Source organism: Streptomyces sp. UF-297 (assembly GCF_058245575.1).
In genome coordinates this window covers 56,203-111,419 of the sequence record NZ_JBSIBZ010000012.1, presented here as the reverse complement: position 1 = coordinate 111,419, position 55,217 = coordinate 56,203, and the positions used below count along the sequence as shown (strand labels likewise).

The window sequence follows — 55,217 nt, the reverse complement described above, 5'->3', positions numbered from 1 at the left end:
CGCCTGCCCTTCCTGGAGAACGCGCTCGGCGGTGACCACTACAAGGACGCCGCATCACCACAGCACTGGCCCTACCAGGAGAAGGTCCTGGGCTGGGCCGCTCGCCCGCTGGAGTCCCTGGAGTCCCCGGGCAAGATGGTCCACGGCTTCCGCGCCGCTTGGTGGAACAGCCCCCAGGCGCGCACCAAGGTCAAACCGCCCGAGGACCTGTTCTGCACCGACGCCAACGAGTGCAACCCCAGCCTGATCAAGGACGGCGACAAGAACGAACCGGGGCAGGGCGCCTGCAACCGCGCGGACCTCAAGTGCTGGTGGAACCAGCCGGTCGAGTGGAAGGACTGCTCCAAGGCCCAGTGCGGCAACGAACTGCTGCGCTTCAACGACACCTACAAGGAAGAGGCCGACGGCACCGCCTACCCGCCCAACTGCACCACCGACGGACTCCCCGGCAACGCCCTGGTCGTCGACGACGTCCCTGACGGCACCGCAAGCCCCCGGCCGGGCTGCTCCCAGCCCAAGAAGAACAGCGGGACCTTCCGCCTCGGCTTCGCCACCGACTCCGCAAAGATCGACTTCCAACAGCTCGGGGCCGGGTACGGCGGCCACTTCTGGTTCGCCCACACCCGCAAGAACGACGCAGCCGGGCAGCGGATGAAGGTCACCGGCACCTGGAACTTCTCTCAGAAGGTCACCGGCCCGGCCAAGGTCCTGGTCCATCTGCCCGACCACGGCGCCCACACCAAGTTCGCCAAGTACGAGATCGAGACCGCCAAGGGCAAGCGCACCAAGGTCATCGACCAGAAGAACCAGGGCGGCAGCGGCAAGAACCGCTGGGTCTCCCTCGGCGCCTTCCTCTTCGACGGCACCCCGAAGGTGACGCTCTCCAGCATCACCCCGGACGGCACCGGTGACCAGGACATCGCCTACGACGCCGTCGCCATCGCCCCGATCAAGGGCAAGTACGCCGAGCACAGCATCGAGGCGGTCGCCCTCTTCGACGAGAACCAGAACATCGACGGCGACACCGCCAGTTCCTGGATCGTCGACTCGCCCTTCGAAACCCGTCAGAAGGTCTACGACTGGGGCCACGGGCTCGCCTCCAGCGCGGCCGGTGTGAAGGAGTGCTCCGGCGCCGCCAATGGCCCCACCTGCCTGGGCAAGGCGTCCAAGCAGGCCATGCAGCGCTGGAAGGACCAGATCGTCCAGGCCGGCACGGACCCCGTCAAACATCCCGACGGCAACAGCCTGGCCCGCTGGATCGGCTTCGCCAACAGCTACCAGGACCGGCCCACCAGCGCCGCCAAGCCCTCGCGCTTCGACACCGACGACGAGGCGTACAAAATCCGTTCCAAGGCGGTCGTCTCGTTCGTCACCGCCGACGACGGAAAGATCATCGAGGGAAGCGAGGGCGTCAACTACGACCACCGCACCGGCAATACGCATCTGCCGCGCTACCTGATGGAGACCTTCGACGCACTCCACAAGGACTACGGCATCGCGCCGCCGGACCTCACCTACACCACCCAGGACCTCAACGCGCACAACGGGCAGAAGACCACAGCCCGTCCCAATCAGACGGGCGTCCTTCCCGGCCGTGCCTATGCCTTCGCCGGCAAGGCACCCGCTCTGACGGACGAGAACAGCTGCGTGGCCGCGCTCTACACCTCCGGTGGCTCGATCGGCTACCGGCCAATGCTCGGTGCCAAGTCCGCCTCCAAGGCCATGGACGACTGGCAAAAGCGGGTCTACGACAACAAGAAGGTCCCGCACGCGATGGTCAAGGTCGCCACCGAGACCTTCAAGGCGCTGTTCAACACCGGCGGTGCGCTCTCACCCCTCACCGGCTCGATCTTCACCCAGGCGCCCCCGATCTGGCAGGAGCTGAACTTCAAGGTCTGCACCGACGGCTCCGTGAAGAAGAACAGCAACCGCCCGCTGCTGCGGTACAGCCACATGCCCGACCAGTACCTCTACCACAACGGTCAGGCCATGGATCTGGAAGGCCATCGCAGCAATTCGAAGGAGCCGGTCAACAAGGGCGACTTCGAGCGGTTCAGCCGCGCTCCGGACCCGAACGAGAACTTCCCCCTGTGGGGTAACCCCTTCGGTTCGTGCGGCGCCGCCACCGACAAGAGCGGAAATCCGTGGGGCATCACCTCGATGCCTCCCTCCGATGCTGGCACCAACCCGTCCAAGGCGCATTTCTGCCTGGACAAGAACCTCAAGAGCGACCCCGAGTACAGCAGCTGACCTGCTGTGACTGAGCCGCCTGCCCGCTCCCGCAGTGGGCAGGCGGCTTCTTCCCGAATCCCCTCCCGTAGTATTCACTGCGTCCCAGGAGAAGAGCAGATGCTGAGCCTTATCGCACTGACCGCCGTCGCCGGTCTTTTCGCGGCCGTGTGGGCCGACGGCCCTGTCCGGCGCCTGGGCGGCACGATCGCCATCGTGGCACTGTCCTGCCTCGCCCTCATGCTGGTTCTCGGCCCGCTAGTCGCGTTCCTCGCCATCAGCGCGATCGGCGTCGTCCTGGCGGCTCTCCCGCCTTTCCCGCACGCTGCCCGGACGGCACGCCGCGTGTGGCTGGCCGCTGTCTTCCTTGCGGAAACTGCCCTCATCATCGGTTTCAGTGCCACCCAACTCGACATGATCGCCCTTTATCTACTCCTCTTCGGCCCCGGTTCCCTTGTCGCAGCCACCCGTCTCACTCTTGAAATGCACAGCGCTCGGACAAGGACCACGAACGGCCCGCCGATGGGGAATCAGGAATAGAGCTCGCGGACCTGCACTCGCACCGGCGGCCAATGTGGCCGGCCGCCCCATGGCGTCAAAGATGGACGCCCACCACAAAACCAAAATCAGACACTGTATACGGGTTCGCAGAGCGGCAACATGCTGATGTGGCCTTCGTCGGGCTGCTGTCCGCAAAGAACGCGGCCACGTCAGCGGGTGTGCGGAACCTGGCTACCGAGCAGGGAAGCGTGTAGCCGTGCTCGGCCAGGAAGAGCTGGACTTGGTGAATGTCCCTGGTAAAGGTGCTGCCGTTGACGCCGGAGAGCTGCGCCAGCAGGTCTCGAGTGGCAATCTTGCGCAGACAAGACACGGCAGCCAGGGCCCTGTCGGCGGTGGTCAGCTTCGACTCAGGGCGGTGCAGGCGTGCGGAACAGCGTCGGCGGCGAGGAGATGGACGCCATGGCGGACGGTATCCGCACGTCACCGCCTCCGAACAGAGCACGCCGCGCCTGATCACACGTAATGCCCTTCGCTCTCCACCTGGCCATGTGGGACCCGCCGACCTGCAGACATTCCAGAGGTATGCGGTTGCGGCTGCGTATTGCTCACAACCCAGTGAGGTCTACCGAGAGAGCAGCTCTTGGCCGTGTGCCATGAACAGATCAGAGCGATGGACTGAGGACTGCGGCTACACCACGCGGAGGGCTTGCCTGTTCGCAGTCAGCGATCGAGGCAAGAGGAAACACTCACTCCTTGCCACTCTTAATTTATAGCGCACAGGGGGACTTGCGGCAAGGCCCCGGTCGTACCGCAGAATCGCAGGCCAAAGCCAGAACCTGCGGGAATGGGAGATTCACTAAGTGCGTGTGCTGTTGTCGGTTTATGGGTCGTGCGGCGATATCGAGCCGGTGAGGGGACTCGCGCGGCCGTCGCGGGTGCTGGGCACCGGGCTGCGGGCGTGCGCGACGCCGGACCTCGCGGACACGACCTCGGATCGGAGCTGATGACGTGAATACCCTGACCACCAGTGCGTTCGACCTTCCCGACCGCCTCTCCCCCAAGGCCGACCCGGCGCTGATCGCCGGCGACGAGAAGCACTTCGCGGCGATCGCGGAGAGCCTCCAGCAGGCGATCTCCGAACTGTCCGACCGTCTCGACGCCACGCTCAAGGCGCCCGGCGGCACCGGCCGGGACGCCATGGACCGGGACGCGGAGATCCACCGGCTCACCGGCCGTCTGCGCGCCCTGCGCCGCTTCGGCCTGGACCTGTGCCTGGGGCACGTCGTCAGCGCGGACAGCCCCGAGCCCGTGTACATCGGGCGGCTCGGCCTCACCGACAGCGAGGGGCGCCGACTGCTGCTCGACTGGCGCTCCCCCGCGGCCGAGCCGTTCTTCGCGGCGACCCACGCCAACCCGATGGGTCTGGCGAGCCGCCGCAGGTACCGCTGGACCCGTGGCCGTATCAGCGACTACTGGGACGAGGTGTTCACCGCCGACGGGCTGGAACGGCACGCCGCGCTCGACGACCAGTCCGCCTTCATCGCCAGCCTGGGCAGCAACCGCTCGGACCGGATGCGCGACGTGCTCGCCACGATCCAGACCGACCAGGACGCCATCATCCGGGCAGGCTCCCGCGGCACCCTCGTCGTCGACGGCGGTCCGGGTACGGGCAAGACCGTCGTCGCCCTGCACCGCTCCGCCTACCTCCTCTACTCCGACCCCCGCCTCGGCCACCGTCGCGGCGGCGTGCTGTTCGTCGGTCCCCACCAGCCCTACCTCAACTACGTCGCCGACGTCCTGCCCAGCCTCGGAGAGGAAGGCGTACAGACCTGTACGCTGCGCGACCTCGTCGCCGAGGGGCCCGCAGCGCCGGTCGAGGCCGACCCGGACGTGGCCCGCCTGAAGTCGTCCGCGGACATGGTGAAGGCGATCGAGAAGGCCGTCAGCATCTACGAAGAGCCGCCCGCCAAGGGGATGACGGTCTCGACCGACTGGGCCGACGTCTGGCTGAGCGCGGACGACTGGGCCGAGGCGTTCGACGCACCCGGACCAGGTACCCCGCACAACGAAGCGCGCGAGCAGATCTGGGAGGAACTGGTCACGATCCTGCTGGACAAGGTCGACGACGACGTACCGCCCGACCTGTTCCAACGGTCGCTGCGGCACGACGAAGAGCTGGTCACCACGCTCAACCGCGCGTGGCCGCTGATCGAAGCGACCGACCTCGTATCAGACCTGTGGTCGGTACCCGCCTACCTGCGGCTGTGCGCTCCCTGGCTCAGCCGCGACGAGATCCGCACGCTGCAGCGCGAGGACGCCCAGGCCTGGACGGTCTCCGACCTGCCGCTCCTGGACGCGGCACGCCAGCGGCTCGGCGACCCGGAGACGGCACGGCGCCAGCGCCGGCACCAGGCCATCCTCGCCGCCCAGCGCGAGCACATGACGCAGGTCGTCGACAACCTGATCCAGGCCGCGGCCGACTCCGGCGCCGACGGTGACGACGGCGAAGGCCTGGTGACGATGCTGCGCGGCCAGGACGCCCAGGTCAGCCTGGTCGACGAGTCCGAACTGCCGCCCACCGACCCGGACCTGCTCGCCGGCCCATTCGCGCACATCGTCGTGGACGAGGCCCAGGAACTGACCGACGCGGAGTGGCAGATGCTGCTGCTGCGCTGTCCGTCCCGCAGCTTCACCATCGTCGGGGACCGCGCCCAGGCCAGGCACGGGTTCACCGAGTCGTGGCAGGAACGGCTGGAGCGGGTCGGGCTCGACCGGATCGACGTGGCCTCGCTGAGCATCAACTACCGTACGCCGGAAGAGGTCATGACGGAGGCCGAGCCGGCCATCCGGGCCGCGCTCCCGGACGCCAATGTGCCCACGTCCATCCGCAGCAACGGCATCCCCGTCGTGCACGGCGCTGTTACGGATCTGGACTCGATCCTCGACACCTGGCTCGCCGCGCACGACGACGGGATCGCCTGCGTCATCGGCGATCCCACGTTCCAAGCGACCTCCCGCGTCCGGTCGCTGACCCCGGAGCTGTCGAAGGGGCTCGAGTTCGACCTGGTCGTCCTCGTCGACCCGGAGGACTTCGGCGAGGGCGTCGAAGGGGCGGTCGACCGCTATGTCGCGATGACCCGGGCGACCCAGCAACTCGTCATCCTCACGAGCTCCTGACGACGGCCGGGTGAGGTGATCGCCGCCCGCCGCTCCTGAGGGGCGGCGGGCGGCGGCGATCCCGGTGACCGACCAGACGGTGATCGCCTCAACCGGCTTACGGGAAAGGGCTCTGCGGGTCTCGACAGGCCAAGGCGCCGGCCGCTCCGGAGAGGGCCGTTCTGCCGCCCGCCCTCCAGCGGGACACTGAACGCTGCCTGTCCCCCTGCTGACGCTCGGGCTCGCCGAGCGCCAGCACACAGCAGCCCGCGCAGCGGCCCGATCCCGACGGCCGCAGCCGCCCCGGCCCAGCCAGCTCACCACTCACCCCCACCCACCCACGGCGACCACCAGCGCAGGAAGGCGGCGAACGGAGGGATGTCGGCATTCTCCGCCGTCCCTACCATCCGCCCCGACCTGCGGTTTCATCGGCGAGTGACGGAGCGTGAGGGAACCCGTAGGGCGCACTGTACGGCGCACCGTTGGGGACACATGGGAAGGGGGTTGGACACCGAGGGCGCGGCCGTCAGTCACAGGCCGTGCGGCGCGTGGTGTTCCCAAGTCAGCAGCAGGTAGCGGCATTCCTTCCCCTTGACTTCCTCGGGCGCATCGTCCGCCGGCACGAAGCCCGCGGCCTCGGCGACGGCGACACTGGGCGCGTTGCCCGGCTCGATCTGGAGCACCAACCGCTTCAGTCCCAGGGCCTGGTGGGCATGCTGGGTCAGCAACTGCACCGCCCGTAAGGCCAGATGCCGTCCCCGGTAAGCGGCACCCACCGCGTAGCCCATGGTGCCCCGGGACAGATTCAGCAGCACCTCGCCGAGCGGCTGCTCTCCGTCCGCCGTAATCGCCAGATGCAGGCGCTCCCCCGCAGCACGGCTGAGGCGGATCATCTCCAAGTACGCCTCAGCGGCGGCCTGATCGAACGGCGAGGCCAGCGGCGTATGGTGAGCGATCTCGGGCTCGTCGAACAACTCCACCATGGCGGAAAGATCAGCCTCCGACCACTCCCGCAGCTCCAGCCCCCGGCCGCTCAAGCGCACCGGTACGTCCGGCAGCACCACGTACACCTCCGATCCCGTCGCCAACGAGGTGCGGCCATTGTGCCTCCGCGCCGCCGCGTCGGCCGGCTGCGCAAGCCCCACCGCATCGGCGCGGTGGGCGCAGCGAGCGTCACGACGTCGGATGCATGGGCTGCTGTCCGTGGTTGGGAAATTCCCGGTGTGCACCGCCGGAGGTGGCCGCGCGCAGTAGCCGGCCGCCTGGGCAGGTCGCCGCATACAGCGTCGGAGGAAGCGTCACCGCTGGTCGGGATGCCGGGCCGCCAAGGCATCCCAATCAGTAATCCCCGTGGACGTCATCAGATGGGCAGTTGGTAAATCACGCACGAACTGCAGCCCTTGTGCTGGGACATCGCGATACCCGACAGCGACACGGTCGCCGTCTTGGAGGCATGCTCCCAACTTGACCAGCCACCGGCCCAAAGAACCCTGACCCAGGCATCGCCCTTGCAGGATCCGCCGCCGCGCTTGGTGGTGTGCGCCTCATTCCAGAAGATCAGTGCCTCGTCTCGCCGCACCACGAATCTCCACCCACCGCGGCGCCGGCCGCCACAACGTGATGCCACGCGGGAGTTCGTGGGATGCCCCAGCCGCCTACCAGCCCGTATGCCTGCTCCACTGCATCGTGGCCGGGACGCGGGGACATCGCATCCGAGGCCTGCCCCTCGCTCTGCGCCGACAGGCCCCGTACCGCAAACACCACGCACCGCTGCCACTTGGGCCACAGAGGAACGGGGCCAGGGCTCCCGGCAGGAGTCGCGTCGCCTCTCCCGGATGCTGGAGCGCTTCGTCGACTGCAGCGTCAGCGACGGGGAGACGCAGGTCACATTCACCCATGTCACAGGGGGTCGGGCTACCCCGTCTCAGGGGGTGTAGCCACTGACGAGCACGGAGGAAGACACCATGGACGCGCGACTGAACTACTTCGCCAGCCCGACCGCCAGCAAGGTCATCAAGCACTTCATAGCGATGGGCAAGGTGGTCAAGGAATCGCCGCTGCCGACCTCGACGCAGGAGCTGGTGGCACTGCGGGTGAGCCAGATCAACGGCTGCGCGGTCTGCATCGACATGCACACCAAGGAGGCTGCCGCTGCCGGCGAGACCTCGGTACGGCTGAACCTGGTGGCGGCGTGGCGGGAGGCCACCGTCTTCACCGACGCCGAGCGTGCCGCGCTGGAGCTGGCGGAGGAGGGGACCCGGATCGCGGATGCGGCAGGCGGGGTCAGCGACGAGGTGTGGGCGAATGCCGCCGAGCACTACGACGAGGAGCAGCTCACCGCCCTGGCGCTCACGATCTCCCTCATGAACACGGCGAACCGGCTGAACGTCATCGCCCAGCAGCCGGCCGGCGACTACGAGGTCGGACAGTTCCACTGAGATGCGGCAGCAACGGGCTCGGGGTCCGGTTGCGGGCCCCGAGCCCCGGGTTCAGAGGCGTTACTCTGGCCCGCCGGTTATCCGGATGATCACTCGAAGGTGCCTGCGCCGTTGCGTACGGCCAGGTGGGATGGCTTCAGGGGGAAGGGAATTCGGCGTGAACAAGGTCGAGGAGTTCGAGGAGCTGCGGCCGCTGCTGTTCTCGATCGCCTATCGGATTCTGGGCAGTGTGGGCGAGGCCGAGGACGCGGTGCAGGAGACGTGGCTGCGCTTTGACGGCTCGGCAACCCGGCCCACGTCGGCCAAGGCCTTTCTGTCGGCCGTGGTGACGCGGATCTCGATCGATGTGCTGCGTTCCGCGCGGGTGCGGCGGGAGGAGTACGTGGGCCCGTGGTTTCCCGAGCCGCTGCTGAGCGATCCGTACGAGGATCCGGCGCGGTCGGTGGAGCTGGCCGACTCGGTGTCGATGGCGGCGCTGCTGCTGCTTGAGCGGCTCAGCCCGCTGGAGCGGGCGGTGTTCGTACTGCGGGAGGTGTTCGGCTTCGGGTTCGACGAGGTTGCCGAGGCGGTGGGACGTACGGAGTCGGCGTGCCGGCAGCTGCTGGTACGCGCGCGGCGCCATATGGAGGCCGGGCGGCCGCGGTTCGCAGCGGACCGTCAGGAGCGGCAGGAGCTGGCGACGCGGTTCTTCGACGCGCTCAAGGACGGCGATGTGGGCGGGTTGCAGAGTCTGCTGGCCGCCGATGTGCAGTTGGTCGGGGACGGCGGCGGCAAGGCCCCGCAGTTCGCCAAGGCCGTCATGGGCGCGGAGAACGTGGCCCGGGTGCTGGGCACGTTCCTCCCCTTGCTGAGCCGGATCGACGTGTCCGTCGAACCGCACGAGGTGAACGGCCAGCCCGGCGCGATCTTCCGCGACCGGGACGGCAAGGTCCTGCAGACCCTGGCCCTCGACGTGCTCGACGGGCAGATCCAGACCGTCCGCACAGTGCTCAACCCCGACAAGCTCAGCCACCTCGGGCCGGTCGCCGACGCCTGGGCCCTCAAGCGCGAGGTACAGCAGGTCCGTCGGCAGACGAACTGACCTCGCCTGCGGTACGGGCCGCCTCGTTGACCGGAGGCGGCCCGCGACGGCGGGCTCGTCGGGACGGTGTGCGGTCCCGCACCTACCGATCGGATGTGCCGGCGGTCGCCACAGGGCAGCGGCGAGCGCCCCTCCCCCGCGACCGTGATGCGGAGATGCTGCGCGAGCACGACGAACAGGCGCGGCGGCAGCGAGCGCAAGACCACGATCACCAGGCCCCTACCGCTACTTCACCGCTGGCGCGCGAGCCGAGCACACCGAAGCCGTGTACGTCACGTGTGGTTTCCGAGCCTAATCCTCAGCTGGCGCCCAGGGTGCATTCGAGGAGGGGCAGCAGGCGGTCCCAGTGGCGCTGCAGTGCGGAGGGGTCGAAGGCGTCGGTGTCGGACATGGTGAAGCCGTGGATGGCGCCGGGGTAGACCTCGGTGGTGTAGCCGACACCTGCGGCGTCCAGCGCATGGTTGAGCTCGCTGAGGGCTTCGGGCGTCAAGTCGCCCTCGGCGAGGCCGAGATGGACTTGGGCGGTGAGCTTGGGGATGTCGCGGTGCGGGCTGTCGGGCGCGTCGGTGACCAGGAAGCCGGGGTGGAATCCGGCGACGGCGGCCACCTGGTCGGGGTGGGCCGTTGCGGTACGCATCGCCAAGGCGGCGCCCATGCAGTAGCCGATCGCGGCGACCGGTCCGGCGCTGACCTCGGGCTGGGTGGTGAGGAACCGGAGGTAGGCGTCGGCGTCGCGCAGGACACGTTCGGTGGTGTGCGCCTCGATCAAGGGCATCAGCTGGGCGAAGATCGCGGGCCGGGCCGCTTCTCCGATGTGCTCGGGAAGTTCGATCACCGGTGCCGGGCCATGCCGGTAGTAGAAGTTGGGGACGAGTACGTAGTACCCGTGCTCGGCCAGTTCGCGGGCCTTGTCCTCCAGCTCGGGCCGCACGCCGAAGGCGTCCGGGTACAGCAGCACCCCCGGGTGCCGCTCGTCGCTGTCGGGGAAGGCGGCGAAGGCGTCGGCCTGGCCGTCCGTGGTGGGTATCTGCAGCGTCTTGGTGGGCATGGCGAAGCTTCCTTCCTCTTCGTACTCGATCGCCAAAGCGGGTCAGAAGTCATCCAACACGGTGGCACCGTCGCACTCGGACCCGCCCCATGGTGGGGCCATGGTCCGGGAAGGGGGCTTCGCCCGGTGCCCTTCAGACGCGTGGGAAGCTGATGACAAGTCCTTACCAAGTGCTTGGTAACCGGAGGTTCGCGCTTGTGCCCACTTCGAGACCGCATCGAGGGAACGCTGGTAACGCTCCCGGTAAGAGGGGTGAGTGAGGTGGTGAACACCGACGCCCCACGTCGCTGCCACCCGTGCCGACCCCTCCGCCGGCGCGCCCGTACGAGGAGCACGCCATGCCCCAACCCGCCGCCGCGTCAGCCCTGCCGCCCGTGCGCGAGCAGATCCTCACGCTGACGCTGACCGGCCCCGCCTGCACCCTGGTCGGCAGCTGGCCGCCCTTCCGTCACCGGCGTCCCCGGCGCCCCACCACGATGGGTCCGCGCAGCCCGCACACAATGGCAGTAAACCGGGCAGCGCTGACGTTCCTCGACGACGCCCACATGCGTGGTGATGAATTCGCTCCGCTGGACTGGACACCGGAAGTCGCTCACGCGATCCGCGACGGGGCCGCTGACGGAGAACGGGTACTGATCGCGGACGCCCTCATGCGCTACACCCGCACCCACCCCGCCCGCTCCCTGCTGCGGGCCTTCATCGAGGTCGACCGGGCCACCGAGTCCAGCGAGACGCTGGCCACCAAACTGATCGCCTACGCCCGGTTCCACAGCGCTACCGCAGTGGCCTCCCAGCGGCGAGGAGTACCGACGGTCCAGGGCAATCTGGCGCCGTGGCAGCGCAGTTACCCCGTCTACCCTCGCGTCCTGATCATCCTGACCGGCGCCGGACCCCGCTCCCTGGGACGGCGAGTGGCCGACCTGCAGGCCATGGTGCGCCGGCACCCCCTGGTCGGCCGGTTCGCCACCCAAGTGCCCCTCGGTGCCGCCGTTCTGGAGGAGTTGGAGGAGTACGGGGCATCGGCTTCCGTGTGGGCACCGCTGGACGGGCGCACTGACGGCTGCAGTTGGATGGACCTGTGAGGCGCTCCCCTGCCTTCGCGGGCCCAGGGAGGAGGTTCCGCCGCTGACGACTGCTCTTCCCGCGGCCGGGACCACCACGATGCCGACCCCCACAGAGGCAAGATGCCGTACGGCGTTGCCCATCCAGCCACAGTCAGGGTTCCTGCACCCGAACGCGGCTTGGGATTCCCGGCTTCTGGGCGTGCTCAAACCACAGGTCGAGCAGCGCTGGGACGTTCCGGGTGCCACGACGGTGCCGTTGCTGCGCAGCCGCGCCCGCATCAGCGTTGTGCGCTGAGCGGGCGGCGGCTGCCGGGGCCTGGCGTTACGACGTCCGGGCGGCCGAGCGGAACGGCCAGAACGGCACCCGGGCGAAGCGCGCTTCCAGGCGGTGATTTCCGTCCATCGTCACCGAGAGCCAGGGTGAGTCGGTGTTCAGCGGCTTGCCGTTCAGGTACCAGCCGGTCAGGCGGTAGCCGCGGGCTGCGGTGGCGGCGACCGTCACCTGGGTTCCCTCGTCGAAGGGGCCCTGACGGTCCGCCTCCACCGAACCCGCGCTCTGCGGGACGGCCGTCAGCCCCAGTACGTACTGGCGCGGCGCGTAGCGCGGAGTGCGGTAGCCGGCCACGATCGGTACGGACCGGCGCAGTTCCGTCACGTTGTTGCTCTGCTCGGATCCGAGCGGCTGGCCGTACCAGGTGTGGCCGGGGTTCGAGTACTGGTTGACCGCGCGGCACTCCTGCGGGTCGCAGGCCGAGGAGTACGCCATGAGGGTGTGGAAGCGGCGGTTGGGAGTGACCCAGCCGGTGCGCCCGGCGGGGACCATGCTGTCGGGGGCGCCCTGGTCGCGCAGCGTGCGGCGGTCGTGCCACAGACCGAGGTTGTGGCCCAGTTCGTGGCCCCAGTTGTACCACCAGGAGACCGACTCGATGTCGGTGACGGAGTAGGCGTACTCGTCCGTCGAAGCGTTCGCGCCCTGCATCGGCAGGCTGCCCTGCCCCGTGCTCTTGCCCGGCGGGATGCCGTTGAACAGCGCCACCAGGTCGGCCTGGTACTGCTCGCGCAGCCGGTGCGCGGGGGCGCCGAGCTCGGGATCGCGCGGATTCTCCAGCTTTCCGTGCACTTCACTGGAGATCTCGGGGCCGCGGTAGGGCACGGCGAAGATGTCCCGGATACGGACCCGGCCCGGCACCCCGCTGTCGTCCAGGGCCTGGTTCATCATCGCCTCGGCCTTGGCGATCTGTGCCTCCACGGCCTCCTGCGAGCCCATCTTGCGCAGCGCGCCCGGGGTGTATCCCGCGACGACATCGATGACGGGTGCGGTGGAGTCGTTCCGCCGCTGTACCGAGCGCGGGGTGGGGGAATCCGGATCGTGGGGCGGTCTGCCGGTGTCGGCGTCGTTGTGCCGCGGCTCCGGCACCAGGGTCGGGTCCAGCTCTTCGACGATCGCCTTGTCCGGGTGCCCGGGCACGGACCGGATGGTGATCACCTTCTCGCGCAGCTCCGCCTGCCCGGAGATCCCGAACTTGCCGCCCTTCTCGCACACACCGCTCACCGCGAGCGTCACCCGGTGCTCCGGGATCTTCTCGTCCTGCCCGGACCACGCCAGCGCGCCGTCCGCGGTGCGCGACAGATGCCGCTGTACGGCTTCGAGCTTCACGTCGTCGAACCAGCGGAACGTGTGCCGCCTGGCCTCACCGTCCGGAATGTCGGCGCACAGCCAGGCGTAGTCGGCCCGGCTCACGTCGATCGTGCGGCTGCGCAGCACCCACGGCTGCCCGGGTCCGGGATCGGCGGCACTGACGGAGACAGGGGCAGGCGCACCTGCGAGGAACACCGCGGCGATCGCGGTGCCGAGAGCGAGACGGCGCATGGGAGGGGCCCTTCTTGGCAGTTGGTCGGGTTGCTCGCGGCCGGTCTTGGCCGGGAGCGATGCGGGCCTGCGGGCCTCGGCGGAGCGCCCGCGGCATACGGGCCTGATCCGAGCGCCCGTTACGCTCACCTAGCCACGACCGCCCGCCCCGGCTGTCGAGTGACGCGCCGAAACGCGGCCGAGCCGGGCCGCTGTCCCCAGGTTGGACCAGCCGATTGGACCAACCGGGGCGAGCACCAGCCGCTGCACGACAGCACCGCCAGCCGCAGGATGCTCTGACATCTGCGCCTTCCCCCGCGCCAGACCACTCAGGCCCGCGGCGGCTCCACCTCCCCCGGCCAACTCGAAATCGGGGTCCGGGCGGGAAACCTGACCGGCCTCCTCAGGAATCGTGAACAACGGTTCCCTGGTGGTAGAGGACCGTCCATCTGTCGGCGTTCTGCTGCCAGATCGTTGCCCGTCGTGTTTTCCGTCCGTTGTGGACCAGGGTGTACGTCAGCAGATAGACGCCCACAGCCAGTTCCCGACAATGGAAGTCGGATGTTTCCCATTCCTCGACCGGCGGAGACTGATAGCGCTCCTCCAGGACATCAAGGACATACGCGCGGCTGTAGCGCTGCCCCGACGCACCTGTCTCCCAGAAATCCGGTGCTGTCATGGCCTCGAAGTCGGCCCTGGTCGTTCCGAACTCTGGCCGGTGGAAAAGAGGTTCCCTGCGGACCAGCTCGTCGAGAACACCACGCAGTCGCTCGTCGGTCACAGAGTTGGGTTCCATCTTCAAGACCTAGCGCCAACACACCCCACCCGGTATCCCAATTGGCGCGCTGCTCAAGGTGTGGCGACCCGCTCGCCCCCTGACGGCCAAGCGGACCGAAAAGCGCAGGCCGTGCAAAGAGCGGCCACGTACGGTGGCTGCGTGATATCGCTTTTGTGGGCAGTCGAAGTGGTGCAGCGGTACCTGCGTGACGAGTCGGCCGAACTGGGTCAACCGCCGATGGTGATCATCAGAGTGGAGCGGCACAGCCTGGGGTGGCTGGTCGTCTGTCAGTCACCGAAGTATGCGCGGACGCGGGACCCCAAAGACGCCTGGATAGGTCACGGACCGTTTCTCGTCGATGCGCTGGACGGCAGTCTGCACATGGTGCACCGCCAGTTCTGCAGTGACGACCTGGAGTGGGAGGACCAGTACCGGGAGAAGATCCGGGGCGAGGTGCCACCACGCGAGCTGGACGTCGAAGTACGGCGCCTTCTGGACCTGGGACGCCGATTCGACGCGTTCAAGGCAGTACGTCATGCCAGCAGTGCCGGCCTGAGCCCGGCCGACGCCCTGCGCTACGTCGAGGCAATCGGCGCCGGGCTCGAAGTGCCGGATGACCTGGTGGCGCAACTGCCGCAGCCGGACAGGCGGTACCTGGCCATCCACACCTACAGCGGGCCGAACCCCGAACCGCCTGCACCGGCAGGGCAGGCTCGCCGTGAACCTGGGCTGCTCACCGGCTCCTGAGGACGAGGCGGGCCAGCTCCCAAGGGTCGTGTGCGCTGAAGATCGTGACCTCGTGTGCGTGGTTGCTGCGGAGGGCGCGCAGTCGGTCGCGGGTCGTGAGGCGGGCGGTGGCGTCGGTCTGTGCGCCCTGCTGGATCGGATCGAGAACGGGGTGGGACTGGGGTGGGGTGTGTTCCACCTCGGCGTGGTGGAAGTAGGCGTCGCCCGTGTGCAGCAGCCACCTTCCGTCGCTGTCGCGTACCGCGACGCCCGTGTGCCCCGCGGAGTGGCCGGGCAGCGGCACCAGCAACAGCTCGCACTCCAGGCCCTGTGGGCGTGCCACGTCCGGGAAGCCGAACCACCGTATGTGCGCGTCCACGCGTGCGGGTGTCAGCAGCGGGCCGTGCGCCCGGTGGGCCGGCATGAAGCGGTCGAGGCTGTGCCGGTGGTGCGGGGCTGCGGGGTCGGTGACGGCCCGGTATTCCTCGGGGTGGACGTGTACCCGTGCGTGGGGGAAGTCCGGCAGTCCTCCCGTGTGGTCGCGGTGCAGGTGGGTGAGCAAGATGTGCCGTACGTCCTGCGGCGTGTACCCGAGGCGGACGACCTGCCGCAGCGCGCTCTCCGCGGGGTCCAGCGAGGGCTGGGCGTAGGCGACCCAGTCCGCACCCAGTGTCTTTTCGGGGTGCTGCCGGTCGGCGCTGCCCAGGCCGGTATCGACCAGGATCAGCCCGTCCGAGGCTGTCTCGATCAGCAGGCAGTGGCAGACGGCGGCCAATTCACGGTTCGTGGCGCCTGTCGTGAGGTGTTCGCCGAGCGGTGGAATCTTGCGGAGAGAACCGCAGTTGAGGTGGTGGATGCGCATCAGGCCCCCTGAAGGAGAACGGGCGGGTCATTCGCGACGGACGTTAGAAGGAGCTTTCGTGACTCACCAAACGGTTGGCCACGCATATCCCGGTGACCGCGAGGGCCCGCTGGCCGACTGCCCGGAAAGCGCTCTCGTTCCGCCGGATCGCGAACCGCGCTGTCCCGTCGACATCACCCTGGCCGCATTGGGAGGCCGGTGGACCCCGCTGGTACTCCGGGAATTCCTGCGCCGCGGTCAGGCCACGTACTCCGAACTGTCCGCCGCCCTGCCGGCCCTCTCGGACAAGGTCCTCTCCGACCGGCTGGCCCAGTTGGCCGGCGCGGGCGTCATCGAGCGCCACCGCACTCCCGGCTGGCCCCCGCGGGTGCGCTACGCCCTGACCGCGCGGGGCCGGGCGCTGGAGCCAGTGGCGCGCAGCTTGTGGGAGTGGGGCGCGGCGCAGCGGGAGGCCCATGGCGAATCGGCGGAGCTGTTGAATCGGCTCTGACGCTCAGTGATCGCCAGTAATCGGTTGGCTCCCCCGGCAACTGGCCGCGGTCATCGCGGCGACTGCTCGACGAGCTGATCAGTTGGCTCGCGAGACGGCCTCGTCATGCGGTGGCCGGGCGTCGTGGGAGTGGCACTGGCTTCCGGTCATTTCCCTGTGGTCTGTCCCCGGCATGTCTTCGCAGACCACCGTGCTGTGCGAAGGCGCGCTCGCCAGACGCCGCAGACCGCGTGTGGCGGGATGCGCCTCCTGGGCGCGCGTCCGTTCACACGGTCGTGGTTACGTTGCCTGCGCCGGGCCCGGGACGACTCGACGTACGCAGCACCCGTCGTGCTGCGCGACGAGAGGAATCCGCGTATGCCTGAGTTACCGGCCCTGGCGAGCAGGCTGCTGCACGTGGCCTCCTGGCTGACCAGCCCACTCACCCCTGACGACTATCTCGGATTGATCGATCCCTTGCTCGGCGCCCGCTTCCCAGTAGGGCGGGTGACAGGGGTGTGGCCGCAGACTCCGGACGCTGTCACGCTCGCGCTCCGGCCCGGCCGGGGCTGGTCGGGGCACCGTCCTGGGCAGTACCTCCCGGTCGGCGTCGAGATGGACGGCGTATGGCAGTGGCGCACGTATTCCCTCACCTCGGTGCCGGGCCGAAAGGACGGGCTCCTGACGATCACCGTCAAGGTCGCGCCCGACGGCAGGGTGTCTCCGCGGCTGGCCCGCCGGACTCCACCGGGCACGGTGCTTCGACTCGGCCCCGCGCAGGGCGAGTTCGTCCTTCCGGACCGCCTCCCGTCCCGCATCCTGCTGGTGACCGCCGGCAGCGGTATCACCCCGGTCATGGGCATGCTCCGTACGCTCATGAGCCGTCGGCCCCCGCACCCTGATGTTGTGCTGGTGCACAGCGCGCCCTGCGCCCGGGAGAGCATCTTCGGTTCCGAACTGCACACGGCCCGGCGGCAGTTGGCCTGGCTGGACTATGTCGAGCACCACACTCGGCCGCACGGCAGGCTCGCCCCGCACGATCTGGCCCGGCTCTGCCCCGACTGGCCGGAGCGGGAGACCTGGGCCTGCGGCCCGGCCGCCCTGCTCGACGCGGTGGAGTGCCACTGGGGCCGGGCGGGGCTCGGCGAGCGGCTCCATGTGGAGCGTTTCCAGCTGGACCCGGTCCTGCCGCCGGATCACGATGCCGCTTCCGGTGGCCGGGTGCTGTTCACCCGTACCGGCAGCGAGGTCACCGCGGACGCGGCCACCCCGCTTCTCGTCGTCGGCGAGTCGGCGGGGGTGGTGATGCCGTACGGGTGCCGGCGCGGGATCTGCTTCGGCTGCCTCACCCCGCTGACGTACGGCCGCGTGCGCGACCTGCGTACCGGCGAAGTCCACGACCGGGCCGGCCAGATGATCCAGACCTGCGTCTCGGCGGCGGCCGGACCGCTGGCCCTCGACGCCTAGCCACCAAGGAGTCCCTCGTGACCGTGACCCCTCCCGCTTCCAATGAAGCGGCCCTCGGTAAGGATGTCAGCGAGGAGCTCGGTGCGGAGCTCGACCGGATCCGCTCCGAGATCATCGCCGCACGCGGTGCCGACGACGCCCGCTATATCCGTACGGTGATCGCCGCCCAGCGCGGCCTGGAGGCGGGAGGGCGGGCGGCTCTGGCCGTCTCGCTGTTCCCGCCTGCCTGGGCGGCGGGTACGGCGATGCTCTCCGTAGCCAAGATTCTGGAGAACATGGAGCTGGGCCACAACATCCTGCACGGCCAGTGGGACTGGATGGGCGACCCGGCGATCCACTCGGCCACCTGGGAGTGGGATTTCCTCACGCCCGCCGAGGCGTGGAAGCACACCCACAACCACCTGCATCACACCTGGACCAATGTCGTCGACCGCGACCGGGACCTTGGATACGTCGTCTTCCGGATGAGCGGCGACCAGCGCTGGCGTCCGCGCCATCTCGCCCAGCCGCTCTACAACTTCGTGCTCGCCCCGCTCTTCGAGTGGGGCATCGCGCTCTACGACCTGGAGCCCGATGCCGTCGCCGCCGGCCGCAAACCGTGGCGTTCCCTCATGGCCGACCTGACCGGGTTCCTCACCAAGGCCACCCGCCAGCTCGCCAAGGACTATCTGCTCTTCCCGCTGCTCGCGGGGCCCTCCGCCCTGCCGTGCCTGCTGGGCAACCTCACCGCCAACACCGTACGCAACCTGTGGTCGCACACCATCATCTTCTGCGGCCACTTCCCCGGCGACGTACAGACCTTCACCGAGGAGCACATCGAGGGCGAGACGCGCGGGCAGTGGTATCTGCGGCAGATCCAGGGCTCGGCCAACATCGAGGGCGGCCCGCTCTTCCACGTCCTCAGCGGAAACCTGGGCCACCAGATCGAGCACCACGCCTTCCCCGACCTGCCCAGCAACCGCTACGCCGAGATCGCCCCGCGCGTGCGGGAACTCTGCGAGAAGTACGGCATCCCGTACGTCACCGGCCCGTTGTGGCGGCAGTACGGCTCCACCTGGGGACGCATCCTGCGCTTCGCCGTGCCGGCCGTCTGAACTGCCGGCACGGCGTTGACCGGATCAGACCTCGCGGACGACGGCCCCGGCGACGGCAGCTGCGCTGACCGGCAGGCGCTACATGCGCAGCAGCCGTTCCGTGGTCTCCCGGTATTGGCGCAGCGCGAGCCGCAGTTCCTCTGTCTGCGCCTCGGTGTCCTGGCCCTGCCAGCCCGCGCGCAGGACGCGGCGCCGCTGCGCGAGGGTGTCGGTCAGCTGGGTAGCGGCTTCGTCGAAGACGGCGGCGGCCTCTTCCACTGCCTGGCGCGGGCTCTCGACGAAGGTGTTGAGGGCCTGCTGGAGCCGTACGGTGAGCTTGTCCCGTTCGCCCTGCTCCAGCAAGGCCGGCCCCGGCGTGCGGGCGGGGTCATCGGCGCCGGTGGCCTGGCCCCGCGGTGCGCGAGCGGACTCGGTGCGAGGCTCCTGCGAGGCGTGCTGCTCGGCGGGATTCGGGCTCCCGGCCCGGGGCTGTTGTGCGCGTTCCTGGTCGTACATCATCCTGTTCCGTTTCCCTTCGTATGACGTCGGCTCAGTGCCCACGGTGCGTGGCCGCGGCCGTCGGGGGACTGCGGACTGCGCCGGTCGGAGTCGGCCGGTTGCTCGGTGGCCAGGGCCTCGAAGAGGCTGCGGGCTTCGATCATGGCCTCCCGCATTTCCTCGGTGCCGCTGTGGCTCCGGGCCGCTGTGTGCAGGCTGCGGTAGCCGTGGACGTGGTGGGCGTGATGGACGGAGAGCGCGGCAATCTGCTCCTCGAACTGCTCACCGTCGGGAAAGCCCCGGTCCCTGGCCAGGCGCGAGAGCAGCGCATCGGCCTCGATGACGGCCTTCTGCGGTGACTCGACGAACTGCTCTTCAGCGGCTGCCCATTGAGCCTCATAGTGCTCGCGGGCTTCGGACGACAGCGGCTGCTCCTTGAGGGAGCCGTGTCGCTTCACCCGCTCGGAGAGCTCCCGGTCCGCGCCCTTGGTGTCGCCGTCGTGACGGGTGACCGCGCGGTCGTACTCGGGGCCGAACCGGCGCTTCAGGCCGCGCCCGCCACCGCCCCGGATGCGGCCGCGTCCGAGGTAGAGGGCGACTGCCGCCATGACGATCACAGCGATGATTACGACGGTGACCATGGCTGCCCTCGTTGGTTCTTGATCCGTTGGCCGCTCTGCTGCATGTCCATCAGTCCCTTTCGGCTCGCTCGGTGTTGAAGCCGGCCGGTTGGTGCCTACGCTTCGTGGCACCAACCGGGGCGTTCGTGGTCAGCGCCGGAAAGCGCTCTTGGCCTTGTCGCCGGACTGCTTCAGGCCTCCAAAGATCCGGTCGGCCCCGCCCTGCCTCTGCAGCCGCCTGTTGCGGGTGGCCCTGCCGAAGCGTTCCGTGATCCGGCCCGTCAGAGCCTGTGTCCTGTGCCTGATCGTTCGTCCCACGCTCATGGCTGTCCTCTGCTCGTCCGCTGGATGGGCTCCCGCGCCTGGCTGCCGTACGAGCCGCCATTTGCGCGGGCAGGACCGGGCGCTGGGGTGGATCAGCCGTGGCTGCGGCCGAACCGGCGCCTGCCGCCGCCGCGCCTGCGCATCACGAAGCCGACGAGCCAGAGGACCAGAAGTGCAGCCGCGACGTACCACAGGATCTGCATGGTGAAGCCGAACCCGAAGATCACCAGGATCAGCAGAAGGAGAAGAATCCACATGAGCATGGCCGGGCCTCCAGATCGCGGGGAGTTCCTGGTTTCCGCGGGGTCCGGGCGAAGCGGGCAGGTGGAATGCTGCCGAATGATCCGGAGCGGCATGGCCCTACGCCGTGCTGCCAGTCAACGCCTGGCGACTTCCCTTGTCAACGCCCCTTGGGCGCTGAGGGGTTGGGCGAGCGCAGTCGGAACCGCCGGAGTGTCCGGAGTCTCGACCGGAGCTTCGTCCTGCTCGGCCGGTGGCAGGACTCGGTCCTCCCACCAGGACAGGGCCATGACGGTGGCGAGCAGGACGAAGGGGGTCGAGGCCGGAACGATCAGCGCGTACATGCGTACCGCCTGTGGTCAATGCGTGCGACGCGGCGGGCGGCGGATCGGTGCCCGCATGGAGCGCATCGGGGCTCTGCCGGGACAGCAATGCGGCTTGGTGCGAGAGCGGCCACGCTCATGACGCGGAGGGTTCCAGCAGCGATGCGCACGGCGCGCCCCCAGGGGCGCGGCGACCATTCAGCGCTGCCGGGGACCGGGGCGGCACGGCGCACGCTAGCCCTCGCCGCAATTCCTGACCAGATGTCCAGTAGCCATTTACGCCGGGCAGTACGCGATGACCTCGCAAGGTATCCGCAACCTTTGGGCAGGACTACGCTGTTCGGTGAGGCCCCAGTCCCCGGCAGCGCTGCTCCGTTCCGCACCGGGGAGGCCCGCCGTGTTCATCCTTCTTCTCACCCTCATCGTGGTCCTGTTCGCCCTCGGCTTCCTCAGCCCTCTGTGGTGGGCGGCCGCGGCCGTGTTGGTCTTCGCGCTCTTCCGCTACGGCCGAGGCGCAGCCGGGGGCCAGGGCCGTGGGAACGATTCCGGCTACGGGGAGTACCGGGAGTACCGGGATCGCCAGGACCGTTGGGATCGCTGGTATCGGCGCGAGCGCCGGGGCCGTTGGCACCGGCAGGACCGTCAGCACGACCATGAGCGCAAGTGACCGGCAGGGAGGCGGACGGTATGCGCCAGACGATCCAGGAGTGGTGGGATCTGGTGGCGGTGGCGTCGGTGGAAGACGCCGCTCTGGCCGCCGACGATCTCCGGTTGCGGGCCGAGAACGTGCGGTTGCGGCGGTCCCTCGCCAGCCGCCCGGTGATCGACCAGGCGTGCGGCATGGCGATGGCCCTGGTCCCCTGCACCCGTGCGGAAGCCCGCAGCCTGCTGATGGGGGTGTCCCGGCACTGCGAGGTCACACTCCGCGACGTGGCCGTGGCCCTGGTCGCCACCACGCAGGGCCGGACGCTCTCCGAGGAGATGCAACGCGAAGTACGCCGTGCCGTACGCCGCTCTCGCGCGGCACACCGGTGACGACGCTCCCGCCGGCCGGACGAGTCGCCCGGAAGGGGAAAGCCAGGGCTCTCGTCACTGCGTTGTGAGGTACGGACCATGCACCCAGCGACCACCCCGCACGCGGAGCAGCGGACACTGACGGCTGTGACTCCGGCAGCGGACGCGGCTCTTGTTGCCGAGGTCCTCGCACTGCGTTCCGAGAATGAGCAGTTGGTCAGGGCGCTGTCGAGCCGTGCGGTGATCGACCAGGCGCGCGGCATGGTGATGGCCCTGGCACCGTGTTCCAGTGAGTGTGCCTGGGGGCTGCTGGTGGACGTATCGCAGCATTGCAATGTCAAACTCCGCTACGTGGCCGCGGCCCTGGTCGCCACGACAAGGGACGAGCCGCTTCCCGCGCAGCTGCGGCGCGAGCTGCGCCGCGCGCTGAGACGCCTTCGCGACCGGCGGTGACGGCTCGCGCGCCCAGTGGACGGCGCCGGGGCTGTGGCCTCAACTCTCCGGCGCCTTCACCCGGGTCAGCCGTCGGACGCCCGCCCGGGTGGACCACGAGCTCCGCGCCCGGCCGACGCGGGTGGCTATTGGGGCCGTTGGGTCCGGTCGTTGTGGGCGAGGCCGTCCGGATGCTCCGTCGTGCGTTCTCCCAGGGGAAGGACCATGACCTGCAGGGCCGTTGGACCGGGCGGCTGCCGGTGCACCTGTCCGACCTCCTGCCAGCCCCAGGCCTGGAAGGCCGCACAGACCGTGCGGTTGGACTGATCCACCAAAGTGGCGCCGAGGGACGCATGGTGGTCGGCGAGCAGGCGCTCCTGGAGACGGCGGGCCAGGCCGCGGGCGGGCTGGTGCGGGTGGACGACGGTTTCGGTGATCGCGAAGAGATGCCCGGAAGCGGTCAGTTGCTCGATGTTGCGTGGGAGCGGCCCGTCGAACCCCTGCCACCAGGAGCCGTCGCGCGGCACCGGGAATCCGAAGGCGCATCCGGCCAGCGTCTTCGCCTCGGCGATCATCATGTCGAATCCCGGCAGCCGTACGTCATGCGCCAGGCGCTGCAAGAACGCCTCCCGGCCGCGGAACTCCTCACCGGAGACGCTCTTGGTGGACTCCACGTACAGGTCCGCCAGGTCCTCCCGCAGGTCCTCGGCCTGCCAGCGGTTCAGTCGGCGAAGCCGTACGGTGTCCATGGCGGACGGCTCTGAGCCCTCGGGCCGGTGTGGGTGCTGCGAAGAGCGCATAGGAAGCCTCGGTTCGGGAGACCGGGAAGATGTGCGGGACAGGCGCCGTGCTCAACTGCCAATGTACTGCGGGGATCTGGGACATCTACCCCGGAACCCAGCCCCGGACCGGCGCTGTGGTGCCGTCTGCTGGTGGCGCGAGATCACTGTGGCGCAGGCAGATAGACGGTGAGTGCGCGGATCTTCTTGTCGAGGACGAGGGTGTCGCAGGCGGGGCTCACTTCGCCGTCGCGGGTGTAGTCGCCTGTCTTTCCCACGCCGTCGATCCGCAGTCGTACCGCGGTGGTCTCCTGGTAGACGCGGGAGCGGGCGAGGGTGCCGGTGAGGAAGGCCGCGACGAGGCGGGTGCGGGCGAAGGGGTGCTTCCCGTCGACGATGCGGATGTCGAGGAGTCCGTCGTCGAGGGTCGGGCGGTAGGAGGGGGCGAAGCCGGGCGGGTCGTAGCGGCTGTTGCCGGCGAACAGCAGCCACAGCCGCCGGGGCTGTCGGTCGATGGTGACGCTGATGGGGGTGCCGTCGGCCAGGACGCGGAGCAGGCCGACGGCGAGTGCGGGCCACTTGCCGAGGGATGTTTCGCGGGCTTCGCGGGCCCGGACGAGTTCGGGGTAGACACCGATGCTGAAGGTGTTGAGGAAGTAGGTGGTGGTGCCGTCGCCGGTGATCCGGCCGAGGTCGACGGCTCCGCCGCGGCCCGCCTCCACCGCGTCCGCGGCGTCCTTCAAGGTCGGCAGTCCGAGGTCGGCGGCGAAGTGGTTGAGGGTGCCGCCGGGGAACACCGCGAGCGGCAGGCGGCTGTCGGCGGCCAGCACGGCCGCCGCGTTGACCGTGCCGTCTCCCCCGACCACGCCGAGCGCGCCGCCGCGTGCCTGTACCTGCGCGGCGGACTGCCGCAGCACGGTGTGCAGGTCCTCGCCTGCTTCGCACAGCCGCACGTCCGCTTTGGGCAGCAGGGACCGCAGTTCGACTTCGGCCGGGACCTCGCCGCCGGCGTCGCTGTTGACGACCACGACCAGCCCCTCACCGGACGGAAGGGCGGGGACCGGGACCTTGGGCCGGGCGCTGTCGGCAGGCTCGTCGCGGCGCAGCGGCCACCAGCGGCAGGTGACCGCCGCGACCCCCACGCCGAACGCGACGTCCACCAGCACGCGGCCGGACGAGTGCGCTCCCGCACGGAGACGGGAGACGGCGACGCCCGCAGCAACGGGGATGAGGGCCGCTCCCAGCCGGGGCGACTCCAAGGTGGCAGCCGTCGCGATGGCTGCGGCACCGACGGTGCGGTGCGAGGACGCCGTCCCCCTCGGCGGATGCCGAAGTGGTCGGCGGCTGTCGAGCATCTTGGTGGCGACCTGGATGGCGGCGGAGGCCAGAGCCAGCGAGCCGCTGCCGCGCATGGCCGCCCGGCGCGCGCGGCGGCTGCCGGTCATGCCCCTCGCGGCCAACGAGGCGAGCGTCGTACGTTCGCCGAGCCGCGGTTCCTGGGTTCGCATGCACGCCGGGTACCCCCATCGGTGGTGAACAGACCGCTGGCCCGCACAGCGCATCAGACCTCCGCACGGGGGCACTCGTGGGCCGGGCGCGCACCGCGCGCCCCGTGCTGTGGGGAGGACCTTGTGACGTCGGATCAAGCACAGGGCAGCGGCCGGGGTGCGGGCTCTGCCGCCCGGTCCGCCGAGAAGGAGACACTGACCGCCGCCGGCCGGGCCGGCTTCGTCGCGCGCGGTGTCGTGTACGTCCTCATCGGCGCCCTGGCGATTCAGATGGCCCTGGGCAGCGGCGGGGAGTCGGCGGACCGCCAGGGGGCGCTGGACCAGGTCGCGGAGCAGCCCTTCGGGAAGGTGATGCTGTGGGCGCTGGTCGTCGGCTTCGGCTGCATGGCACTGTGGCGGGCCTCCCGCGCGGTGCGCAGCAGGGGACCCAAGCGCAAGGTCCCCTCGCGGCTCCTCGACGGTGGACGGGCGATCTTCTACGCGGCGCTCTGCTGGGCAACCGCCGCGTTCGCCGCAGGCGGTGGCCAGGGCTCCAGCGGTAACGCGAAGTCGCAGGACTGGACGGCGTCGGTGCTGAAGCTGTCGTACGGCCAAGTGCTGGTGGGGGCCGCAGGCTGCCTGCTGATCGGCATCGGCGCGGTGCTCGCGGTACGGGCGGCGATGCGCAAATTCCTTCGGCAGCTGGATCTCGGCGCGATGAGCCACCGCACCCGGCAGATCGTCACCGGCCTGGGAGTGGGTGGGGGCGTGGCGCGCGGCATGGTGTTCGCCGCGGCCGGCGTCTTCGTCCTGATCGCAGCCATCCAGTTCGACGCGAACGAGGCCAAGGGCGTGGACGCCACGCTCCGCAGCTTCGCGCACACCCCGGCGGGCCCGTGGCTCCTGATCGCCGTCGCGATCGGCCTGATCCTCTTCGGCGCCTTCTCCTTCGCCTCCGCGCGCTGGCGCCGCCTGTGAACAAGGGCCTCAACGTGCGCCGACGCGGGAGCGCATGAGCCCGTAGGAGCCCTCTCCCCCGGCGATGCACCGGTTCGACGTTCCCCGCAGCAGGCCGCACCGGGCGGGAAGACAGATCCGTCCGTGCTCGTACCGGGAGCCACCATGCGGGGCGGCTCGGCCCACGACGCGTCAACCAGAACGGTCCTCTGAGCACGCTGGCGATGCCCGTGGCAGCCGACGCTCTTTGTGGGTCAGGGCGCCAGGCCGGCGAAGGGCTCGGTGTCGTCGATGAAGGCGCGGGCCACGTCGGACAGGCGGCGGTTGTGGGCGCGGGCGTAGCTGCGCAGGGCGGTGAAGGCCTGCTCCATGTCGATGCCGTGGCGTTCGGAGAGTTTGCCCTTGGCCTGTTCGATCAGTACGCGGCTGTTCAGCGCGGTCTGCAGTTGCTCGTTGAGGGCCGTGGCGCGGTGCGTGGTGCGCTGTTGCAGGAGGCTGATGGTGGCGACGTCGGCCAGGGCCTGGGCGATGGGCGTGCCCGCCGGGTCGAAGGGGCCGGGAGCGTTCCGGAAGAGGTTCAGGGCACCGACGATCTCGTCCCGCAGGCGCATGGGCAGGGCCTGGACCGCGCCGAAGCCGTGGAGTTGGGCCTGGGCGGCGAAGCGGGGCCAGTGGGCGGCCTCCACACGCAGGTCGGGGGCGGCCACCGGCGTCCCGGTGCGGTAGCAGTCCAGGCAGGGGCCTTCGTCGTTCTGGAGCTGGAAGAGTTCCAGCAGGCGTACCTGCTCGTTGGAGGCGGCCATCACCCGCAGTTCACCGTCGCGGTCCGCGAGCAGCACGCCGGCGGCGCTCGCCCCGAGCATCCCCACACAGCGGTCGGTCAGCAGGCGCAGGAAGTCGATCACGTCGAAGTCGGCAACCAAGGTGTCCGTCAGCTCGACGAAGGTCTTGGCCAGGAGTTGCTCATCCATCGTCCACACCCTCTATCGAGACTAGCCCTGCCGGAACCGGGCGGGAAGTGCGGCACAGCATGCGCCCCCGGACCGGGCGAGGGCATCAGGTGTCCTCGCCGTTCTGGGTCGGCTCGGCGCCGTGCGAGAAGCGGAGCCGGCGGGCCACTACGTCGGCGGCCACGGCGGTGAGGCGGCGCCCGTGGGCATAGGCGTGGGCGCGCATCCGGACGAAGGCTTCTTCGACGCCGACGCCGAGTTGGACGGAGAGCATGCCGGTGGCCTGGGAGATCTCCGCCCGGTATCCGCCCAGGTCCTCGACGTGTCCCTTCGCTGCGCCGTCAGCGGGTGGCTCGCCTGTCTCGTCGATGCGCGCGTCGAGCAGGACCAGCGTCGCGAGATCGGCGAAGGCCAGTGCGTCGGCCAGTTCCTCCGCGTCCAACCGGACCGGGACCTGGGCGTACAGGTCCAGAACCCCGGGGCTGATCGCCCCGATCTGCAAGGGGAGCGAGAAGAGGGCGAGCGCTCCGGCCTCCAGGGCCGCGTCGGCGAACGCGGGCCAGCAGTCCTGCAGTTCGCCTTTGCGCAGATCGGACGTCAGCACCGCCGAGCTGTGCGTGTAGGCGTCCACACACGGCCCCTCGCCCAGCGTGAGCTGCAGCTCTTCCAGTTGCTCGCTGATGTCGTCGGTGCTGCACAGCGGATGGCTCGCGGCGGTCCGGGACATCGCCGAGATCCCCGCTCCGCCGACCGGCAGCCCGGCCACCGCCGCCGTACACACATCCACCACCCCGACCCGGGCGCCACGCCGGGCCGCCTGTTGAGCGGCCAGCACCAGGATCCGGGACGACCGGCTGTCGGGCATCACCCGGGCCACCGCGTCCAGGCGTGGTGAGCAAGTCCCTCCAGCCTCGCCACGGTTCGCTCTCCCTGGGGAAGCACCAGTACGCGGAACACCGTGGGGCCGTCGGGCCGCCAGCTCTCTCCCATGTCCTGCCAGCCCCAGGAGCGGAGGGCGTCGAGGGAGGGGTGATCGGCCTGGTCCACCAAGGTGGTGCCGAGCGTCGCCTGATGGTCGCTCAGCAGCCGCGCCTGCAGACGGCGGGCCAGGTCCTGCTCCTGGGGTTGCGGGCGGATCAGGATGTTGGTGATCGCGAAAACGCTGCCGGACTCGGTGAGTTGCTCGATGCTGCGCGGCAGCGCGCCGTCGAAGCCGCGCCACCAGGAGCCGTCGCTGCGCACCGGGAATCCGAAGGCGCATCCCACCAGGCCGTCCGTCTCCGCGATCACCATGGCGAACCCCGGCCGCCGGACGTCACCGGCGAGACGGTTCAGGAAGTCCTCCCGGTTGTGGCGGCGGTACTCCTCGCTGGGCTCCAGTGCGCAGGACTCCACGTACAGGTCCGCCAGGTCCTCGAGCAGATCCTCCACCAGCCAGCGGTTTACCCGGCGCAGCCGTATCGCCCTCACGCCGGGCGGCCCGTCGCCCACGGGCTTGTGCGGCTGCCCGCGCCGGGGCCAGGACGTCACAGCACACCACCCGAAGCAGCGGGGACGGCCGGAACGAGCCGATGCAACGTCTCGGAGCACGCCAGGGGGAACGGGGCCGGGACGGTGGTAGGGAGGGCGGCCGGTCCGGGGACGGCCGACGGTGCCATGAGCAAGAAGCCGGAACGGGTGCGCTCGATCATCCAGGCCAGCATGGGAGGCGGGTAATGCAGCTGCAGCGTCCCTCCGGCTGCGGTGGTGCGCCGGAACGCCTCGATGAAGGCGTTGAGACCGCAGCAGTCGCAGAAGGTGACAGGGGTGAGGTCGACGTCGATGGTGCGTACGCCATCGCACAGGCACCGCTGAAGGGTGGCGCGCATCAGCGGCACCGTCCCCGGATCGATCTCGCCGGCGAGGGTGACCAGGGACCGGGTCCTTCTGTCGTGCCGGTAGACGTTCAACTGCGGTAGGGACATGACGCCTCGGTTCCATAGCCTGCCGGGCAGAGCACGGGTGGGGCCCAACTCCTGGGCCCTCTCGGGACGCTCCCGGCAGAGGCATACATTCGGCAGAGGCAGGCGAACCGGCGGTCCGGCAGCTTGTCCACCAGGACAAGGGAACCGCTCAGTTCCCTCCAGGGGATGCACCGGGCGACCGGACGAAGGGGTCCGTTCCCCGCGGTCATCTGTGTCGAGCAACAACAGGTCCGCCGGGGTCCAGGACGTCCGTACCTCAGGATAGTCCCCATCCCGCACCAGAGGCGGCCGGGAGCCGCTCGGTCTCAGGGGCTGGACGCCGACGGGAAGTCGGCGGCACCTGGCGTGCATATCCGCTGTGCCACAAGGTACTTGGAGGCCGGTACGGATTACGGCGACCCATGGTCGTTCTGCGTACGAGAGTCCGTGAACCCCCAAGGAGGTGGCTTCGCGTGACGGAGCCGATCAGCCAGCCCCAGCACCAGACGCGACCCGACCAGCCCCACACCGCCGTCGGCGCGAAGCTGCGGACCGGAGCGAGGGAGTCGGCGGCGACCCGCGGCAAGACGACCGTCGCGGACGGAGTCGTGGAGAAAATAGCCGGGATCGCCGCAGGTGAAGTACCCGGAATCCATGCGCTGGGCGGCGGGTTCAGCCGCGCCATGGGCGCGATGCGCGACCGCGTCCCCGGCGGTCGCTCCAGCACAGGACGCGGCGTCAAGGTCGAGGTCGGCGAGAAGCAGACCGCCATCGACCTGGAGGTGGTGGTCGAATACGGCGTCAGCATCACCGAGGTCGCCGCGGACGTACGCGAGAACGTGATCGCGGCCGTGGAGCGGATGACAGGTCTCGAGGTCGTCGAAGTGAACCTCTCCGTGAACGACGTGCACTTGCCGGAGGAGGACACGGCAGAGACCGGCGAGGACCGGGTCCAGTAGCACCACGCTCCTGGATCAGCGCAGCCGCACGCCTCGTCTTCCGGTGTACGGGGGCCTCGGCCACAGGTTCGACAGCTCCAGCATCGCCGCCTGGACGCGGCGGGATGGATGCCGCCTGCCGCCGACCCGCCCGAGGCCACCCGTTCGAGTGGTGTTCCCGCCGGTTTTCCGGATGCACTCCGAGCCCGTCGCCGTCGCCGCAGGCGCGCAGGGCCAGAGAAAACCTCTCCCCACACCCGAGAAATATCTACCTTGGCCGCAGTAGACATTTACGGGCCCCGTGGCTAGAGTTACTGTCGTAGCCAACGAGGTCAGCAAGGCGCGGCAGAGACGAACTGGCGCGAGCAGTACACGGCACGGCAGCGGAGTCCTGAGGGCCAGGAAATGCAGGAAGGCCCCACGACTGGCTGCCGGACCGGCCGGCCCCAGGGGTCGGCGCGCAGTACCGATGCAGTACCAGCCGGAAGAGATCAGTAAGAGAGGAGTGGACGCCATCAGGATCGCCTGAGCGAAGATCCCATTCGCTCGGGTACCGCAGGCCCCGGATTGGAAGGTGGTCCCCGGTCACGCATCCGCGATCCCCGCAGTTCCCGCCTCCAGGGCGGATATGCGGATACAGAAAACCGGCGCACGGCGCCGGTAGATGGTGTTGAAACCCCTCGGGGCCCCGGTGCCGCACGGCACTGGGGCCCCTCGACGCGTCCCAGAAGAGGTGCAAATGCCCCCAGAAACCCAGCCGCACGTCCCCGACCGGTTCGACGATGACGACTACCCCGCCTACACCATGGGCCGAGCCGCGGAGATGATCGGCGCCACGCCCGGCTTCCTCCGGGCGATCGGTGAAGCCCGCCTGATCACCCCGCTGCGGTCCGAGGGCGGCCACCGCCGTTACTCCCGCTACCAACTGCGCATCGCCGCGCGCGCACGTGAACTGGTCGACCAGGGCACGCCGATCGACGCTGCCTGCCGCATCGTCATCCTCGAGGACCAGCTCGAGGAGGCACTGCGTGTCAACGACGAACTGCGCCGCCCCGGCGCCGGCTCCGGCGGGAGCGGCGCGTCCTGAAGCCGCCGCCGCGCCCCGGGCGATCGAATATCTATTGCCGCAAGGACAGGATTTCGCGCAATGCCCGGTGAGGGTTTATGACCTGGCGGGCACGAGCGATATGAGTTTCCGCGCAGGGCCGCCTGTGCCGTGCTACGGTTGATCTCAGTTGCAGTTGTGGTTCCCAAAGATTTCAAGTGCTCTTGATCGGCTTTCTGTGCCGAACGGGTGCGCTTTGTATTTCCGGTGCTTTTCCGGACGGGGTAATCATCACCGCGATGTGGGGCTCGCACAGTGTGAGTCCCCGGGCACAGCCCCGAAGGAGATATGACATGGCTACTGGCACCGTGAAGTGGTTCAACGCGGAAAAGGGCTTCGGCTTCATCGAGCAGGAGGGTGGCGGCGCCGACGTCTTCGCCCACTACTCGAACATCGCCACCCAGGGCTTCCGCGAGCTGCAGGAAGGCCAGAAGGTGAACTTCGACGTCACGCAGGGCCAGAAGGGCCCGCAGGCGGAGAACATCGTTCCCGCCTGACGCCTGGGCGTACTGCGAAGCTGGGGCCCGCACCTTGGGGTGCGGGCCCCAGCTCGCTGCTTTTCAGGGTCTGCCCGGCGCGTGACGACGCCTCCATGCGCGGCGACCGGAAATTCCCTCCATTCACATGGCATGGCGGATGCTTTGCCCATGATTCCGGCAGCCGGTCACCGACTCGCCAGAATTCCCGTAATACGAGATCCCGGCCGTTGTGCCCGTCGTATCTCATTCTCATTCAATTCGATGCACCGGTCACGCTGATTACCGTCACCCGGACCGCTCGTGCGTCATTTATTCGGCTCGTTCTTGCGGTTCTCTGCGCCCCTCATGGCCGCCGGGAATTCCTCGATACGTGCCGCATCGAGGAAGGTTCTGCATGAACCGCACAGCTCGTTCGAACGACCGGAACTCCCGTACGCACAGGGGCAGCTCCGCCGGCTCCCGCAAGGGTGGCGGCTTCGCCCCCCGGTCCGGCGGCCCGGGCGCTCGCGGCCGTACCGGTGGCCACGGCCGCCGCACCGCCGCGCCGCAGGGGGAGTTCTCACCCCCCGTCACCGTCACTCCGGCCCTGCCCGCCGTGGCCGCGTTCGCCGATCTGGACATGCCCGCTCCCCTCCTGGCGGCGCTGACCGCCGCGGGCGTGACCGTACCGTTCCCCATCCAGGCGGCCACGCTGCCGAACTCGCTCGCCGGGCGGGATGTCCTGGGGCGCGGGCGGACCGGTTCCGGCAAGACGCTGGCATTCGGTCTGGCGCTGCTGGCCCGTACCGCGGGCCGGCGCGCCGAGCCGCGGCAGCCGCTGGCCCTGGTGCTGGTTCCCACCCGGGAACTGGCCCAGCAGGTCACCGACGCGCTCACTGCGTATGCGCGGTCGCTGAAGCTGCGGCTGGCCACCGTGGTCGGCGGGATGTCGATCGGCCGGCAGGCCGGCGTGCTGCGCGGTGGCGCCGAAGTGCTCGTCGCCACACCGGGCCGTCTCAAGGACCTCCTGCAGCGTGGTGACTGCCGGCTGGACCAGGTGGAGATCACGGTGCTGGACGAGGCCGACCAGATGGCCGATATGGGCTTCATGCCGCAGGTCACCGAGTTGCTGGACCAGGTGCGTCCCGGCGGCCAGCGGATGCTGTTCTCGGCCACCCTGGACCGCAATGTCGACCTCCTGGTCCGGCGCTATCTGCACGACCCGGTGGTCCATTCCGTCGACCCGTCGGCGGGCGCGGTGACCACGATGGAGCACCACGTGCTGCATGTGCACAGCGCCGACAAGTACGCCACCACCACCGAGATCGCGGCCCGCGACGGCCGGGTGATCATGTTCCTGGATACCAAGCACGCGGTGGACCAGCTGACCAAGCACCTGCTGAAGAGCGGGGTACGGGCCGCTGCGCTGCACGGCGGCAAGTCCCAGCCCCAGCGCACCCGCACCCTCGACCGGTTCAAGAACGGCCATGTCACGGTGCTGGTGGCCACCAACGTCGCGGCGCGCGGCATTCATGTCGACAACCTCGACCTGGTGGTCAACGTCGATCCGCCCAGTGACCACAAGGACTACCTCCACCGTGGCGGCCGTACCGCCCGGGCCGGCGAGTCCGGCAGCGTGGTCACCCTGGTCCTGCCCAACCAGCGCCGCGACATGGCGCGCCTGATGGCCGACGCCCGCATCACCCCGCAGATCACTCAGGTCCGCTCCGGCGAGGCCGAACTGAGCCGCATCACCGGCGCCCAGGCCCCCTCCGGCATCCCGGTCACCGTCGCCGACACCGCACCGGTCGCAGAGCGCGCCAAGCGCAAGGCTTCCGCGGCCCGCGGCCGGGCCGGCCGGACACGCCGCGCCTCCGCTGCCTCCCGCACACGTACGGGCACGTCGCAGCGCCGGCCCTCGCTCGGCAACGCCGCGTAGACCCCGGCCGGACGGTGGCACCCGGCAAGCTGACCCACCGAACACGAAGGTGTGCCTTGACGCCGACACACGGAAGGTGTGCCTTGACGCCGACACAGAGAACGCCGTGGCGGACGGCCCGCACCGGGCCGACCGCCGGCAACGCCATGACCTCGCCCGGGCCGCAGGTGGGTGAGGACATGGCCGTGGACCTGGCCCTGTCCGTCCTCCTGGGCGCACGCGTGGGGCACCTGCTCGTCCGCGACGAGGACGGCAGATGCGTCGGCCTGGTCACCCGGGACCAGCTCGCCGCCCACCGCAGCGGCTCCTGGTACTCCGAGCACACCCGCCTGCGCGACATCGGCCACGACCGGGGACCGTTCACCTCCTCCGCGACACCGGTGCGCGACGCCGAACGCGCCATGCGGGACCGGAACCTCGGTGCCTCACCCGTGATCGACGAAGACGGGTACCCCCTGGGCATCCTCGCCCTCTCCAGCTGAACCCCTCCCGGGCCGGCGGCCCCTTGCCCGCCGGCCCGCCCTTCGACCCTGCCGAGGCACTATGCGCTGCGTCATCGCCCGTTTCCCCTTCGACCTGTTCAAGAGTGAGGTGCAGCAGGCCATGAAGGGCATCAAGCCCGAATCCGTCACGGGGGAATCCGTACTGATCGGGCGTCACCACTACCCCGTCAAGCAAGTCGGCGAAGTAATCACCGGCCAGGACCGCCGTGACTTCTCCGTCGGTGAAGTGACCCGGGCACTCACCCGCCTCGGCTTCACCTGCCGGGGCGGCTCCGCACACCCCCCTGCCGCTGCCCTCACCCCACTCGAAACCGCGTCGGCGCTGCTCGGCACACCGGTACGCGGATAACCGAGCGGGCACCGAAGTTGGCGAGGCCGCGCTTGAGGTGCGATCAGGCGCCGTCGGTGGGTTGAGGTCGGGGCGTACGGAGGCAGCTACGCGAGCGTGAGCCGGGAGGCGCGGTGGGCAAAGCCGGTCGTCCGGCGGCTGCGGTGACTGCCCAGGTTGATGCCGCTGTGTTGCGTCAACCGGTTGCGGGCCGTGGAAGCAGTCCGGCGATGATGTGCCGGTAGTTTTCCCGGGCGACGTAGCGTCTCAGGCCGCGGATGATTTCTCGTTTGGACTTGCCCTCCGCGGTGCGCCGCTTCAGGTAGCTGGTCCTGGTGCGTTCCTCCACCCGCAGGCGAGTGAGCACAACTCGGTGGAGCGCTGCATTGGCCGGGCACACCGGCGACATGCAGTGACACCATTGCCTCCCAACGTAATCAGCGATCTGCTCATCTCCGTACGGCAGACGCGTAGGGGCGTGCACACGACGCACCGCTTCGACGGTCGTGGCAAGCGCAGTCGCAACGGGCCACCAGCAAGATTCCGTTCGAGTGGGGCAGCGGCACGTCTTCGGTCTGGCGGCACTGTCGGTGCAGTTCCTCGTAGCCCGGCTGCCGGGCAAGCGTGCACTCGGCCGACAGCATCACTTCGTCGGACGCAGTCGGGGCACTCATCGCGAAGCGCCTGCGGCGCGTCCGATCGCCTGGTGGTGGCGCATCTCCACGTTGAGATCAGAGACCTTGCTCATGTCACCGTCCCGCCGCGCCTCCGCGCGCTCCCGGGCCAGCGCGCCGTACACGTCGCAGCCTTCAATAGGCACTGGTTCGAAGCCCGGAAGGGACAGATGGACCGAGCAGCTCGTCGTCGTCATGGCGTCCATGCCTCGACGCTAGGAAGATCCCACTCCAGCAAGCTACGAACTTGCATCACCTTGCACGCCAATTCTCCCTGCAGGGTGCGCCATTGACGTGGTTCCAGCAGGCGAGGACGCTGTTATGCAAGCACGAGCAAGTCCGTGGACACAGGAGATCAGGAGGTCATCATGACCATTGAGCTGGTCGGGATCGACCCCGACACCGACCGCGACCACTGTCCTACCGTGTGGGCGGACCCCGAGGCACAAGAAATCCTGCTGCAGGGCTGGAAGCCGGACGCCACAACACAGGCCCTCTGCGAGTCGACCAGCCCGGCGAACGGCTCCGTGCCGGAGACCGAAGCGATCATCCGCGTCCCGGCCCGGATGGTCCGGATGATCAGGGAGGCCTGCGATGCCGTCGAGCGTGCCGCCGCTCGTTGATCCGTACGGCAGCTTCGCTGACCTGCTGGGCAGCTGTGATCACTCTGCCGTCCACCTGGAGATGCGTGACGTATACGCACCGACCGAGCGCTTCGAGGCATGGAAGCGCGGCGAGCGAATCAACTGGGAGGACCGCGCCTCCTGGTGGGACTCCTACCTCCAGACGATCGAGGACACGGTCAACCGGGACGTTGTAATCCGCCGGGCGCGTGTCGTCTCGGAGCCGGTAAGCGAGTACATCCGCTGGGAGCACTACGTGGCCCAGGAGTTGATCGAGGCAGGGGAACAGGTCCGCTGGCTGCCCCGCCGGGCCACGACGGATCTCTCCCTGCCCGGCAACGACTTCTGGCTCTTCGACAATCGCCTGGCGCGCATCCACCACTTCGACGGCAACGGCACCGTGGTCAACGACGAGTTCACCGAGGACCCCGCACTGATCAAGTACCTTGCCGCCGCCTTCGAGGCGGTCTGGGAGCGCGCGATCCCACACGATCGGTACACCGTCTGACAGCAGCCAGCTCATGTCTTCGCACCCGTCGTCCAGCGTCCGCCAGGCCCGCGAGGCGCTCGCCGCGCGCCTGCGAGAAATCCGTCTGGACGCTGGGCTGACGAAGCGTGAGCTGGCCGCCCGCTGCTCCTGGCATGAGTCGAAGAGCGGCCGGATCGAGAACGCCCGCACTCCGCCGTCCGACGCCGATATCCGCTCCTGGTGTGCGGCGTGCGGCGCAGTTGACCGGGCGCCGGACCTGATCGCTGCCAACCGGCAGACCGATGCCATGTACGTCGAGTGGCGGCGCCTTCAGCGCAGCGGTCTGCGTCGCCTCCAGGAGTCCGGCGCGGCCTTGTACCAGCGCACCCGGTTGTTCCGGGTCTACTGCTCGGACGTAGTGCCCGGTTTCCTCCAAACGCCCGGCTACGCGACTGTGCTCCTCACGACGATCGCTGCGTTCCGGGGGACGCCGGACGACGTGAGCGAGGCCGTGGAGGCGCGCATGCGCCGCAACTCCGTGGTCCGCGAGGGCGACCACCGATTGGCAATCGTGCTCGAAGAGTCGGTCCTGCGGCACCGGATCGGCGACGCCGACACGATGGCGGCACAGCTCGGCCACCTGCTGTCGGCGATGGCGCTGCCGTCTGTCTCGCTGGGCGTCATTCCCTTCGCCGCTGAGCGGACCATCTGGCCGATGGCGACCTTTTCGGTCTTCGACGACGCGCGCGTGCACGCCGATGCGCTCGACTCCGCAGCGACGCTCACCGAGCCAGGACAGGTCGACCTCTACCTCCGCGCGTTCCAGGAGCTTGCGAGCTGCGCGGTGTACGGCGCTGCCGCACGCGGACTTGTCACGCAGGCGCTCGCCGCCCTGGACGGCTAGAACCCTTCGCGACTGGCGCACCTCGGTATCGGCAAGACCGTGGACATCCGCGTCCACCAGATCATCCTCGACACGCCCGTGTACTTCGCGTTCTGCGAGGTCTGCAACGGCGGGAAGTACAAGCACCACGCGCCGCTGACCGAGCGCCGCCGTAACGGCCTGGTCCTGCGTACCGCCGATGCACTCCAAGCTCAGGGCTTCACCCCCGACGAGGAATCCGGGTCTGAGTAGTTGCGGTACAGGATGTAGCGCCGAGATTGATCATGATCCTGGGCTGGGGGTTCTCAGCGGCCGTATGCCCTCAGTGAGGGCCGCCCGTCCACAGGTAGACGCGGTCGAAACCGGCCGCGCCAGAGTGTCCTCCTCTTCCGTATGAACCATGATCGTTCGCTGGAGTGTCGCCGCATACACCCGTCCTGTTGCGGTTGATCGTTGCTGTGCCCGGCGTCTGGCAAGACGCGGCGACAACGCAGCAGGACAGAGAACATCGTGCGCATCAGTCGACGAGCCGCCCTGCGCCGAGGCGCGGCCGTGGCAACCGCGGTCGCTATCAGCCAGGGGTACGCCAGCCCCACGGCGACGGCCGCCCCCGAGGCGACGTACCCGGTGCCGGGCACCGACGAGGGCGCGTGGCGGGAGCTGCGCCGCGTCCTGAGTCCGGCCGCCCGCCTGTACCGTCCGGGTGAGCAGGGCTACCCGGCCCACGCCGCAACCGACAACCAGCGGTACGTCTCGGTGCTGCCAGCAGGAATTGTCGCGTGCGCCGCCGAAAACGATGTGCAGAAGGCAGTGCGGTGGGCCGCGAAGCACGGCGTGCCCTTCTCTCCCCGCTCCGGCGGGCACAACTACGCCGGCTACTCGACCACCACCGGCCTCGTCATCAGCCTGCGTTCCATGAATCAGGTGGCGCCGCGGGGCCGCCGCCTCTATCTGGGCGGCGGGACGACCAACTCCGACGTCTACGCGGCCCGGGATGCCGGCCTGTACTTTCCCGGCGGACGCTGCCCCGGCGTCGGCGTGGCCGGTCTCACCCTCGGCGGCGGGCTCGGCTTCAACGATCGCAAATGGGGCCTGACCTGTGACCGGCTCGCCGAAACCCGGCTCGTGCTCGCCGACGGCACCCTGGTGCGCGCCGCCGGAAACGAGAACGCCGACCTTTTCTGGGCCTGCCGGGGCGGCGCGGGGGGGGGCAACTTCGGCATCAACACCGCCTTCACCTTCGACGCCGTACACGTGGGGCAGTTGCGCGCGACCGTCTTCGACCTCACCTTCGGCCTGCCCGCAGCGGTGGACGTCGTGAAGGAGGTGCAGGACATCCTCGCCGCGGACACCTCGGGCGACTTCGATGTGCGCGTCGGCCTCAAGCACGCGGGAGACGGCACCACCAGCGTGTGGGTGCTCGGTCAGTTCCTCGGCCCGCAGGACAGGCTCCGCCGGCGCCTCACCCCGCTGCTGACACTGCGCCCCACGCGCACCTTCATCGAGGAACGCGGTTTCTGGACCGCCCAGGACTACCTCATGGAGAAGCCCGGCGCGAAGGACTGCTACGCCTCCAAGTCCCTCGTCCCCGACCGGTGGCTGAGCCCCGACACCGTGGCGGACATCGCCGAGTGGACCCGCGCTTGGCGCCCCCGGCCCCGCGAAGGCGACCGGCTATGTGACGCTCTTTGCCATGGGCGGCACCAGCGACGTACCCCAGCCCCACGAGACCGCCTACCCGCACCGTGCCGCCACCTACGTCATCGACATCGGCACCCGCTGGCGTCCCGGGACAGCGTCCGCCGCGGTGGATGACCTGCTTGCGCAGACCCGTACCGTCCACCGGATGCTGCGTCACCACCTCGACACCCATGCGGCCTACGTCAACTTCCCCGACCCTGACCTCCGCGACTGGCGCCACGCCTACTACGGCGCCAACTATGAGCGCCTGGTCGAGGTCAAGCGCCGCTACGACCCCACCGATCTGTTCCGATACGAGCAGGCCATCGGTAGGAACTGACGTCGTCCCCGCCCCACGCCGCACCAGCAACGCTGCCAAGCGCGACTGGACGCCGCCTGCTGCCATCTGCCGGTGACCGCTGCCCTATCCGATGCTCCCGAGATTGTGGCCCGAGGGTCAAGGGATCACAGTTGAGAACAGGAGACCGGCTTCGGCTCCGCCCTCAGGGCTCCCCCTCCTGCCTCGCAGTCGGCCCCGGAAGCCGCTACCGAATCCAGCATCGGCCGGATCACCCGCGACCACACCCACTGGATGGCCGCCCCCGACTTCCCGGAACGGCCACCTCAGCACCCCAGCAACGGCTAAGACACAGCCTGGATCGTCTGCTTGACGCAGGTCTGGTTCTTCGTCGGGAGTTTTCCGGTGGCCAGGTACCTGTTGACCTGGTTGTCCACGCAGGCGTTGCCGTAGCGCCCGAAGAGGGCGTGCCGGTCGGCGCCCCTGAGGGTGACCAGCCTGGAGCTCGGCAGCAGGTTGTGCAGTTCGACGCTGCCCTTGTACGTGGTACGCGGGTCGCCGGTGGCGGCCACGATCAGGGCCGGGGCGTCGCGGCGTACCTGGGTGGGCTCTTCGCGCGGCCGGTCCCAGAAGGCGCACGGGCCGATGTTGTTGGTCAGCGGGCCGAACAGCGGGTGCGCGGCCCGGCTGCGCTCGATGTCCCGCCAGTAGCGCTGGGGATCGCGGGGCGCGGCCACGTCCCCGCAGATGACCGCGAGCTGCACGCCCGAGGGCTCGTCCCCGCCGTGCAGCATGTAGCGGAGTGTCGCGGCGAAGTTCGGCGACAGCTTGGTCGGCGCCGCGCCCTTGGCGGCCTTGTTCAGTACGGATACCTGCTCGCCGAGAAATGCGAGCGTCGGTTCGGTGTCGTCCCCGAGGCTCGTGAAGAGGAGGACCGGCACCTGGCTGTCGTCGACCCGGAAGGTGTCGGCGCCGACGCCGATGGTCAGCGGGCTGCGCGCGGATGCCGCGACGACGCGGTCGACGGTGGCGAGCACCTCGGCGCGGGTGCGGCCGATGCCGTAGGTGGCGTGGTGCTTTGCCGCCCAGGCGGCCCAGTCGCTGAGCGCCTTCTCGTTCTCGCGCTCGGCGCCCTTCAGCAGCCGGGGGCGGTAGTTGTTCGGGGCGATCGCCCCGTCCAGCACCACCCGGTCGTAGCGGCCGGGGAACATCTGGGTGTAGACCGTGCCCAGGTAGGTGCCGTACGAGTAGCCCAGATAGGAGATCTTTTTCTCGCCGAGTGCGGCGCGGATGACATCCATGTCGCGGGCTGTGTTGCGGGTGCTGATGTGCGGGAGCACCGAGGCGCCGGCGGTGCGGCACTTGTCGGCAAGGCTTTTCTGCAGGGCGACTTGGCGATCGAAGCCCGCCCGGCTGGTGCCGGCCGAGAACCAGGACGTGCCGACGGGCCAGCCGCAGTCCAGCGGGGTGCTGCGGCCGACGAAGCGCGGGTCGAAGCCGATGATGTCGTAGCGCGCGCCGACGTCCTTCATCGCCTTGCGGACGTCCGGCGGGGACTGGACGGAGGGGCCGCCTGGGCCACCGTTGTTGAGCAGGATCGAGCCGATGCGGTGGCGGGTGTCGGTGGCCTTGAGGCGGGATATCGCGACGGTGATGGTGCGCCCCTCGGGGTGGGTGTAGTCGAGGGGGACGGTGACGTCCGCGCACTGCACACCGGCTCTGTCCAGGTCGCGGCCCGTGGTGTCGCCGGGACCGTTGGCGCAGCTGCCCCAGCGAAGGTGTTGCTGGTAGTACGGGGCGAGCCGGGCTCCGGGACCGTTTTGGGCGGGGGCCTCGGAGGCTGCGGCCAGGGCGGGGGATGTGGTGAAACAGGCGGCGAGGGCGAGGCTCGCGGCGGAGGCGCACCGCGCGGCGGGGCTGAGGGTAATCACAGGTCTCCTTGGGGTGGTGGGGACGGTCGGTGGCGCAGAGGGCGGTGTGCGGGGCGTTGAGGGCGAGGGGGGTGCTGAGGCCGTTGTGCCGTCGCGGTCAGCGCACGGGGCGGGCGGTGATTGGGTGCAGCCGGTGCATCACGAGGTTCCGGCTGCGGGCGAGTCGCGTCCGCCCCTGCACGTCGATACGGACGGCACGCGCTGATGCTGTGGTCTGGGGCGTTTCTGACGGCTCGTGAAACCGCCTTGTGGGTGTCACGGGTGCTCGCAGCACGGCGGGCTGCGCCTCGCGAGGTGGTTCGCGTGAGGTCGGCCGGCAGCTGGTCAAGAGCCCTCAGGGACCTCCTGTTCCCGGTGGTGCTCAGCCGTGCCCTCGCGAGCATGCGAGCGTCGCGCTGGCCAGACGCAGTGTCAACTGGCCAGCTGCGTCGCCCAGTTAGGACGTCGTGGCCATGTCGGGTTCAGGGGCGGGTGCGGTCGTGGTCGTACGGTGCTGCGGGTGGCCGCCCGTCGCGGGGCGCGGGCCGAAGGGCCACCAGAGGGCCCGGCCGAGGAGTGCGGCGAGGGCGGGGACGAGCACCAGGGAGAGGACGAGTGCGGAGAGCAGGATGCCGAGCGTCATCGCGAAGGCGACCTGTTCGCTGCCCGGGGTCGTGACGAGGGTGGCGAAGGAGCCGGCCAGTACCAGTCCGGCTGTCGCGATGGCCGGTGTGGTGTGCCGTACCGCGCGAGCCACGGCGGTACGGGCCGGACCCGGTCGCTGCATTTCTTCCCTGATGCGGTCGGCGATCAGGATGTTGTAGTCGGTGCCCAGGGCCACGACGAACAGGAACAGCACCAGCGGGAGGGTGAAGTTGACGCCCGGGTTGCCGAGTCCGTGCTGGAACAGCAGCGTGGCGGCGCCGAGGGTGGCGGCGAAGCCGAGCCCGACGGAGAGCATCAGGACTATCGGTGCGAGCAGGCTGCGCAGGAGCAGCAGGAGGATCAGCGCGATCAGTGCGGCCGCGACCGGGAACACGAGGGTGAGGTCGTGGTCGACGGCGGTGGAGATGTCGGCGTAGATCGCCGATGTCCCGCCCACGTGTGCCGCCATCCCGGCGGGCGTGTGCTGGGCGACCGTGTCCCGGATCGGCCCGGAGGCCAGGTCGCGGGCCTGCTGGCTCTGCGGATCGGCGTTCGGGTAGAGGTCGATCCGAGCGGCGCGGTGGTCCTTGTTCAGGACGGTCGCTGCGACCTTGCCTACGCCGTTGACGTGGGCGAGCGCCCGGGAGAGGCCGTCGAGTCGGGCGGTGGTGAGGGTGCCGCCGTCCTTGGCGGTGACGAAGACGCTCGTCGGGTCCGACACTCCGGCCGGCAGGGTGCGGGCGATCTCGGCCGCGGTGACTGCGGCGGGTGTCTGGTCACCGGAGTCGCCCCGGCCGTAGTCCATGCGCATGCCGGTCAGCCCGGCCGCCAGCGCGGCGAGCAGGGCGACGGAGGCCATCACCATGGTCAGCGGTCGTCGCGTGACCAGCGCGCCGAGGCGGGCGGCACGGCCTTCGCGCGGCTCGCGGCGCAGGGCTTTGGAGGGCCAGAACATCTTGCGCCCGGTGACCGCGAGCAGCGCCGGCAGCAGGGTGAGACTGCCGAACAGCATCACCAGGACCGCGACGGCGATCGCGGGGCCCAGCGAGCGGAACTGCCCGAAGCTGGCCAGGCCCAGCGTGGCGAACGCGGCCACGATGGTCAGCGCCGCCGAGGTGATCGCGGTGCCCACCCGGCCGGAGACCTGCGCGGCCGCCTCGCGGGCGGGCTGCTCGGGCCGGTTGCGCAGGTGTTCGCGGAAGCGGAACAGCAGGAACAGCAGGTAGTCGATGCCGATGCCGAGCAGCACCACGCTGATCAGGTTCGGGGTGCCCGCGTCGAGCTTGCGCCCGGTCAGCAGCGCGGCAACACCGACGGCTCCCGCCGCCACGCCGCCGATGATGGCGACCGCGAGCAGCGGCAGCAGGGCCGCCAGCGCACTGCGGAACACCAGCACGTTGAGCAGGATGATGAGCCCCATGACGAGGGCGCTCCCGACCTTCGCGGCGATCTCGTGGGCATCGGTGGTGTCGACGGTCTCGGCGAGATTCCCGGTGAAACCGGTGCGCATCCCCGCCTCGGAGAACTGTGTCCTGGCGGCGTCCCGGAAGGCCCGGTAGACGTCCTGGACGCCCTTGTCCGAGGGATTGCCCATCAGCTGGACGGAGAGCAGTTCGAAGCTCCGGTCGGGCGCCGTCATCGCCGGGGCGATCCGCGGCGTCTGGGAGCGGTCCGGGGCCAGGAACGTCGGCTCGTCGTCCTCCCTGGGCATGATCACCCGCCGGTTGGCCAGCTTCGCCGCCTCGGCCTCGATGCGCTTCTGGTCGGCGGCGCCAAGGGCCTTGCCGTCCGACCGGGCGACCAGCACCGTCACCATGGTGGCGTCCGGGTCCACCCCGAACTGCTCCTGGGCGATCTGCAGCGCGGCGGCCGAGTCGTAACTGCGGGGCAGGAAGTCCCCGGTCTGGTTCTGGGTGACGCGGCCGAACAGTGTCGGGGCCAGCGCGCTCAGTGCGACACCCAGCACCGCCCAGAGAACGATGACCCTCCACGGGTTTCTGGTGGAGTATCCGGTCAGGGCGCGGATCACGATGTCCTCCGGCGGACGGACTTGCATACGGACGTGGGCCGGGGGTTCCCGGCCGGTCTCCAGACCATCACTCCGAACGCCGTCCGGGCGTCGTGGCAGCGGACGATCCGGACCGGGGCCCTGGGGCCTGCCCCGGTCCGCGACCAGGCCCCTGGTCCTAGTCCTGGTCAGGGCCCCGGACAGCCGCCGCCGATGCTGTGCAACCCTGTCCCGGGGCCGACAATCCGGGAGGCCAAGAGGCCGGACGCAGAGGAACAGACATGCCCAGGAGCCGAGACATCGGGCCCGACGAGGCCGGGGAGCCGTTGCGCGTCGACAGCACCGAGCCGCCGTGGACCCGTAACGACGCACTCGTGACCGGCGGGGCCTGCGCGATGAACCTGCTCAGCTACGTGTTCTTCAACGTCCCCGACGGCCGGCACGACGTGAGTGTGGCCGGGTTCCTGCTCGTCGCGCTGGCAGCCCTGCCGCTGCTCGCCCGGCGCCGATACCCGGTGGCCGTGCTCGCCGCCGTACTGGCGCTCGATGTGACGGCCTCCCTGACCGTCCCGCTGCCCAGCCACTTCGGTGCCGTCCTGGTCGTCGCCCTGTACACCGTCGCCAGAGCCTGCCACGGCCGGGTGACCGCGGTCGCGGCCGTCGTGACGGTGGCGCTGACGCTGCTGAGCCAGAGCCAGGGCAGGATTCCGCCCTGGCAGGACACCATCTCCGCGCCCCTCACCACCGCGATCGTCGTCGGCACCGCCCTGGCGGTCAACCGCTGGCAGCAGGAAGTGGCGGCCAACCGCAGACTCCTCGCCGACCGCGCGGTGGCCGACGAACGCCGCCGCATCGCACGGGAGTTGCACGACATCGTGGCCCACCACATCACCACCATGCAGCTGATGGCCGGCGGCGCCCGGGCCAACCTCGCCCAGCCCGAAGTGGTCCGGGACGCCCTGGTCACCCTGGAGTCCTCCGGGCGCCTCGCGCTGCGCGAAATGCGCCAGCTCCTCGACGTCCTGCGGGCCGGTGATGAACCGGAGACCGCGCCCTCGCTGCCCCAGCCCGGCGCCGACGACCTCGACCGTCTGGTGGCCGAGTCCCGCCTCGCCGGACTGCCCACCGAGTTCACCGTCCGCGGGCCGCAGCGCCCGCTGCCGCCGACCGTCGGCCTCACGGTGTTCAGGATCGCCCAGGAGGCCCTCACCAACACCCGCAAGTACGCGGGGGCCGCCCGTGCGTCCGTACAGCTGACGTACCACCAGGACCGGGTCACCATCGAGGTACGGGACGACGGCGGGGGCACACCGCCACAGGAAGGGGCGCCTGCGGCGGGCCCGGGCGGTTACGGCCTGATCGGCATGCGCGAACGCGTCGCCCTGCACGGCGGCACCCTCACCACCGGCCCGCAGGCCGATGGAGGATTCGCCGTAGTAGCCGACCTGCCACTGACCACGGACGAGGACGCCGAAGCGGCCCTCCAGCACGAAGGGGCGCACCGATGACCGGCACCACACCCACACCCACACCGCCGAGGATCAGGGTGCTCATCGCGGACGACCAGCCGCTGGTCCGGCGCGGCCTGTCCCTGATCCTCTCCCCCGACCCGTCCTTCGAGGTGGTGGGCGAGGCCGAGAACGGGGAACAGGCCGTCGCCCTCGCCCGCCAACTGCGCCCCGACGTCGTGGTGATGGACATCCGGATGCCCGTCCTCGACGGGGTCGGCGCGACCGGGGAACTCGCCGCCACCGTGCCCGGCTGCCGGGTCCTGGCCCTGAGCACCTTCGACCTCGACGAGTACGTCGTGGGCGCCCTGCGCGCCGGAGCCTCCGGCTTCCTGCCCAAGGACAGCTCCCCCGAGGACCTGAGCGCGGCCATCCGCACCGTCCACGCCGGCGACGCCGCCGTCGCGCCCCGCCTGCTCACCCGGCTGATCTCCACCTACGTACGAACACCCCGCGACGCCCGGCCGAGCCCCGCCGGCCAGGGCGAACTCACCCCCCGGGAGGTCGAGGTGTGGCACCTGATCGCCACCGGCCTCGACAACACCGAGATCTCCCGCACCCTCAGCATCAGCCTCTCCACGGTCAAGAACTACATCACCAGCATCTTCGACAAACTCGCCGTCCGCGACCGCGCCCAGGCAGTCATCGCGGCGTACGAAACGGGGCTGGTCACTGCCGGTGTGTCAGCCGGGGACCCGCCCGGCGACGGGAACACGGCATAGCGGGGACGACGTGGCGGCCCGGAGCACCCGGGGCGCCGAGCTGATCGACGACCGCCTGACCGGCCCGGACCGGACGGCGGAGATCGTCAGCCGTCTACAGGTCTCCGCAGGCCGCCACCCCGCCGACGCGGAACTGTCCACACTCTTCACCGAACTCTCACCCCAGGGCGCGGAGTTCCGGAAGAACTCGACCACCAGCGAGGTCGTGATGTGTGCGGCAGGGCGCAAGCACGTCGGGCTGCCGGTACGTGCACCGTTTCGTAGTCCAGGGTGGGCAGGGCGAGCGGACCACCTGCTCCTTCACACGGGCCGCGGCCCGCCCGGTCGGTCGGAGCGGGAGCACAGCGCGGCCTCAACCGTGTCGGCCCCGGCACGGTCCTCCCCCCTTCCTCGCCCCAGCGCACAGTGGACTGGCCCAGGCCCGGAGCCGACCGCACCGTGCGGACCGTACTCACCGAGGCGCACACCGGATCCATCACCCTGCACCACGAGGGCTCCCGCAGCGACCACCCCCCTGCCCCGAGCACGAAGGAGGCAGCGACCGTCCACAGACGGTTGGAGCCCTCAGGGTCTGCCTTCCGCGACTCCTCGACGCGGGACACTGCTTCACGGCCGTGCACCGCCCGCCTTTCGGGTGACGCCCGCGTGGGCCGGTATCCGATACGGGTAGCGATCGTGACGGCGGAGCGATACCTCATGCCCATAACCAGCAAGGGAGGCTCCCCATGCGTCGCCTTGACGGCATCACCGACTCCACACAGAAGACCGACACGTGAACAAGCGAGAAGACACGACCCAGCTTCTCTCCGAGCACGGCTCCGCCCACGGCCTGCCCGCCAGACGAGACGTGCTGCGACTGACGGTTGCCCTCGGTGCGCTGGCAGTACCGGGCGCGCTGGGCGCCACCAGCGCCAAGGCGGCCATCAGCTCGGATGCGCTGCGCCCCTTTCCGGGCCAGAACGTGGCAAGGCTGCCGCTCACCGAGAAGCAGGTAGCCCTGACCTTCGACTGCGGCAGCAACCCACACGGCGTCGACAAGATCCTGAAGACCCTGGCTGAACACTCGCTTCCCGCGACCTTCTTCATGACCGGGGGCTTCGCCTCAACCCATCCCGATGCTGCCCGACGCATCGCCACGCGTCATCGGGTGGGCAACCATTCCATGACCCATCCGGACTTCACCAAGCTCACCCACGACCAGCGGGTACGGGAAGTCCGCTCGGCAGCCGACGCCATCAGCAAAGCGATCGGGCGGCGGCCCGCGCCGCTCTTCCGCTTCCCCTACGGCTACGCCAACCGGGCCTGCATCGCCGACGTCAACGCTGAGGGCTACGCGTGCGTCTACTGGACCGTTGACACTCGCGGCTGGAGGGGCGCCTCCCGCGGAGCCACCACCGACACCGTCATCCGCCGCGTCATGGCGGCCCTCACTCCCGGAGCCATCATCCTGATGCACGCGGGACGCGCCAGCCCGACCGACCCCTCGACCGTCGACGCCACCGCACTTCCCCGATTGATCAAGGCCATCAACGACCACGGCTACGGCTACACCACGCTCAACACTCTGATGCCCTGACGGCGAACGAGTCGAGCGGGTCAGACAGCCTTCGCAACGGACTCCAGGATCGCCCCGCACTCCACATGATGCGTCATCGGAATCATGCTGGCCTGGGCGGAATCGAGAGAACTAGCAGGTAAGGGGCATATCTCAACTCTCCGTGGATCTCCTGGGACGACCGGAGCGTCACGATCGGCGGAAGCGCCGCTCCTCCGCCACGGCCGGGGTCACGGCACGAGGGCGCCGAGGTCGATGTCGAGGGGGAACGGGACAGAGACCTGCAGCCGACCTCGGTGGATGCCGGTGGGCACGTAAGAACTGGACATGGTGTCGAGTTCGTACGTGTGGACGGTGGGGGCTCCAGCCTCGTCCTCGACGCGCCAGAAGTGCGCGATCTTGGCCTGTGCGTACTTGAAAGGCTTCAGGGACCGGTCCCGGTGTGCTGAATCCTCCGAGACGACCTCGACGACCAGGCTGACGTCTTCTGCCGCGTACCAGGTGCGGTCGGGGTCGTACGCGGCAGTGGAAACCAGGATGTCGGGCTCGAGGCGGCCCTTGCTGTCGAGGCGGACGGTCATCTCACGCTCGGCCTCGAACTCGTTGGGGGCGGCCTGCCTCAAGGCAAGGGCCAGCCTCTGGACAAGGCGGGAGTGCCAGGAGCGCTGCGGCAACGCCCTGAAGATCAGGGCTCCGTCGACGAGTTCGGTATGCCGCGGTACCTGTGGGAAATGGTCGAGGTCATCAGCTTCCCAGCCGCTCGGCCTGGGCGGGATCATCCAGTCAGGAAGTTCGGCGGGCACGGCTGCCTCCAGGCGCCTTCAGGAGATGGCCAAGGGCCTTGATCCCGGAACGCGGACACGGGCCACACAACTGGTGAGAGCGTAGTTGATGCCGTCGCATGGCGAGCCGGTTCTGAAGGCCGCTCCCGCGGCGACGACCACGGCCTGGCGATCCGGGCGAGCCGAGAATCGCGCCGCCAGGAGTGCGGACGGGAACGCGCCCATGGTGATCAAGCCGGTGGTTCGGGGCGCTCTCGCGGTGGACGATACCGACCGGCCCCGGCCCGGTTCACCCTGCGGGGCTGTCTCTTGGCGACCTGGTCCGCGCCCTGCCCTGCTCTGCCAGACTCGTAGGCATGCCGAAGAGCCGTGGCCGCCGCAAGCCGGGCGGTGGCAAGAAGCCCGTACGCCGTTCACCGCGTCCCCTGCGGCTGTCGGACCGTGTGCTGCGGGAGGCCCGGACGTCGCGCCTGCCGGACCAGGATGTTCTTGCCGTGGAGGCATGGGCGAGCGGGTGCCTGGGGGAGGCGTGGCTGGCCGCTGGGATGACGGAGCGCGAGCCGGAGCACCTGCTGTGTCTGGAGGTGGTGGGCCGGGCCTCGACGACGCCCTCCCCGCACGGCCTTGCTGCCGTGGCCGCGCTGGAGCGGGTCAGCCCGCCCGGCAGTTGCTCCATGCTCCACGAAACGGTGGAGGTCCTCGCCGCATCCCAGCCGTTGCCCGCCTGGCACACATCCGATCCTCACCGTCCGGTGCGAGCCTGGTGCGCGGCGGATGTGTGGGACAGCAAACGGGTGCTGTTCATCGAGTACGACGGTCCCGTCCCGCACACACTGATGGCGCGGATCAGCGAGGTGGGCGGCACGCTGGTCGACAAGCTTGCGCTACTGACGCCAGGGGCTGCCGCGGCGTGGGAGGGGATGCGGGAGAGCGGCGAAGTGCCGATGCCGACGGCCGAACACCCCGCCGGCGAGGTACTCGCGGATCTCGCCGCGGCCCTGCGCCTGACGGATATGACCTGGCCCCGCCAGGACGACGAGGACGTCGTCGGGCTCAGGGCGCTGGCCTGGGCCCGCTGTCGGAACCACCTGCCCGACTGGCCCGAGCACCAGCCGCTCCAGGAGACCGAGCGGGCTCGGCTGCTGGACGCGTTCGTGGCTTCCCGCACCGACGCGGCGCAGCAGGTAGACGTCTTGCGCTCTCTGGGCGAGCTGTTCGTGGACTACGGCGAGAACTACCTCAGTCGTGGGCCGCTGTGCTGGAGCCCCGGCCAGGTCGCCGTCTTCCTGGAGGACTGGCTGCCCCGCAAGGCCGTACTGGATCAGGAGCAGCGCGCACTTCTGCCGGGCGCTTTCAAGCAGTGGGTGACGTTCGCACTCGCCGAGCGCGGCGTCGAGGAGCCGTGGATCGCTCCCGTCATCGCCTCGATCGACGCACACATACCCGCCTTCCGTGCCGCCTTCGACGACGAGACGGCATGGGGCCCGGCCAAGCAGATCACCGCCGCCCTCGCGGCCCGGGGCATCGACCTCACCGACCGCGATGCCGTCGACTCAGCCGTGCGTGCTCTCAACGCCGAACAACTCGCCCGACAGCTCACTGACCGCCCCCAGCCGTCCGACCCCTGACATCTGCCCGCGCCAGGAGCGCGCGGCGTCCCAGAGCAACGGCTCCCACCAGCGACAGAATCCCCGAAGAGCAGGCAGGACCAAGAAGTGGAACAGAGCGACTCTCCCAAGTCTCTCTCCCAGACCGACAGGCTGATGGCACGGAGCGGAGATCTCAAGAGCGAACTCGTGGCGTTCGCGCAGGGGCCGCGCTTCGCACGGCGGCTGGATGCCCGGCTCGAAGAGGCCGCGGACCGCCTCGGCTACCTCGACGAGGCGACCGCCGTCGAGACGATCGACCACTTCGCACTGCAGTACCGGCTGCCGGACGGCTCCACGGTGGTCGAGCGGTTCGTGGCCCAGCGGCGGCCGCCGTTGCCGGAGGACGAGCAGGCGATGCTGCTCGGCTGGCGCGACGTGGTCGAGGGGGTCTTCGAGGTACAGCACCTCGACCAGAGCGCCGCGACCCTGCACAACCTGCTCGACGACCTCGTCTACCGGGTCCACTCCAACATGGGACGGCGCGCCCTTCGCAAACTCCGCAAGGGAATGTTCGTCGCCGCCCGCATCGTGCCCCTCCACCCTGGCACCGACGCCTGGCTGATCAGCGGCCACCTCACCACCTACGCACCCGGCGACGGCGCGGAGTTGGCACAGGTCGCTGCCCAGACCCTCACGGCCAATCCTCAACTGCTGCGCCGCAACCCCGAGATGCTGCGCAAGGGCTGGGAGATGCAGGCCGCAGCGCGCGCCGACTTCATCGAGCTGTTCGGCACCGACCTGCTCGTCCTGGCCCCCGGTGAGGCTCAGGACCGGCTGCGGGAGTACCACTGTCACCGACAGGACAAGGCCCTCGCCGAACTCGACGACAAGGCCGCCGCACAAGCACGTAGCAGCGGCCCCTCCCCCGACGAGCTCAGCACCCTGCCCGAGGAACTCCACGACGCGGACACCGTCGCCGTGATCTGCGACGAGACCGAAGGCATCTGCTACTACGCCGACTTCGGCCGCCTCGACGCACTGTTCACCGATCCGGCCCTGGTCCGTGACCGCGCATCCCTGACACGGCTCAGGGAGTATCTGAACGACGACTCCGTCTCCCCCATGGTCATCCGCCGCCTCGTCCAGCGGCATCCCGAGAACGCCGACGCTGTCTTCCGCGCACTCCTGCGCAAGCCCGCGTTCACCTGGGAGCGGGACGGGGAGACGCTGCTGCGCCGCCGCAAGAAGAGCCACTACGGCCACGAGCCCCTGCCCAGCATCACCCCGGTCGGCGCCCGCCTCACCCAACTCCTGCGCACACAAAGGCGGCATAGGCGATGAGACTCACCACCGCGGAACTCGACGCCATGGTCGAGGAGGCGATCGTCGACGCCTACGGCGAGCACGAACAGCTCGCCGCCTTCCATGCAGTGATCGAAGACCGCCTCACCCTGCCGTTCGAGACCACCGTGCTCGGCGTCGCGGTGACCGTCACCACCGTCCAGGACCGGCCCGGCAGCGGCATCATCGCCCTGTGCCACCACGGTCGGCACCGTCAAGCGATCGGCATCCTCGACCTGCCGCCGCCCGAACCCGCTCCCGAGGGATGGGCCTGGGTGGAGGCGTACCGGCACTGGGCATCCTGAGCGCGCATCCCGGATCTCGCTGTCATCGCCATCACAACGGCCCCGCAGCGAGATCTCCGTTTCCCTCACCGCCGGCACCCTACGGGCCATTCGTGAGCGGGGCGGCAAGCGCGACGTATCGGCGTACCTGGAGAAGGCCGCACAATGCCAGGTCGAGCGCGAGACCCTATACGAGCTGATCGCCGGCTTCGACCAGGCCAATGGCCCCGCCGCTCCCGAGGGCCTTGGCCACCAAGCGGGCCAAGTTCTCCAGGACCGCCCCCGCTTCCGGCCGTACGCGAGGCCCGCACCGGTGACAGCGTCCTCACCCGGGCTCGCACCCACGCTCTGCAGGCGGAAATCGCCGCCCGGGCCAGCCACCAGGAACGCCACGCCCAGGCCGCCCACTCCCTGGCCTGGTACAACATGGAACGCAGCCACACCCAAGACCCCTCCGCCTACAGCTTCTCCCCCGAACACCTGCGTGGCTTCCACGGCATCTGCCAACTCCACACCGGCGACATCACCGCAGCCAACTCCGCCCCTGGCGCCACGAACCCTTCGTCGCCGGCCTCGACGACCACCTCATCCAAACCCTCTGAACGGAAGTTGCGGACGTGTTCGAGTACCACGGCTGGATACATGTCCTGGAAAGAGCGAGCGCCGAAGACGACGACCAGGCAGATGCCCGTCTCCGGGAGATCGTCGAGAGCGTCAAGGGCCGGATCCAGGAACTCAACAGCCCGTACCTGCTTGATCTGCGGTGGATGAACGGCGAGGCGTACATCCACCTCGGCGGCTTTCCTCACCACCGTGCCCCCGAGATCCTGGAGTTCTTCGGCGAGGTCGGCCGACGGGCGCCTGGGTCGTACGGCGTGATGCACGTACGTGATGACGAGGATCCCGGTCACCAGAACGAGATCCGTGTCATCCGGATGATCCGCGGCCGGGTGACCGAGGAGTCAGAGATGTTGCTGTCGCCCTGCATCCCTGTGCTGGAGGACCCGTTATAAGGAACGGAGATCTGAGCCGGTTAATCCTTCGCAGGAGGACGATGCCAGCGGTCGGCTGGGAGATGGGCGGGCAGTCGCGGCCACACCCAGTGCCTATCGGAAGTTTCCGGTGAGCCAGGCCAGGCCAGGATGCGGGGCTTTTCGTCACATCCCTGGAGGAGCTCGGATTCCAGGTGGTTGCTGTACCGCACAGGCGGCGGCACCAGGCAATATGAGGGCAGGACGGACTGTCCCAGGTACCAGCCGGTTACGAACCACGGCAGCCAGGACGGCGGCGGCTCCGAAGCGGCGTCGGGTGAGCCCTGAGGATCTCGGTCCGCGCATGATCGGCGAGCTTACGGCCGACCTTGCGGTGTCCTGTTGGCCAGGACCCGGTCAACGGGTTGGTGTGGGGTTCTTCAGCAGAACAGTGCGGCAGTCGTGGTGGAGATCCGTATACGCAATGTCTCGCTCCGGCTTGCTCCGGCTTGCTCCGGCTTGGCGAGTTGCGCTTTCCCCGCTGATTCAGTTGAGGGCCATGGTGTTCCCTTCTCACTTCTCACCCTTTGGGTCCGATAGCGGTGTGGATGCCGCGTCTGTGGCCGCCCGTTCTCTCCCCAGCGAATCCGGACGGCGGTGGCAGTGAGGTGGCACGGCACCAGCAGCCTTGGCGATAACGCAGGTGCTGGAGGCGCGGGTCGTACGACGGCAGGTGGTGTCGAACCGACCCGGCTACGAGAGCGCCAGCACCCCAGCGGCTCACTTGCGGCGCCTATACATCAGCCGGTCTGCAGGAGACTGAGGACGGCCCGGTAGTAAACGGCATGGACCTGGGGCAGTTCGGTGAGGCGGGCGCGCTCGTCGATGCCGTGCAGCCCTTCGTGGACCAGGCCGAAACCGGCGGTCGCCGGGATGCCCTCGCCCGCCAGCAGATTGCCGATGTTGGAGGGGCCCGCGGTCTTCGCCCGCACCGCAAGGCCGACCTCGGCGGCAGCGCCCAGCAGAGCGGCAGCGGGCTGCTCGTGCTCCTGGAGGCGGAAGGGCGGCCAACTGGCCACCGGCATGATCTCAGTGGGCCGCGGGGTGGGCAGTTGCGTGTCCAGTTCGGCAACCACCTCGCGCACCAGGGACTCGGCGTCATGAGCGTCGAAGGCGGGGGTGGTACGGATGTCGAGGTTCAGCTCGCACCGGTCGGGAGTGACGGAGAAGCCCTGGCCACCGTGGACGGCGGTCACCGACAGCTTCGGCGGCAGCGGGAACCCGGACTCGCCCTCGCCCGCGGTCGGCAGTTCAGCGGTGTCCAGCAGGCGGACCAGGTGGGCGGCGCGGGAGATGGCGCCCACGACGTTCCGACGCGATCCGGAGTGCCCGGCAGGGGCGTGGACCGCGAGGGTGGCCCGCCACAGTCCCCGGCCGCCGACCACGATCTCGTCCAGCCCCGGGTAACCGATCATTACCCCGGCCGGGCGGGCCGCGGCTGGATCTGAGAGGTAGGCGCGTGCGCCGCCGAAGGTGCCGGTGTGCTCGTCGACGTCAAGGAGTACGGCCAGTCCCCCGCGCAGGTCGGCGGCGTGAGGCAGCAAGTCGGCGGCGATATGGCAGAACATCGCCGCGGCGAGCTTGGAGTCGGCCGCTCCCCGGCCCAGCAGCCAGCCGTCCACGACCTCACCGCTGGTCGGCGAGAGCGACCAAGCGGCCTCGTCGCCGAACGGGGCCGTGTCCACACACGCATCGAGCGTCCACCATGGGCCCGGCCGGCCGCCCGGAATCTCCACGAGCAGCCCCACCAACTGGCCTGCGGCATCGTGCAGTCTGCGGTGCGGCACGGCGCGGCCGCTGAGCCAGGCTTCCAGCACGTCGAGAACGGGGCCGTAGTCATCGATCCCGGCCCGGCTGGGGCGGCGGATCAGCTCCTGGGCCAGGTCCACCACGGACACCGACTGGGCCTCGGCCGCCTGTTGAAGGTTGTCGTGCACGCTCCCCCCGCCTGTCAGGTGTGCCGTACCGGCATCACACGGACGGCCTCGATCGTCTCCACCGGCCGTACGGGACGCACACGCCTCACGTCCATGGTGGACCGGCCCGACCGCAGCCGTGTGGCCGCCCCACGATGCGCCACACTGAGCCGGGTACTGTGAAAGTTAAAGGCTGTGCGCGATGGGGTGCAGCGGCTCGTACAGCGGGAGTTCGGCGCCGCTGGGGAGTCTGATCGCGGTCAGCTTTCCCCAGCGCTGTTCGCTGACCGCGCGGGTGATCTCGACGCCTTGCGCGCGGAACTTTTCGAGCTGGGAATCAAGGTCGTCACACATCAGGTAGAACTCGTGCCGGGGTGGGCCGTCGGTCGGATGCACGGCCACCTCGGCCGGGGGCAGTTTGAAGATGAGCCAGCCACCGCCCGCGTCGACACCGGGAAAGTCGAGGACGTCGCGGATGAAGGCGCGGTCCGCCTCGGCGTCCTGGCTGTAGAGAATGACATGTGCACCGTTGATCATGACTGGCTCCTGCCCGTCGACGTACTGGCGGTCGCGTCCCGGGCATCCTGGCACGCTCAGGCCCAAAAACCTTCAACGGCATTCGATGGCATGGCACGTGGCTGATGGTCCACCAGCACGCCTCGTGCCCGTACGGCACGGAGACCGAGAAGGCCAGAATCGGCCTGAAGCCGTGACGGCGGTCTGCGAAGCAGTCACTGCTGAAGAATCACCTGCTCACCGGCAATCAAGGCGGCGAGTTGTTGACCTGCATTCCCTAACTGACACCCCGCTCTGCCCGTTCGGCCCTTGCCGCCTCCCGCCCGCGCGGGGGACGGTAATCGGTGAACCATGCGTTGACACAGCGGAGAGGGAACCTCCTTGAGCACCACCCGGCAGCAGGGCACCGCACCGGCCTGGAGCACCTCCCGCACGCCGCGCCCGACCCGCCGCCGGCCGGCGGCTTCCTCCGCGGCGCCTACCCGGGATGCCGCGCTCGCCGCACTGCAACGTACGGCGGGCAACGCCGCCGTGGTACGCGCTCTCGCCCTGGAAGGGCAGCACGGCCAGGTGACACACCCTCGCGCCGAAACCGTCCAGCGGGCCGGTGAGCCCGGCGCGCAGCAGACTGCCTCGTCCCCGCCCGAGAAGATGTCCATCGAAGAGAAGAATGCCGTCGCGAGAATCGCTGTGGGCGCGAACGACCAGCTGGTGCTCGGCGGGAGTCTGGCGCTGGTCCTGCACGGGCTGACGGCGCGTCCCACCGATGACATCGACATCCTCGTGCGGGACGGGAAGGCGGGGCGCACCATGGAGGTCGCCTCGGCCCTCGAAGCGAAGGGGTACACGGTCCGTCAGAAAGCCGGGTCCCACGCACTGGAGGTCATGGCGGCGGACCGTTACGTGGAACTCGAACTCGTCACGACCCTCCCCGTCAAGAGCGAGCCCGAGGTGAAGAACGGCATCAAGGTGCTCTCGGAGGCGGACTGCATCCGTATGAAGACCGATGCCATGGGCGCGAACGAGAAACGCGACAAAGACCTCATCGACATGCATGGAATCCTCGAGAAGTACGGGGCCTTCGGCGAGCACGATAAGGGGAACAAGTTCTTCGAATTCTTCGAAGAGAAAGACAAGAGCACCAGCAATAACTCCATGATCGCCTTGACGGCCCTGGCGGCCAGGCTCAACAAGGCCGACGAAC

The 55,217-nt window shown here is 69.4% G+C and carries 56 protein-coding genes and 2 pseudogenes (2 of these 58 only partly in view); 35 read left to right on the top strand and 23 right to left on the bottom strand.

Annotation, left to right across the window (positions count from 1 at the left end):
* Together AC4IJH_RS10295 and AC4IJH_RS10290 are read left to right on the top strand one after the other, a co-directional pair.
* A protein-coding gene (locus AC4IJH_RS10295; RefSeq protein WP_490851282.1) for a golvesin C-terminal-like domain-containing protein crosses the window boundary here: on the top strand, positions 1-2,250 show its 3' portion. 2,040 nt of this gene lie to the left of the window's left edge; the window shows 2,250 of its 4,290 coding nt (coding positions 2,041-4,290); its start codon lies beyond the left edge, outside the window; it ends in the stop codon at positions 2,248-2,250.
* Between the two features lie 99 nt (positions 2,251-2,349).
* Entirely contained in the window at positions 2,350-2,769 is a 420-nt protein-coding gene (locus AC4IJH_RS10290; RefSeq protein ID WP_490851281.1) for a hypothetical protein, read from the top strand.
* Between the two features lie 118 nt (positions 2,770-2,887).
* Here AC4IJH_RS10290 and AC4IJH_RS10285 read toward each other — a convergent pair.
* A pseudogene (locus AC4IJH_RS10285) lies at positions 2,888-3,166 on the bottom strand (ISAzo13 family transposase); the annotation flags it as partial.
* Between the two features lie 572 nt (positions 3,167-3,738).
* Here AC4IJH_RS10285 and helR point away from each other — a divergent pair.
* Complete coding sequence (gene helR / locus AC4IJH_RS10280; protein WP_490851280.1) at positions 3,739-5,907, top strand: RNA polymerase recycling motor ATPase HelR; 2,169 nt, start codon at positions 3,739-3,741, stop codon at positions 5,905-5,907.
* A gap of 509 nt (positions 5,908-6,416) precedes the next feature.
* Here the strand turns inward: helR and AC4IJH_RS10275 are convergent.
* Both AC4IJH_RS10275 and AC4IJH_RS10270 read right to left on the bottom strand, forming a co-directional pair.
* Positions 6,417-6,956: a GNAT family N-acetyltransferase gene (locus AC4IJH_RS10275; protein WP_490851279.1), complete on the bottom strand. Its 540-nt coding sequence runs from the start codon at positions 6,954-6,956 to the stop codon at positions 6,417-6,419.
* Positions 6,957-7,246: 290 nt separating this feature from the next.
* On the bottom strand, positions 7,247-7,465 hold the full coding sequence (locus tag AC4IJH_RS10270) for a hypothetical protein (RefSeq protein WP_490851278.1): 219 nt from the start codon (positions 7,463-7,465) through the stop codon (positions 7,247-7,249).
* Positions 7,466-7,850: 385 nt separating this feature from the next.
* On the opposite strand from AC4IJH_RS10270, the gene AC4IJH_RS10265 reads away from it, so the two are divergent.
* Together AC4IJH_RS10265 and AC4IJH_RS10260 are read left to right on the top strand one after the other, a co-directional pair.
* Positions 7,851-8,324, top strand: a complete 474-nt coding sequence (locus AC4IJH_RS10265) for a carboxymuconolactone decarboxylase family protein (RefSeq protein WP_490851277.1) — start codon at positions 7,851-7,853, stop codon at positions 8,322-8,324.
* 157 nt (positions 8,325-8,481) lie between these two features.
* Positions 8,482-9,405 (top strand): RNA polymerase sigma-70 factor, encoded by a 924-nt coding sequence (locus AC4IJH_RS10260; RefSeq protein WP_490851276.1) that lies wholly within the window; start codon positions 8,482-8,484, stop codon positions 9,403-9,405.
* Between the two features lie 298 nt (positions 9,406-9,703).
* Here AC4IJH_RS10260 and AC4IJH_RS10255 read toward each other — a convergent pair whose 3' ends face one another.
* Positions 9,704-10,453: a dienelactone hydrolase family protein gene (locus tag AC4IJH_RS10255; protein ID WP_490851275.1), complete on the bottom strand. Its 750-nt coding sequence runs from the start codon at positions 10,451-10,453 to the stop codon at positions 9,704-9,706.
* Positions 10,454-10,791: 338 nt separating this feature from the next.
* Between AC4IJH_RS10255 and AC4IJH_RS10250 the strand changes: the two genes are divergently transcribed.
* Positions 10,792-11,535: a replication-relaxation family protein gene (locus tag AC4IJH_RS10250; RefSeq protein WP_490851274.1), complete on the top strand. Its 744-nt coding sequence runs from the start codon at positions 10,792-10,794 to the stop codon at positions 11,533-11,535.
* A 304-nt stretch (positions 11,536-11,839) separates the two neighbouring features.
* Here AC4IJH_RS10250 and AC4IJH_RS10245 read toward each other — a convergent pair whose 3' ends face one another.
* Positions 11,840-13,387 carry an InlB B-repeat-containing protein gene (locus AC4IJH_RS10245; protein ID WP_490851273.1) on the bottom strand — a complete coding sequence of 516 codons (1,548 nt, stop codon included), beginning with the start codon at positions 13,385-13,387 and terminating at the stop codon, positions 11,840-11,842.
* A 382-nt stretch (positions 13,388-13,769) separates the two neighbouring features.
* Positions 13,770-14,147 (bottom strand): nuclear transport factor 2 family protein, encoded by a 378-nt coding sequence (locus AC4IJH_RS10240; RefSeq protein WP_490851272.1) that lies wholly within the window; start codon positions 14,145-14,147, stop codon positions 13,770-13,772.
* A gap of 156 nt (positions 14,148-14,303) precedes the next feature.
* Between AC4IJH_RS10240 and AC4IJH_RS10235 the strand changes: the two genes are divergently transcribed.
* Positions 14,304-14,891 (top strand): YrhB domain-containing protein, encoded by a 588-nt coding sequence (locus AC4IJH_RS10235; RefSeq protein WP_490851271.1) that lies wholly within the window; start codon positions 14,304-14,306, stop codon positions 14,889-14,891.
* Here AC4IJH_RS10235 and AC4IJH_RS10230 read toward each other — a convergent pair.
* Entirely contained in the window at positions 14,878-15,732 is an 855-nt protein-coding gene (locus AC4IJH_RS10230) for an MBL fold metallo-hydrolase (protein WP_490851270.1), read from the bottom strand. The genes AC4IJH_RS10235 and AC4IJH_RS10230 overlap by 14 nt on opposite strands.
* A gap of 58 nt (positions 15,733-15,790) precedes the next feature.
* Between AC4IJH_RS10230 and AC4IJH_RS10225 the strand changes: the two genes are divergently transcribed.
* From AC4IJH_RS10225 to AC4IJH_RS10215, 3 genes are all read left to right on the top strand, one after another.
* On the top strand, positions 15,791-16,222 hold the full coding sequence (locus AC4IJH_RS10225; protein WP_490851269.1) for a winged helix-turn-helix transcriptional regulator: 432 nt from the start codon (positions 15,791-15,793) through the stop codon (positions 16,220-16,222).
* A 357-nt stretch (positions 16,223-16,579) separates the two neighbouring features.
* Positions 16,580-17,668, top strand: a complete 1,089-nt coding sequence (locus AC4IJH_RS10220) for a ferredoxin reductase (RefSeq protein WP_490851268.1) — start codon at positions 16,580-16,582, stop codon at positions 17,666-17,668.
* A gap of 17 nt (positions 17,669-17,685) precedes the next feature.
* Positions 17,686-18,762: a fatty acid desaturase family protein gene (locus AC4IJH_RS10215; RefSeq protein ID WP_490851267.1), complete on the top strand. Its 1,077-nt coding sequence runs from the start codon at positions 17,686-17,688 to the stop codon at positions 18,760-18,762.
* Positions 18,763-18,840: 78 nt separating this feature from the next.
* Here the strand turns inward: AC4IJH_RS10215 and AC4IJH_RS10210 are convergent, their stop codons facing one another.
* The 3 genes from AC4IJH_RS10210 to AC4IJH_RS10200 all read right to left on the bottom strand — a co-directional run bounded on the left by AC4IJH_RS10210 (position 18,841) and on the right by AC4IJH_RS10200 (position 20,446).
* Positions 18,841-19,260, bottom strand: a complete 420-nt coding sequence (locus AC4IJH_RS10210) for a hypothetical protein (protein ID WP_490851266.1) — start codon at positions 19,258-19,260, stop codon at positions 18,841-18,843.
* Positions 19,257-19,880 (bottom strand): hypothetical protein, encoded by a 624-nt coding sequence (locus AC4IJH_RS10205; RefSeq protein WP_490851265.1) that lies wholly within the window; start codon positions 19,878-19,880, stop codon positions 19,257-19,259. The genes AC4IJH_RS10210 and AC4IJH_RS10205 overlap by 4 nt, the downstream gene beginning before the upstream one ends.
* Positions 19,881-20,275: 395 nt before the next feature.
* Entirely contained in the window at positions 20,276-20,446 is a 171-nt protein-coding gene (locus AC4IJH_RS10200) for a hydrophobic protein (RefSeq protein ID WP_490851264.1), read from the bottom strand.
* A gap of 697 nt (positions 20,447-21,143) precedes the next feature.
* On the opposite strand from AC4IJH_RS10200, the gene AC4IJH_RS10195 reads away from it, so the two are divergent.
* The 3 genes from AC4IJH_RS10195 (at position 21,144) to AC4IJH_RS10185 (ending at position 22,213) form a co-directional block, all read left to right on the top strand.
* On the top strand, positions 21,144-21,413 hold the full coding sequence (locus AC4IJH_RS10195; protein WP_490851263.1) for a hypothetical protein: 270 nt from the start codon (positions 21,144-21,146) through the stop codon (positions 21,411-21,413).
* Positions 21,414-21,433: 20 nt separating this feature from the next.
* Positions 21,434-21,781 carry an ANTAR domain-containing protein gene (locus tag AC4IJH_RS10190; protein WP_490851262.1) on the top strand — a complete coding sequence of 116 codons (348 nt, stop codon included), beginning with the start codon at positions 21,434-21,436 and terminating at the stop codon, positions 21,779-21,781.
* A gap of 126 nt (positions 21,782-21,907) precedes the next feature.
* The gene (locus tag AC4IJH_RS10185; RefSeq protein ID WP_490851261.1) at positions 21,908-22,213 is read left to right on the top strand and encodes an ANTAR domain-containing protein; all 306 of its coding nucleotides are present in this window, start codon (positions 21,908-21,910) and stop codon (positions 22,211-22,213) included.
* Positions 22,214-22,338: 125 nt separating this feature from the next.
* On the opposite strand, the gene AC4IJH_RS10180 is transcribed toward AC4IJH_RS10185, so the two are convergent.
* Positions 22,339-22,941, bottom strand: a complete 603-nt coding sequence (locus AC4IJH_RS10180) for a GNAT family protein (protein WP_490851260.1) — start codon at positions 22,939-22,941, stop codon at positions 22,339-22,341.
* 194 nt (positions 22,942-23,135) lie between these two features.
* Positions 23,136-24,479: a diacylglycerol/lipid kinase family protein gene (locus tag AC4IJH_RS10175; protein ID WP_490851259.1), complete on the bottom strand. Its 1,344-nt coding sequence runs from the start codon at positions 24,477-24,479 to the stop codon at positions 23,136-23,138.
* A 123-nt stretch (positions 24,480-24,602) separates the two neighbouring features.
* On the opposite strand from AC4IJH_RS10175, the gene AC4IJH_RS10170 reads away from it, so the two are divergent.
* Positions 24,603-25,436, top strand: a complete 834-nt coding sequence (locus AC4IJH_RS10170; protein WP_490851258.1) for a DUF1206 domain-containing protein — start codon at positions 24,603-24,605, stop codon at positions 25,434-25,436.
* Between the two features lie 233 nt (positions 25,437-25,669).
* Here AC4IJH_RS10170 and AC4IJH_RS10165 read toward each other — a convergent pair whose 3' ends face one another.
* The 4 genes from AC4IJH_RS10165 to AC4IJH_RS10150 all read right to left on the bottom strand — a co-directional run bounded on the left by AC4IJH_RS10165 (position 25,670) and on the right by AC4IJH_RS10150 (position 28,329).
* Complete coding sequence (locus AC4IJH_RS10165; protein ID WP_490851257.1) at positions 25,670-26,386, bottom strand: ANTAR domain-containing protein; 717 nt, start codon at positions 26,384-26,386, stop codon at positions 25,670-25,672.
* Between the two features lie 85 nt (positions 26,387-26,471).
* Positions 26,472-27,230 carry an ANTAR domain-containing protein gene (locus AC4IJH_RS10160; protein ID WP_490851256.1) on the bottom strand — a complete coding sequence of 253 codons (759 nt, stop codon included), beginning with the start codon at positions 27,228-27,230 and terminating at the stop codon, positions 26,472-26,474.
* Positions 27,230-27,895, bottom strand: coding sequence for a hypothetical protein (locus AC4IJH_RS10155; protein ID WP_490851255.1), 666 nt, complete (start codon positions 27,893-27,895; stop codon positions 27,230-27,232). The genes AC4IJH_RS10160 and AC4IJH_RS10155 overlap by 1 nt, the downstream gene beginning before the upstream one ends.
* A complete protein-coding gene (locus tag AC4IJH_RS10150; RefSeq protein ID WP_490851254.1) occupies positions 27,892-28,329 on the bottom strand; it encodes an STAS domain-containing protein in 438 nt (145 codons plus the stop codon). The genes AC4IJH_RS10155 and AC4IJH_RS10150 overlap by 4 nt, the downstream gene beginning before the upstream one ends.
* A gap of 401 nt (positions 28,330-28,730) precedes the next feature.
* Here AC4IJH_RS10150 and AC4IJH_RS10145 point away from each other — a divergent pair, with 401 nt between their 5' ends.
* From AC4IJH_RS10145 to AC4IJH_RS10120, 6 genes are all read left to right on the top strand, one after another.
* A complete protein-coding gene (locus tag AC4IJH_RS10145) occupies positions 28,731-29,267 on the top strand; it encodes an Asp23/Gls24 family envelope stress response protein (protein WP_490851253.1) in 537 nt (178 codons plus the stop codon).
* Positions 29,268-29,985: 718 nt separating this feature from the next.
* Positions 29,986-30,333: a MerR family transcriptional regulator gene (locus AC4IJH_RS10140; protein WP_490851252.1), complete on the top strand. Its 348-nt coding sequence runs from the start codon at positions 29,986-29,988 to the stop codon at positions 30,331-30,333.
* Positions 30,334-30,644: 311 nt separating this feature from the next.
* The gene (locus AC4IJH_RS10135) at positions 30,645-30,848 is read left to right on the top strand and encodes a cold-shock protein (protein WP_184739855.1); all 204 of its coding nucleotides are present in this window, start codon (positions 30,645-30,647) and stop codon (positions 30,846-30,848) included.
* 376 nt (positions 30,849-31,224) lie between these two features.
* Entirely contained in the window at positions 31,225-32,748 is a 1,524-nt protein-coding gene (locus AC4IJH_RS10130) for a DEAD/DEAH box helicase (RefSeq protein ID WP_490851251.1), read from the top strand.
* An 83-nt stretch (positions 32,749-32,831) separates the two neighbouring features.
* Positions 32,832-33,230, top strand: coding sequence for a CBS domain-containing protein (locus AC4IJH_RS10125; protein ID WP_490851250.1), 399 nt, complete (start codon positions 32,832-32,834; stop codon positions 33,228-33,230).
* Between the two features lie 61 nt (positions 33,231-33,291).
* Entirely contained in the window at positions 33,292-33,600 is a 309-nt protein-coding gene (locus tag AC4IJH_RS10120; protein WP_490851249.1) for an SCO5918 family protein, read from the top strand.
* Positions 33,601-33,775: 175 nt separating this feature from the next.
* On the opposite strand, the pseudogene AC4IJH_RS10115 reads toward AC4IJH_RS10120, so the two are convergent.
* Both AC4IJH_RS10115 and AC4IJH_RS10110 read right to left on the bottom strand, forming a co-directional pair.
* Positions 33,776-33,970 (bottom strand): annotated as a pseudogene (locus tag AC4IJH_RS10115) (IS110 family transposase); the annotation flags it as partial.
* Between the two features lie 279 nt (positions 33,971-34,249).
* Positions 34,250-34,459: a hypothetical protein gene (locus AC4IJH_RS10110; RefSeq protein WP_490851248.1), complete on the bottom strand. Its 210-nt coding sequence runs from the start codon at positions 34,457-34,459 to the stop codon at positions 34,250-34,252.
* 162 nt (positions 34,460-34,621) lie between these two features.
* Between AC4IJH_RS10110 and AC4IJH_RS10105 the strand changes: the two genes are divergently transcribed.
* The 6 genes from AC4IJH_RS10105 to AC4IJH_RS10080 all read left to right on the top strand — a co-directional run bounded on the left by AC4IJH_RS10105 (position 34,622) and on the right by AC4IJH_RS10080 (position 38,248).
* Positions 34,622-34,876, top strand: coding sequence for a hypothetical protein (locus AC4IJH_RS10105; protein ID WP_490851247.1), 255 nt, complete (start codon positions 34,622-34,624; stop codon positions 34,874-34,876).
* Positions 34,848-35,384, top strand: coding sequence for a DUF6879 family protein (locus tag AC4IJH_RS10100; protein WP_490851246.1), 537 nt, complete (start codon positions 34,848-34,850; stop codon positions 35,382-35,384). The genes AC4IJH_RS10105 and AC4IJH_RS10100 overlap by 29 nt, the downstream gene beginning before the upstream one ends.
* Before the next feature lie 13 nt (positions 35,385-35,397).
* Positions 35,398-36,249: a helix-turn-helix domain-containing protein gene (locus AC4IJH_RS10095; protein WP_490851245.1), complete on the top strand. Its 852-nt coding sequence runs from the start codon at positions 35,398-35,400 to the stop codon at positions 36,247-36,249.
* A 39-nt stretch (positions 36,250-36,288) separates the two neighbouring features.
* Positions 36,289-36,480 carry a hypothetical protein gene (locus tag AC4IJH_RS10090; RefSeq protein WP_490851244.1) on the top strand — a complete coding sequence of 64 codons (192 nt, stop codon included), beginning with the start codon at positions 36,289-36,291 and terminating at the stop codon, positions 36,478-36,480.
* Positions 36,481-36,780: 300 nt separating this feature from the next.
* Positions 36,781-38,043 carry an FAD-binding oxidoreductase gene (locus AC4IJH_RS10085; RefSeq protein ID WP_490851243.1) on the top strand — a complete coding sequence of 421 codons (1,263 nt, stop codon included), beginning with the start codon at positions 36,781-36,783 and terminating at the stop codon, positions 38,041-38,043.
* Positions 38,036-38,248, top strand: coding sequence for a BBE domain-containing protein (locus AC4IJH_RS10080; RefSeq protein ID WP_490851242.1), 213 nt, complete (start codon positions 38,036-38,038; stop codon positions 38,246-38,248). Before AC4IJH_RS10085 ends, AC4IJH_RS10080 begins: the two co-directional genes overlap by 8 nt.
* A 302-nt stretch (positions 38,249-38,550) precedes the next feature.
* On the opposite strand, the gene AC4IJH_RS10075 is transcribed toward AC4IJH_RS10080, so the two are convergent.
* Positions 38,551-40,137: an alpha/beta hydrolase gene (locus AC4IJH_RS10075; RefSeq protein ID WP_490851241.1), complete on the bottom strand. Its 1,587-nt coding sequence runs from the start codon at positions 40,135-40,137 to the stop codon at positions 38,551-38,553.
* Positions 40,138-40,573: 436 nt separating this feature from the next.
* Positions 40,574-42,790: an MMPL family transporter gene (locus AC4IJH_RS10070; RefSeq protein WP_490851240.1), complete on the bottom strand. Its 2,217-nt coding sequence runs from the start codon at positions 42,788-42,790 to the stop codon at positions 40,574-40,576.
* Positions 42,791-43,050: 260 nt separating this feature from the next.
* Here AC4IJH_RS10070 and AC4IJH_RS10065 point away from each other — a divergent pair, with 260 nt between their 5' ends.
* The 4 genes from AC4IJH_RS10065 (at position 43,051) to AC4IJH_RS10050 (ending at position 46,575) form a co-directional block, all read left to right on the top strand.
* Positions 43,051-44,277, top strand: a complete 1,227-nt coding sequence (locus tag AC4IJH_RS10065) for a sensor histidine kinase (protein ID WP_490851239.1) — start codon at positions 43,051-43,053, stop codon at positions 44,275-44,277.
* Positions 44,274-44,999, top strand: a complete 726-nt coding sequence (locus AC4IJH_RS10060) for a response regulator transcription factor (RefSeq protein ID WP_490851238.1) — start codon at positions 44,274-44,276, stop codon at positions 44,997-44,999. Before AC4IJH_RS10065 ends, AC4IJH_RS10060 begins: the two co-directional genes overlap by 4 nt.
* Entirely contained in the window at positions 44,956-45,669 is a 714-nt protein-coding gene (locus tag AC4IJH_RS10055; RefSeq protein WP_490851237.1) for an MmyB family transcriptional regulator, read from the top strand. The genes AC4IJH_RS10060 and AC4IJH_RS10055 overlap by 44 nt, the downstream gene beginning before the upstream one ends.
* Positions 45,670-45,771: 102 nt before the next feature.
* Positions 45,772-46,575 (top strand): polysaccharide deacetylase family protein, encoded by an 804-nt coding sequence (locus tag AC4IJH_RS10050; protein ID WP_490851236.1) that lies wholly within the window; start codon positions 45,772-45,774, stop codon positions 46,573-46,575.
* 209 nt (positions 46,576-46,784) lie between these two features.
* Here AC4IJH_RS10050 and AC4IJH_RS10045 read toward each other — a convergent pair whose 3' ends face one another.
* A complete protein-coding gene (locus tag AC4IJH_RS10045) occupies positions 46,785-47,357 on the bottom strand; it encodes a Uma2 family endonuclease (protein WP_490851235.1) in 573 nt (190 codons plus the stop codon).
* Positions 47,358-47,692: 335 nt separating this feature from the next.
* Between AC4IJH_RS10045 and AC4IJH_RS10040 the strand changes: the two genes are divergently transcribed.
* From AC4IJH_RS10040 to AC4IJH_RS10025, 4 genes are all read left to right on the top strand, one after another.
* Positions 47,693-48,964 (top strand): hypothetical protein, encoded by a 1,272-nt coding sequence (locus AC4IJH_RS10040; RefSeq protein WP_490851234.1) that lies wholly within the window; start codon positions 47,693-47,695, stop codon positions 48,962-48,964.
* 135 nt (positions 48,965-49,099) lie between these two features.
* Entirely contained in the window at positions 49,100-50,266 is a 1,167-nt protein-coding gene (locus tag AC4IJH_RS10035) for a hypothetical protein (RefSeq protein ID WP_490851233.1), read from the top strand.
* The gene (locus AC4IJH_RS10030; protein WP_490851232.1) at positions 50,263-50,571 is read left to right on the top strand and encodes a calcium-binding protein; all 309 of its coding nucleotides are present in this window, start codon (positions 50,263-50,265) and stop codon (positions 50,569-50,571) included. The genes AC4IJH_RS10035 and AC4IJH_RS10030 overlap by 4 nt, the downstream gene beginning before the upstream one ends.
* Positions 50,572-51,167: 596 nt before the next feature.
* The gene (locus AC4IJH_RS10025) at positions 51,168-51,563 is read left to right on the top strand and encodes an Imm7 family immunity protein (RefSeq protein ID WP_490851231.1); all 396 of its coding nucleotides are present in this window, start codon (positions 51,168-51,170) and stop codon (positions 51,561-51,563) included.
* Between the two features lie 758 nt (positions 51,564-52,321).
* On the opposite strand, the gene AC4IJH_RS10020 is transcribed toward AC4IJH_RS10025, so the two are convergent.
* Positions 52,322-53,518: a M20 family metallopeptidase gene (locus AC4IJH_RS10020; RefSeq protein ID WP_490851230.1), complete on the bottom strand. Its 1,197-nt coding sequence runs from the start codon at positions 53,516-53,518 to the stop codon at positions 52,322-52,324.
* 165 nt (positions 53,519-53,683) lie between these two features.
* Positions 53,684-54,034 (bottom strand): VOC family protein, encoded by a 351-nt coding sequence (locus tag AC4IJH_RS10015; RefSeq protein ID WP_490851229.1) that lies wholly within the window; start codon positions 54,032-54,034, stop codon positions 53,684-53,686.
* Between the two features lie 360 nt (positions 54,035-54,394).
* Between AC4IJH_RS10015 and AC4IJH_RS10010 the strand changes: the two genes are divergently transcribed.
* Positions 54,395-55,217: the 5' portion of a nucleotidyl transferase AbiEii/AbiGii toxin family protein gene (locus AC4IJH_RS10010; RefSeq protein ID WP_490851228.1), read on the top strand. It continues 227 nt past the right edge of the window; 823 of the gene's 1,050 nt are visible here — the first part of the coding sequence; it begins with the start codon at positions 54,395-54,397; its stop codon lies beyond the right edge, outside the window.

Excerpts from the sequence above, each read along its gene's own strand:
- AC4IJH_RS10290 (WP_490851281.1), top strand. The coding sequence starts at position 2,350 with ATGCTGAGCCTTATCGCACTGACCGCCGTCGCCGGTCTTTTCGCGGCC.
- AC4IJH_RS10265 (WP_490851277.1), top strand. The coding sequence starts at position 7,851 with ATGGACGCGCGACTGAACTACTTCGCCAGCCCGACCGCCAGCAAGGTC.
- AC4IJH_RS10255 (WP_490851275.1), bottom strand. The coding sequence starts at position 10,453 with ATGCCCACCAAGACGCTGCAGATACCCACCACGGACGGCCAGGCCGAC.
- AC4IJH_RS10250 (WP_490851274.1), top strand. The coding sequence starts at position 10,792 with ATGCCCCAACCCGCCGCCGCGTCAGCCCTGCCGCCCGTGCGCGAGCAG.
- AC4IJH_RS10245 (WP_490851273.1), bottom strand. The coding sequence starts at position 13,387 with ATGCGCCGTCTCGCTCTCGGCACCGCGATCGCCGCGGTGTTCCTCGCA.
- AC4IJH_RS10230 (WP_490851270.1), bottom strand. The coding sequence starts at position 15,732 with ATGCGCATCCACCACCTCAACTGCGGTTCTCTCCGCAAGATTCCACCG.
- AC4IJH_RS10220 (WP_490851268.1), top strand. The coding sequence starts at position 16,580 with ATGCCTGAGTTACCGGCCCTGGCGAGCAGGCTGCTGCACGTGGCCTCC.
- AC4IJH_RS10210 (WP_490851266.1), bottom strand. The coding sequence starts at position 19,260 with ATGATGTACGACCAGGAACGCGCACAACAGCCCCGGGCCGGGAGCCCG.
- AC4IJH_RS10205 (WP_490851265.1), bottom strand. The coding sequence starts at position 19,880 with ATGGTCACCGTCGTAATCATCGCTGTGATCGTCATGGCGGCAGTCGCC.
- AC4IJH_RS10200 (WP_490851264.1), bottom strand. The coding sequence starts at position 20,446 with ATGCTCATGTGGATTCTTCTCCTTCTGCTGATCCTGGTGATCTTCGGG.
- AC4IJH_RS10190 (WP_490851262.1), top strand. The coding sequence starts at position 21,434 with ATGCGCCAGACGATCCAGGAGTGGTGGGATCTGGTGGCGGTGGCGTCG.
- AC4IJH_RS10180 (WP_490851260.1), bottom strand. The coding sequence starts at position 22,941 with ATGGACACCGTACGGCTTCGCCGACTGAACCGCTGGCAGGCCGAGGAC.
- AC4IJH_RS10175 (WP_490851259.1), bottom strand. The coding sequence starts at position 24,479 with ATGCGAACCCAGGAACCGCGGCTCGGCGAACGTACGACGCTCGCCTCG.
- AC4IJH_RS10165 (WP_490851257.1), bottom strand. The coding sequence starts at position 26,386 with ATGGATGAGCAACTCCTGGCCAAGACCTTCGTCGAGCTGACGGACACC.
- AC4IJH_RS10160 (WP_490851256.1), bottom strand. The coding sequence starts at position 27,230 with ATGCCCGACAGCCGGTCGTCCCGGATCCTGGTGCTGGCCGCTCAACAG.
- AC4IJH_RS10150 (WP_490851254.1), bottom strand. The coding sequence starts at position 28,329 with ATGTCCCTACCGCAGTTGAACGTCTACCGGCACGACAGAAGGACCCGG.
- AC4IJH_RS10145 (WP_490851253.1), top strand. The coding sequence starts at position 28,731 with ATGGTCGTTCTGCGTACGAGAGTCCGTGAACCCCCAAGGAGGTGGCTT.
- AC4IJH_RS10140 (WP_490851252.1), top strand. The coding sequence starts at position 29,986 with ATGCCCCCAGAAACCCAGCCGCACGTCCCCGACCGGTTCGACGATGAC.
- AC4IJH_RS10135 (WP_184739855.1), top strand. The coding sequence starts at position 30,645 with ATGGCTACTGGCACCGTGAAGTGGTTCAACGCGGAAAAGGGCTTCGGC.
- AC4IJH_RS10130 (WP_490851251.1), top strand. The coding sequence starts at position 31,225 with ATGAACCGCACAGCTCGTTCGAACGACCGGAACTCCCGTACGCACAGG.
- AC4IJH_RS10120 (WP_490851249.1), top strand. The coding sequence starts at position 33,292 with ATGCGCTGCGTCATCGCCCGTTTCCCCTTCGACCTGTTCAAGAGTGAG.
- AC4IJH_RS10110 (WP_490851248.1), bottom strand. The coding sequence starts at position 34,459 with ATGGACGCCATGACGACGACGAGCTGCTCGGTCCATCTGTCCCTTCCG.
- AC4IJH_RS10105 (WP_490851247.1), top strand. The coding sequence starts at position 34,622 with ATGACCATTGAGCTGGTCGGGATCGACCCCGACACCGACCGCGACCAC.
- AC4IJH_RS10100 (WP_490851246.1), top strand. The coding sequence starts at position 34,848 with ATGCCGTCGAGCGTGCCGCCGCTCGTTGATCCGTACGGCAGCTTCGCT.
- AC4IJH_RS10095 (WP_490851245.1), top strand. The coding sequence starts at position 35,398 with ATGTCTTCGCACCCGTCGTCCAGCGTCCGCCAGGCCCGCGAGGCGCTC.
- AC4IJH_RS10065 (WP_490851239.1), top strand. The coding sequence starts at position 43,051 with ATGCCCAGGAGCCGAGACATCGGGCCCGACGAGGCCGGGGAGCCGTTG.
- AC4IJH_RS10060 (WP_490851238.1), top strand. The coding sequence starts at position 44,274 with ATGACCGGCACCACACCCACACCCACACCGCCGAGGATCAGGGTGCTC.
- AC4IJH_RS10040 (WP_490851234.1), top strand. The coding sequence starts at position 47,693 with ATGCCGAAGAGCCGTGGCCGCCGCAAGCCGGGCGGTGGCAAGAAGCCC.
- AC4IJH_RS10035 (WP_490851233.1), top strand. The coding sequence starts at position 49,100 with ATGGCACGGAGCGGAGATCTCAAGAGCGAACTCGTGGCGTTCGCGCAG.
- AC4IJH_RS10030 (WP_490851232.1), top strand. The coding sequence starts at position 50,263 with ATGAGACTCACCACCGCGGAACTCGACGCCATGGTCGAGGAGGCGATC.
- AC4IJH_RS10015 (WP_490851229.1), bottom strand. The coding sequence starts at position 54,034 with ATGATCAACGGTGCACATGTCATTCTCTACAGCCAGGACGCCGAGGCG.